This window comes from Candidatus Babeliales bacterium, from assembly GCA_041660205.1.
Taxonomy (GTDB): Bacteria; Babelota; Babeliae; order Babelales; family Chromulinivoraceae; genus JACPFN01.
The window spans coordinates 1-57671 of record JBAZWT010000001.1 but is presented as its reverse complement, the minus strand read 5'-3'; the positions used below and the strand labels follow the sequence as shown (position 1 = coordinate 57671).

Here is a 57671-nt window from a genome sequence, read left to right as displayed (position 1 = left end):
CTTTAAGACTGGATGAAGAAATAGTTGAAAAACTTTTAGGAGTCAAACTTGGTTTCAATCGTCTACGATGCGGTCTTTTATCAATTATGGCACTTCAAAAAGGTATCATTGAGTATAAAAAGTAAAGAAAAGTCCCTTCTGTGGGCTTAAAATTTGAATTTTCGGGTAAAACCTGATACCCTTAAAAAGTATAAAATATCTACTTTCATTAACATTTTGCAATTTTTAGGAAGATAAAAATTGTATCGAAACACGTATGTCAAAAGAACGAATAAAACCATTACAATTTGCTCGAGCTTGGATCCTTCCATCAAACGATGATATGAATCTTTCTGCTGAACAAAAGCAGTCTATGGAAGATCTATTCCAAAGCGAAGTAAGTAAATATAACTCTGGTCAATTGGTAACCGGAAAAATTATAGCAATTGATTCTAACGGTGTGCTTGTTGATATCAAGTACAAATCAAACGGAATTATCCCGCTATATGAATTCTCAGAACAAGAAATGCGCGATATTGCTGTCGGCAAAGATCTTGAAGTGATCATTGATGAACTAGAAAACATTAATGGTGATGTAGTTCTTTCTTATGAAAATGCGAAAATAGTTCGCTCATGGGATCGTATTACTAAGCTTTTTGAAGAAGGCAAACCTGTTGAAGGTGTGGTAACACACAAAGTCAAAGGTGGACTAAGTGTTGACGTTGGCGTTCCGGCATTCTTGCCTGGATCACAAGTTGACTTATATCGCGTTACAGATTTTGACAATTTTGTTGGAAAAACAGTTATTGCTGAAATCGTTAAGCTTAATAAAAAACGTGGCAACATTATTATCTCATGCAGAAAATATCTTTCTGAATGTCGTGATAAATCTCGTAAACAAATTCTTGATACTATCGAAGTTGATAAAGTTATCATGGGTACTGTTAAAAACATTACCAACTATGGTGTATTTATTGACGTTGGCGGAGTTGACGGATTGCTTCATATTACTGATATGACTTGGGGTAGAATCTCTCATCCAAGCGAATTAGTAAAAATTGGTGAAAACGTTACTGTTAAAGTTCTTTCTATTGATAAAGACAACAGTAAAATTTCACTTGGCATGAAACAACTTGGCGATAATCCATGGCAGGATATTGATAAAATAATTCAGGTTGGATCAATCATCAAAGGTCATGTTGCAAGTATTGCTGATTACGGTCTTTTCGTTGAAATTCGAAGAGGCGTTGAAGGCTTGGTACACATTTCAGAAATCTCATGGACTGATCGTATTTCAAACTTGAAAGATAGATTTAAAGTTGGTGAAGAAATTGAAGTGCTTGTAGCATCTTTAGATATTGAAAACCGTAGAATGTCTTTGAGCATTAAACAGTTATCAAAAGATCCTTGGACAACAATTAAAGAAAATTACAAAAAAGACGATCGCATTAAAGGTAAAATTACTAATATTGCTGATTTCGGTATTTTTGTTCAAATTATTCCAGGTGTTGACGGATTGGTTCACGTTTCAGACTTGTCATGGACTGAGCATATTGCTCACCCAAGCGATTTGTATAAATCAGGACAAGAGGTTGAAGCGGTTATCCTTTCAGTTGACGAAGATCACAAAAAAGTTGCTCTTGGTATCAAACAACTTTCACAAGATCCTTGGAAAACAATTGATAAAGAAATGCCAGTTGGGTCAAGAGTTATGGGCACAGTCACCAAAATTGGTAACTACGGCGCATTTGTAAAACTTTCAAATAAAGTTGAAGGTTTGATCTATAATTCTGATCTAGAACAAGGTAAAGAAAACCCTGTTGAAGTTGGCCAAACTCATGAACTTCGCGTTGTTAATATTAATGCTGGCGAACGCAAAATTGGTTTAAGCTTGAAGCTAGAGGCTACAGCGCAAGACCAACAAGCTCCAGTTGTAAAACAACAACAGCAACAACAGCCTAAGAAAAAAGCTCCAGTAAAAGTAGTAGAAGAAGATTACGTTGAAAAAGCTTCATCAGCTCCACGTATGAAATCATCACTACAAATTGAGCTTGAAAAACATGCGGCTCGTCAAAATGAAGAGTCACTTGAAGGCGCACAAGACAGCAAAAAGAAAAAAGCAAAAAAATAATCTGAAAGAATTTACACATGGAACAAACATTTGCGATTATTAAGCCTCGTGCTGTTGCTGACAAAGAAAGCGGTAAAATCATTGATATGATTGAAGCTGCTGGCTTTGAAATTGTAGCTATGGAAAAAATTACAATCTCTCCAGCGCAAGCGCAAGAGTTGTATGCTGAACACAAAGAACGTTCATTTTTTGGTGAAATGGTTCAATCTATGACATCATCTCCAGTTATCATTATGAAGCTTTCAAAAGATAACGCGGTACTAGCTTGGCGTGATTTGATGGGTGCAACAAATCCATCACAAGCATTGTCTGGTACAATCCGTGCGATCTTTGGAAAAAGCATTGGAGAAAATGCAACGCATGGTTCAGATTCTTTAGCAAGTGCTGCTCGAGAATTGAAAATATTTTTCGGCGGTTGCTGTAAATAATTTCTTTTAACTTGAACTAACAGAAAGGGTGCCCTTGTGGCACCCTTTCTTCGTATAAAATTGTTGCATATTGCGGAGCTTAGATTTGTTAGTGCATGTTGGACGAAAGTTAAGAATAATTTTTCAATTTATGCTCAGTAATTTTGTTTGCGCTTATACTGGCAAAATAGCTTTATTAAAAGCATTCCTTCTTGATGGGCTATAAACACCTCTATCAAATAATGTTCATAATGACTTTAGATTTTTTAATTGAGCGTTGTAGATAATCTACTATGGCTTTGAAAGTCTTGATTTAATCAAAGTTTGGCTCCAGAAACAGACCCCCCTTTTGACCAAAAAAACCTATTGTGATAAGCTTTTTATACTATCACATAAATCTGTTTGGGGGGAGCATATGAAAAAATCAATATTGTCAATTGTGCTTGTAACGTGTTTATCGACATCTTTTGCAAATGCCTTTTTTGTTGAATTTGGAGGATTCTTTCCATTTCAGCAGCCTAGGCTTAGGTATCAGCGAGCAGTCGTTGTAACGCATACTAGATGCGCCTATGGCAGACATATGTGCAAAAACTGTAGAATTGGCAGACCTCATCGTTGCTTCTACAGAGCTTCAGTCTGTAAGCCAGTTTATGAACCGGTTTATAATGCTCCAAGCTACGCACCATATGTTAGAGTTGCAGGATATTGGAATCTTTTTTAATAAAAACTTAATCTTTATATAAGGAAAATTAGATGAAAAAATTACTATAAACATTATTTCTTTTAGCTGGGATGACAATATCTGCTGAGCCAGATAACAATGGATTTTCAAAAAATACGTATGCTAAGTGTGGTTATCTTATAGGACTTCTTTCTGGCTTGGATGCAAATAATACGAGGCATGCTGTGGCAGACGCGCTTCGCCATGCAAATAAAGGTATGGTAGTTCGTTGTTTGGTTGTTCCGTTAATACAAGCAACTATTTTTGGTTATGTAGGATACAACCTTGGGTATGATGTAGGTTCTGTCGTAGAAAATGCAAAAAAACAGAATCAAAATAATTAAAATAAAAGACATACTTTCAAACATTTGATTATGTTAAACTCCTCAAGTTGTATAAACTTGAGGAGTTTTTTTTATGTATATTTCTCGACCTATTGCTTTCGTTACTCTGTTTTTTATAGTGACTTTGTTTTTACAGTTTACAATGTATACAAAGTCAGCTTGTATTATTATTCATGGCACTTGGGCTAAAGATGAATCGTGGTACCAACCTGAAGGTGATTTTTTTAAAGCGTTACAAAGTTCTGCGCTTGAGTTAAAAATTGTTGATGAAATTGTCCCTTTTCAATGGTCTGGAAAATTAGGGTACCAATCTCAACTACGCGCAGCCCAAAATTTGGAAAAAATAATTTCAATGTACGACGAGGTGATTTTAGTTGGCCATAGCCATGGAGTTACAGTTGGAATTCTTGCCTCAATGATTTTGTCGAAAAATGTTTCACATAAAAACAATTGTTTTAAAATCAACAAATTTTACGCTCTGGGCGTTCCTGTTGACTCAACTGGCACAATCTTTCCCGACATGTCAGTAATCGGTACATTTTACAATCTATTTTCATTTGGTGACTATGTGCAGCCGGTTAACTTGGCATTTCAGCGTTGCTTTAATTGCAGCGAGCGCATGGTAAATATTTCTGTGTTGCTGCGCAATGAGTATCCAACTCATGGTGATTTGCATCACCCTTGCATTGCACAACATCTTTTAAAAATAGAGGACTATTTTTCAGAAAAAAAATTAGGAAACTTTGAAAATTTTTCATGCAAGTTACCAGGAATTGTTTATTTTTATGAGTATGAATTGCCTCGGTATGAAATTGACCATGATCAAAAACGACTTATTGAGCTTGATAAAAAAGTTCATTGGTTGGTTACGATGGCATTTTTCAAAAATAAAAAAAACGATGATTAGGTCGTCTCGTTACGATGTATACAAAATCCACAAAGTACTCTCAATCATCAAGGTACTATCTGTAACCTTGATGTACTAAGAATTCAAAAAAATATAAAAAATATTGATTTACACAGGTGAGCGTGTTAGAAAAAATAATAATTATCATAATGATGAAAAACACCCGGCTTCGTTAAAAACTACGCCGAGGCGAAGAAGGAGAATTTGTGAAAATTATTGCAGTTTTAAATCAAAAAGGTGGAGTTGGAAAAACAACAACATCAGTCAATTTTGCAGCCGGACTTGCGCGTGCTGGAAAAAAAATAATGTTAATCGATGCAGATTTGCAAGGTAATGCAACAGTGGCCTTAGGTCTTACGTGCAGAGAGTCTGGCGACGTAACGTGTGACCTGCTTGCATTGCTGACTCGCCAATGCGCACTTGAGCAAACAATTATCCAACGCACGATCATAGAAAGCACAATAAAAAACAAAAATAAATCATTTGTTATGGATGTTATTCCGGCAACAGTTGCTCTTTCTGGTTTCGATCAAATTGTGCGCGCACTGCCCAATAAACAACTTTTATTGAAACAACTTCTTGGTGAGCTGACGCTTGCTTACGATTACGTTGTCATCGATTGTCCGCCAAGCTTAGGTTTGATGACGATCAATGCGCTCGTAGCGGCAGATGAACTTATTGTTCCTGTGCAACCAGAATTTTTTGCATTACAGGGCGTTGGTCAACTGTTGGATACGGTTGCTATGATTCAGAAAAATTTTAATCCACGACTCAAAATTGGCGGAGTACTCTGCACACGATTTAATCGTCGCAAAATTCACAACGAAGTGCTTTCTTGTTTGCAGGATCGATTTGGCAACGATATGTTTGCAACTAAAATTCATGAAAATATTGCGATTGCTGAAGCACCAAGCTTTGGACAAACTATTTTTGAATACAATCAAAACAGTTTGGGAAGTTATGATTATGATTTGCTTTGCAAAGAATTTCTTAATCGAGAAATTCGTCTTATGAATGCTCCGTTGAGTGTGCAAAAACAAGTTCAGCAATAAAATTTAAAGGATGAAGATGAAAAAAAGACTTGGTGCAATACCAAAAGGTTTAGAGTGGATTTCAGAGCGGGCAGACAAAGAAAATAAAACAATGCCACTGTTTAAAAATAGTATGGATTATCAAGTTCCAGCTGCAAAACGTGGGCTTCAAGATGATTTAATTCGTGCAACGTTTATACTCAAACAAGACTATCTTGAAAAAATTAAATCGTATGCGTACTGGGAACGGTTGCAAATTAAAGATGTGTTTGACGAAATGTGTCAGCAATTTTTTGCAAACAAAAAAGTAAGATCGGTTCCCGAAAAAAGAAAGCAAAAAACAGCATAAGTAATTTTTAGATTGTTTTAGTATAAAAAAATAAAAGGTATGAGTGAAGTACGCTCATACCTTTTATGTATAATTTGATAAGAATTAGAATTTTCAAGGAAATATATTTTTTTACTCTTGAGGCAATTCTGCTTCAGTTTCTTCTTTGCTTTTATGTTGTTTAGAAATTTTATCTAAAATTCCGTTTACAAATTTGTAAGCATCTTTTTCTGAGAAACATTTTGCAAGTTCAATTGCTTCATTCAAAATAATATTGTGCGATGTGTCAGTATACAACATTTCCCAAATAGCATAGCGAAGTACGAGCAGGGTGCATTTGCCAATGCGTTCAAATTTCCAATTTTCTAAAAACGGAATCAGGGTAGCATCAAGCTCTTGTTTGTGCAGCGCAACGCCCTCAACAATTTTTACAATATCTCCATCCAAGGCAATATCTGTTTCATATTCGCTGTTTAATTTTGCAGCAACTTCTCGAGCTGTTACTTCGTAATCAAGTGCATCGACAGCGTACAAAATATGAAAAACTAATGATCGAGTCTTTCTTCTTGACTGAATGACCTGATCAAGAGTTTCGCAAGCATTTTCTGGCTGTGGAATGACACCAGAAATTAAATGATTTTGGGCAGATTTGTCTAGGTCAGAATTATTATCGTTTTCCATTATTTATTGATCCGCTCAATGTATTCTTTGGTTCTTGTGTCTATTTTTAAAATGTCGCCTTCTTTGATAAACAAAGGAGCGAGTATAACTACGCCAGTTTCAAGGGTGATTGGTTTAGTTGCGCCACCTTGAGCAGTGTTTCCTTTAAGTCCAGGAGGTGCATCAGTTACGAGCAATTCCATAAACATTGGAGGGGTAACTGCAATTGGTTTATCTTGGAAATACATAATGTTGTATGAAGCTTGTTCTTTTAAGAAATCGATTGCTTCTTCAATTTGATCTTTGTTAAAAGAATATTGTTCGTATGAATCAAGATCCATGAAGTGATAGATGGTGTCTTCGTTGTAAAGATATTGCATATCTTTGTACTCTAGACCTGGATCTTCAAATTTTTCTCCAGAGCGGAAGGTTTCTTCCCGCATGAGTCCAGTGATCATATTTTTCATTTTTGTTTTGATATATGCTCCACCTTTTCCAGGTTTCACAGATATAAAGTCCATAACCATGTACGGTTCATTTTGAAAAAGGATTCTTTTTCCTCTTTTGAAATCTGTAGTTGAGATCACGTGGATTACTCCTTGCAAAAAGCGCTCTAATCATTTTTTAACTTCTTTAAGTATAGAAAAATCGATAAAGAAAGTAAACACGCTCATCATGGCAATTAATTGAAATTATGTAGAGCATTTGCCTTAAATCTTGTTTTTGGCTCTAAATATTAATTATATTGCTTGATAGGTAGAAATATTTAGTAAGTCGGGGGGCGGTATGAAAAAAACATTTAAAACACAGATTTTGTTAGCAATTTTAGTGGTAGGGAGCTTTGACCAGATACGTGCAGGAGCGGTATTTCGAAAGGCTCAAGAACATGTAGGCAGTGCTGAAAAAAATGCTGTTCGTGGTGCATCAGAAGAAATTTCAAGATTAGAAGCGAATCGTCTTATCTTTGCTTATGTTAATAGATTGATTTCTGAAGGTGGGAATTTGACTGACTTAGATGCACAGATTTTTGCATTGCCTGATCTTTGGTCTACCTATGTTCAAACAGGAATAAAAAATCAATTAAACAGTCGAATAGATACTCAAGGTTTTTTTGCAGCAACATCTCTCTTATCTCCATGGCTGCAAAGAGATTTTCAGCGTTATCGTATACCTTTGCAAATGCAAAATGATCAAAATAATTTAGGTCAAGGCTACCTGGCATCCAGACTAGGATATTTATATATCAAACCTAGGCAAACAGTCCAAAAAAAAGTTGTAGAGTATGTACTTGATCAAAAATTGCCTGCAGTATTTGTATCAGATCTTGAACGTGGAGTATATCCATGGTGGTTTAATATGTTAGTGCTATATGATTCTGCCAAAAATGCTATAAAAAATAATATAAAAAATTTGTTGCGAGAAAAAATCAAAAAATCTGGTGATGGCTGTCTTCGATTAAAAGTTGGTAGGTTGCCGGATTGGTTATCTGATTTTAAAAATTATACTGATATTGTCGTGAAAGACAGAATGCTTGCTGATTTTGTAGCGTCTACTTTCATACCAAGATCAGAGCAAAAATATTGGTACGTATATACTGACAGCAATTCTGCTGACAGCAGTGCTGCTATTGCAGGAGAATCTTTTGAAGCTGAAAGAGAGAAGATTGCTGAGATATTGCAAACATGTATCAAGATTGAAGAAATAGAAAATGAAGAAACAGAAAATAATGAGCAGCAGTTGCCGTCTAATATAGAATATGTATTAGTTGATATAAAAAACCTTTCTGAAAATACAGATAAAATACAAACGATATTTACAAATAATCCTAATCTGACGCTTGTCGTTTACAGCGAAGCTGCTGTCATACCAAATCAATTTAGGGTGCCTGTTTCCGTTACAAAATTATCCATAGTAGGCCGTAATATAACTCAGGTTGGTGATGATTTTCTTGATGATTATAGAAACATTGTAAACTTACAGTTACCATCAGGCTTGATCCGGGTTGGTAATGAATTTCTTGCTAGCTGTGATGCTCTTACAAGCTTACAATTGCCATCAGGCTTGACCCGGGTTGGTAATGAATTTCTTGCTGGGTGTGGCGCTCTTACAAGCTTACAATTGCCATCAGGCTTGACCCAGGTTGGCGATAGATTTCTTGCTGGGTGCAGAGGTCTTGCAAGCGTACAAGTGCCATCAGGCTTGACTCAGGTTGGTAATGACTTTCTTGTTGACTGCAGCAGCCTTACAAGTGTGCAGTTGCCATCAGGCTTGACTCAGGTCGGCAATGAATTTCTTGCTAGCTGTGATGCTCTTACAAGCTTACAATTGCCATCAGGCTTGACCCAGGTTGGTGATAGATTTCTTTTTGCTTGCAGAAGGCTAGTAAGTTTACAATTGCCATCAGGCTTGACTCGGGTTGGCGATGAATTTCTTTTTGATTGCAGCAGCCTTGTAAACTTGCAATTGCCATCAGACTTGACCGAGGTTGGCAATGATTTTCTTTTTGGTTGCAGTAGTCTTGTAACTCTACAGTTGCCATCAGGCTTGACTTGGGTTGATCATGGATTTCTTTTTGGTTGCAGTAGTCTTGTAAGTTTAGCATTGCCATCAGGCTTGACTGATGTTGGCAATGATTTTCTTTTTGATTGCAGCAGCCTTGTAAGCTTGCAATTACCATCAGGCTTGACTCGGGTTGGCGATCACTTTCTTACTGGTTGCAGCAGCCTTGTAAGTTTAAATGTGCCATCAGGCTTGACTCGGGTTGGCGATCACTTTCTTGCTGGTTGCAGCAGTCTTACTGCTATTGCGATAGGAAGAAATTTTCCGCAGCAGACTATTGATGAGTTAAAACAGCGCGTACCGAATATACAGATTACTTTAAAATTAGGTAGTTAAAAAAATTAGATAACGTTAAGATTTTTCATAAAAGTTGTTTTGCGATACAATGGTTGTTTTAGCCTTACTTTTTTAACTATAACGCAGCTGTTTTATTAGGAAATTACTTATGAAAAAAACATCTAAAATACAAAGCTTGTTAGCAATGTTATTGGTAGGGAGCTTTGACCAACTACACGCAGGAGAGGTGTTTCGAAAAGCTCAAGAACATATAGGTAGAGCTGAAAAAAATGCTCTTCTTGGGACATCAGAAGACATTTCAAGATTAGAAGCAAATCGTCTTTTATTTACCTACGTTAACAGAGCCATTGTTGAAGGTGGACATTTGACTGATTTAGACGAACAGCTTTTTGCATTGCCCGATTATTCGTCTACCTATGTTCAAACAGGGATAAAAAATCAGCTAAACAGTCGAATAGATACTCAAGGTTTTTTTGCAGCAACATCTCGTCTATCTTCATGGCTGCAAGAAGATTTTCAGCGTTATCGTATACCTATGCAAAATGATCAAAACGGTTTAGCGCAAGGATATCTAGCATCGAGAATGGGAGATTTATACACTAAGCCTGAGCAAATGGATTTTAAAAAAATTAAAGCGTATACATTTGATAAAAAGTTGCCTGCGGTATTTATAGCAGATCTTGAGCGTGGAGTATATCCATGGTGGTTTGATAAACTAGAGATATCTGATTCTGCCAAAAATATTATAGAAAATAATATAAAAAGTTTATTACGAGAAAAAATCAAAGAATCTGGTGATAGCTGTTTGCGATTAAAAGTTGGCAGGTTGCCGGATTGGTTATCTGATTTTAAAAATTATACTGATACTGTCGTGAAAGACCCAATGCTTGCTGATTTTGTAGCATCTGCTTTCATACCAAGATCAGAGCAAAGATATTGGTACGCTTACACTGACAGCAGTTCTGCTGACAGCAGTGCCGCTGTTGCAGAAGAGCCTTTTGATTCTGAAAGAGAGAAGATTGCTGAGATACTGCAAACGTGTATCAAGATTGAAGAAATAGAAAACGAAGAAATAGAAAATAATGAGCAGCAGTTGCCGTCTAATATAGAATATGTATTAGTTGATATAAAAAATCTTCCTGAAAATAGAGGTAAAATAAAAACGATATTTAGAAATAATCCAGATTTGACGCTTGTCATTTATAGTGCAGCTGCTGTCATACCAGTTCGGATTAATGTATCACTTTTCGTTAAAAAGCTATCTATAGTAGGCCGTAATGTAACTCAGGTTGACGATGGTTTTCTTTTTGGTAGCAGTATTGAAAGTTTACAATTGCCATCAGGATTGACTCGGGTTGGTGATAGCTTCCTTTCTGGTTGTCATAGTCTTGTAAATGTACAGTTGCCATCAGGCTTGACTGAGGTTGGAGTTAGTTTTCTTGCTAATTGCAGCAGGCTTGTAACTCTACAATTGCCATCAGGTTTGATTCGGGTTGGAAATGGATTTCTTGCTAATTGCCGCTGGCTTGTAACTCTACAATTGCCATCAGGTTTGATTCGGGTTGGAAATGGATTTCTTGCTAATTGCCGCTGGCTTGTAACTCTACAGTTGCCATCAGGCTTGACTCAGGTTGGTAATGATTTTCTTTTTGGTTGCAGCAGTCTTACTACTATTACGATAGGAAGAGATTTTCCGCAGCAGACAATTGATGATTTAAAACAGCGCTTACCGAACGCACAGGTTACTTTAAAGCTAGGCAGTTAAAAAAATTAGACAACGCCAAGATTTTTTATAAAAGTTATGTTGCAATATAATGATTGTTTTTTATTGCTACTTTTTTTAAGTAAAATGTAGCTGCTTTATTAGGAAACTACTTATGAAAAAAGATATTTTGTTTGATTTTTTAAGTAAAGAAGAAGGAAGACAACTTGAAGGTATTAATTTAATTGCATCAGAAAATTACGCTTCGGTTGATATACTTTCGATGGTTGGATCGGTGCTTACCAATAAATATGTTGAAGGAAATGTAGGCGCTAGGTACTACAGTGGTTGCGCATTTGTAGACCAGATTGAAGCAGAGACCATTGAACGTTTTAAAAAAATATTTAACGCAGAGCATGCAAATGTTCAGCCTCACTGTGGATCTTCAGCAAACTTTGCTGTCTATTTTGCCTTACTCAGTCCAGGGGACACTATTTTAAGTATGAAGCTTTCTGCTGGCGGACACTTAACTCATGGTCATAGCGTGAATTTATCTGGCAAACTGTATAACATTGTAACGTATGGCGTTGATGAAAAAACTGGGTTGATCGATTATAGTGCTGTTGAAAAATTGGCATTGCAACATAAACCAAAATTGATCATAGCTGGTGCTTCATCATACTCTCGCACTCTCGATTTTCAACGTTTTTCAAAGATCGCTAAAAAAGTTGAGGCATATTTTTTTGCAGATATTGCGCACATTGCGGGACTTGTGGCTGCTGGTTTGCATCCGTCTCCATTTCCATGGGCTGACTGTGTAACCATGACAACACACAAAACATATCGTGGCCCTCGCGGTGCCGTTATTTTATGTAAAAAAGAATTTGCGCAGATGATTGATCGTGCTGTTATGCCTGGAATTCAAGGTGGCGCTTTTATGAATGTGATTGCTGCAAAAGGTATTGCTTGCGCGCAAGCAAGCCTACCAGAATTTGCCTCTTATCAAAAACAAGTGATACAAAATGCGCAAAGCATGGCACATGTTTTTACGCAGCGTGGGTATACCATTGTTTCTGGTGGAACTGACACTCATTTATTTTTAATCGATGTTCGTCCTTTGGGCCTGACAGGAAAACAAGTAGAAGAAATTCTTGAAGCTGTTGGCATTTTTGTAAATCGTAATGCTATACCTTATGACAGCAACTCACCAATGGTTGCAGGTGGCATTCGAATCGGAACAGCAGCCATTACAACGCGTGGAGCAACGCAAACTGACTGCGAGCAGATCGCTCAGCTTGTGTGCGATATTATCTCTGAAGCTCAAGATAAACAAGATATCGGTGCATATGGTGAGCTGGTGAAAGAAATTACGAGTAGATGGTCATAAGAAAAGGATTGGTAGGAAGTTTTTTAAGAAAGTACTGTTTAGTTTTTGTATGCAACGTCTTTTGTGTTTTTGCCGCAACATGATACGATAGCTCATAATAAAACTGTGTAAAACATTGCTGTAAAAAAGGCTGTAGATCTATGAATGCGCAAGTATGTAAAATCTTTTATATTTCGTTATTGTTAAATTCACTCGTAGCCAAAGCGCCGTTGGTTTGTGTTGGTTTTTCTGGAAAACAATTGCTTGATGGCAGCGTACAGGGTAAAAAATGCAAAACTGAAATTTCAAAATTTGAAGATCAGGTCGTTGAAAAGGTTGAAGCGCTGCGAGTTGTGGTTGCAGTACAAGAACAAACAATGAAAAAATTGCGGCAAGAAGTTACAAAAAAAAGAGAGCTGTTTGAATTAAAGCATAAAGATCTCAAAAAAAATGATCCTATTTTTATCAAAGAAAAAGAAGAACTTTCCAAGCAAATCCATGATTTGAATAACAAAGAACGAGAGCTTGAAAAAGCTCAGCAATTATTTATGTCTGACGTGCAACAAGCATCAAATCTGATCAAGAAAAAATATGATACGATAACAAAATTATTCTACAAAGACGTAGCTACTCGGTACGGGCCAATGCGAGGGTGGGATATTGTTTTTGAAAAAAATAATAAAGATGTTGCGTCGTATATCTCGGGTCATAGCGATAAAACTGAGGAGCTTCTACAGTTGCTTAACAAACAAGTTTGCGCTCAAGGTAAAGTTTATCAAACTAAACCTGATGTTAAAAGATTGTTTGAAGATTTAGGTATCATTCATTTAGAAAATAACAAAATTGATTCGTCAATTTGTGGTGACCTTGATGCAAGAAAAACTGCTTATTATCGCAACAACAAAGCGCTACTGGATCAATACAAAATTAAATATGCATCATGTGTTGCGCAGCATTATCGAGCGCCATTTTATATAAAATGGATTTCTGAAAAAGTTGGCTTTGGGGTCTTTGCATCAGCAGACATTAAAGCTGGAGAATTGGTCCAAGAGTACACAGGTATCCTTCGAGTTCCATCGAAACATAAAGGTTTATTTGCAGATGATACAACGTATTCATGGAATTATCCTGCTGTAGGGAACTATGCAGCAGCATTGCACTTGGATTCCAAATTTGAAGGCAATGAAATGCGTTTTGTTAATCATGGCAATGATCCAAACGCTGTTCAAATTACTATAATCGGTGCAGATAATTTATTTCATGTTTGCTACATAGCAAGCCGAAATATCAAAACTGGAGAGCAAATTTTAGTAAGCTACGGAAAAGATTATTGGGCTTGTAGAAATTACTATGAAGATCTTTTTTAATGAGTGGTAATTTGATCTGCGTTGGAAGTGTTTTTATTGAAATTTTTACGCTTAGATAATTTTTTTTGTTGGACAAGAGCTTTTCTTTTTGCTGCGTGTCGACCTTTAATTCGATTAGGTGCAGAAGTAAATTCTTTAATAATTTTTGAAGAAATTTCTAAATGGCTTCCTGGCTGATCACTCCACACCGTAGGAACTTCTGCTATTTTTTTTCCTTCAAGCGCACACAAATATAAAAGCTCAAGGTCAAAAGCCCATCCTTGTTCTGTCATATCAGGTGTAACTTTTTTAATCGCGTCGTAAGTAAAAATTTTTGCGCCACATTGTGTATCTTTATAAGGAAGTCCAAACTGTTGACGGAGCATCCAGTTATAAATTTTTCCACCCACTTTTCTAAACCAATGACGTTCTGGTTCTATCACGGCGCCTGATGTGTACCGGCTTGCAATTGCTCCATCACAGTCTTTGCTTGCGACGATCAAATCATAAAAGTTTTGTGGCAGTGTTGCCATATCAGCATCTACAAATCCGATTAAGTCGAAATGTTCACTTTGCCTCGGCGTAGCCTTGTGCGAAGCCGGGTCTAGTGCCCACAAAAAACCCTGCTTGACGGCAAATCCTTTTCCGCCCGGTATAAGATTTATAAGCTCAATGTTTTTATGATGATTTTGTATTTCTTCGACGACTTCGACAGTTTTATCTTTGCAGTTATTTGCAACAACTAAAAATGTTGTTTTTTCTGGTTTTTCTGCAAAGTATGAAACGTATGTTTCAAGCATGTGGGCAATACGTTTTTCTTCATTGTATGCAGGAATTACGATGCAGACTTTGATGTTGGCATGCAATGCTTCAAGAGTCCACATGAAGCAAAAGATGAACAGTTTGAGAAAATGAAATATGTTTTTTTTCATAGGTTTTATTTTCGAAATTAAAAGTTGATAGTTGGTTGCAGAGCAGCTTATCAGATAGCTCTTGTTTTTCAAACAGGAACGTAGTCTTCTTAATTTAAACTATGAAAAAGAGGGCAAAGATTATAGAATGTAAAAAAGTTGTAGTAGTGTTTTTTAATAGTTGTTTCAGGTTGCAAAGGATAAAAATGGATAAATTGTATGCTCCATGGCGTGATCGGTATGTGCGCACGCAGATAAAAGGTGAGCAATCTGGAGCTTGCGTTTTCTGTGAAGTTTTTACAGATACGCAGTCTGATGAAAGTCGATTAGTGCTCTTTAGAAATCAAGACATTGCTGTTCTACTTAACCTTTATCCATACAATGGCGGACATCTTTTAGTGGTGCCAAAAAACCACGAATCAGAATTTTATGAATTGTCAGAGTCGATTTTACATCAGCTGATGAGTGCAACATCTAAAAGTATGCAAATCATAAAAAAAGAATTTAATTGCGATGGTATTAACTTTGGAGCCAACGTTGGCCGAGCTGCCGGAGCAGGAATTCCACAACATGTTCATATGCACATAGTTCCTCGCTTTGCTGGTGACACTGGTTTTTTTACAACCATTGGCGAGAGCAAACAAGTGTCTGTTGATTTAGAAAAAATATATAAAAATTTAAAACCTCATTTTGATAAAAATTTTATTGGATAAAAATATGAAATCCCTAGAGCTGCGTCGTAAGTTTTTTGATTACTTTGTAAAACATGGTCATGAAAAAGTTGCAAGTTCATCACTCATTCCCGCTGGAGACCCAACGCTTCTTTTTGCAAACGCGGGAATGAATCAATTTAAAGATGTTTTTCTAGGAAATGAAAAACGTAGTTATAAGCGTGCAGTTTCTATTCAAAAATGTGTGCGCGCTGGCGGAAAACATAACGATCTTGAAAATGTTGGGTTTACGCAACGTCATTTAACGTTTTTTGAAATGATGGGGAACTTTTCCTTTGGTGATTATTTTAAAAAAGAAGCAATTCAGTTTGCTTGGGACTTTTTAACCAAGGAAATTGGACTCGATAGCAGTGAACTGTACGTTACAGTGCATCACAGCGACCAGGAATCATATGACATTTGGCATGAGATCATGGGCATTCCAAAAAATAAAATTTTTAAATTAGGTGAAAGTAATTTTTGGCAGATGGGTGACGTTGGGCCTTGTGGTCCATGCACTGAAATTTTTGTAGATCGCGGAACAGAAGTTGGTTGCGGCAGTAAAGATTGTAGCCCTGATTGCGGATGTGACAGATTTTTAGAAGTTTGGAACAACGTGTTCATGCAGTTCAGTCGTCAAGCTGATGGTACCGATGTACCTCTGAAACAAACGGGCGTTGATACAGGCATGGGCCTTGAGCGACTTGCACTTGTTGTACAGAAAAAGCAGTCAGTTTTTGAAACCGATGCATTCCAAACAATATTTTCAAAAATTGAACAGTTAACTGGTCACTCATACGAAAATGGTAACGATGATATCCGCGCAGCATTTAACGTGCTTGGTGATCATGTCCGTTCTTCAACATTTCTTATCTCTGATGGTTGCGCTCCTTGCAACGAAGGACGTGGCTATGTTTTAAGAAAAATTATTCGTCGAGCAGCTTTGTTCGCACAAAAATTAACTGATAAAAATATTTTCCCTGAGTTAGCTTTAGCGTTAATTGCTGACATGAAATCAGTGTATCCTGAACTTGAGTCAAACAAGCAGCGTATCGCATCAGTTCTAACGCTAGAAATTGAACGTTTTTCAGACAATTTAATTCGCGGTAAAAGAATTTTACAAGATCATATGAATGCTCACGAGTCTACAAAATCAATCACGGGTGATTATGCTTTTATGCTGTATGATACCTATGGCTTTCCGCTTGAAGTTACTAAATTAATTGCACTAGAAAATGGTTTTGTTGTTGACGAAATAGGCTTTGAAAAAAGCATGGAAGCACAACGACAAAGATCTGGTAAAAAAATGAAAGACACATCTGGCAACGCCGCAGTACTTGATCAGTCGGTAAAAACAGAATTTACTGGTTATCAAAGTTTAAGTGAAACCTCAAAGGTTATAGCTCTTGTAGTCGATGACCTTTCTGTTGAGTCTGTTGCGCAAGGAGCTGAGTGTTGGGTTGCTGCAGAAAAATCACCATTCTATGTGGCTTGTGGTGGTCAAATAAATGACCAAGGTCTTGTGACTGTTGCAAGCAAACAGACGCCACTTCTTGATTTGAAAAAAATGGGCGAAGCAATTTTGGTAAAAATTATTGCACCTGAAAAAATCACCGTAGGCGACAGCGTCACGATGAGCGTGATTGAGCGAGTACGCTTGCATACCATGAAAAATCATACAGCAACACATTTACTGCAGGCTGCACTTCAAAATATTTTGGGCAATGGCGTTAAGCAAGCTGGTTCAATTGTAACTCCTGAGTATTTACGTTTCGATTACACCCATCATAAACCACTGACAGCTGAAGAGATTAAAGCTGTAGAAGATTTGGTGAATCAAAAAATTTGGGAAAATATTCCTGTGGTAGTTGAAAATACTACATACAAGCAAGCAACAGCTCGTGGCGTAACAGCGTTTTTTGGCGATAAATATAACCTTGATGACGTTCGTGCAATTAGCATTAGTGATTTTTCTGCTGAGCTATGCGGTGGAACGCACGTACGAGCAACGGGTGATATTGGTGTATTTAAAATCACTGAAGAAATAGCTCTTGCTGCAGGTCAACGTCGTATAGTAGCTGTTACGGGCTTTGGTGCTTTGCAGCAGTTTCAACAAGATTTTTTCTTGGTTAAAAAATTGTGCCAAGATCTTAAAACAAAACCGCAGCAGCTTTTTACAACAGTTGAAGAATTGAACAATAAAATAAAAGAACAACAAAAAGAAATTGCAGCTTTTAAATCTGCAGTAGTTAAAAATCAAATTCCAGCATGGTTACAACGTGTTAAAATGATTGGTGATCTTGCGTTTGCTGTAATTGACGCAAAAGGATATGGCATTGACGACATGCGTACGATTGCACAAGAACTACAAAAACAAAAACCAGGGCTATATGTTTTACTGAGCACGCAAGGTGGTAAAAGTTCATTTGTTGCAATGGTAGATAAAAAGTTTGCAGACCGTGTGGTGTTTGCAGATCTTAAACCATGGTTGCAAAAAGAATTTGGATTACAGGGCGGTGGTAACAATCTAGCACTTCAAGGTGGTGGACCAGTTGTTGATATCGCGCAAGTTGCGGAAAAATTAACTGGATGGTTAAAGTAAATAAATAGTTAGTAGATATAAAAATAGGCTGCGCGTATTGATTTGATTTGCGCAGCCTATTTTATTTTTTTTAATTTGAATTCAACTTTTACATTGAAGAATGTGAAGAGTCGTCAGAAAGAATTTCTTCAATCATATCGATAGATTTGTTGATGAGTCCATCAACTTGGTCTGGAGTTTGCGTAAATCGTGCAGTTACAAAATTTCCAACATCAGCAGGATCGTTTGGGCGACCAACTCCACAGCGCAACCGTAAAAAGTTTTCACCGCCATGAGCGATAAGTGATCGCAGTCCATTGTGTCCACGAGCACTACCACCATGCTTTACGGTAACTTTTTCGAATGGAAAATCGATTTCATCGTGGATGACAAAAATATGTTCTTGTTTGATGCCACGCTTTTGCAGATGCTTTAAAATTTCTCCAGAATTGTTCATGAATGTTTGCGGTTTGATCAGGAGGATTTCTTTATCGTTGATATCGACTGACGCAACGAGCATGTTATTTTTTTCTGACCATGTGCCGTTGTGCAGCTCGCAGAGTCGGTCAACGATTAAAAAACCGATATTGTGAGGGGTGTAAGCATACGTAGGCCCTGGATTTCCAAGACCTACGATAGCTTTGACACTTATTTTAATATCTGTGGCTTTAATATCTGCGAGTAAAGCATTTTGCTTTTTCATAGATTGTTTTATTTTTTTGCAGGAGTTGTTGCTGCTTTTTCAGCGGCTTCTTTTTTTGCTTTGTTTAAAGCTTTTACTTTTTTATCAAGCTCTGCAATAACAAGGTTAGTTTTTAATACGCTTGGATTTACAAACACAATGTTTTCTTCCATTAAAACAATGTCCCAGCCTTCGCGATGTGCAACTTCTTTGATTACTTCTCTTACAAGAGTATCAAAAATTCCCATTTCTTTTTGGTTGACTGCTTGTATTTTAGCTTCAACTTTTTGAACATCGCCTTAAATATTTAAATTTGGGTTTCCGTATAATTTTTGAGCCATGCGGTCTAATTCTCTTTTTCCATCTTCAAGCTTTTGTCCACGATCTTGAAGTGAATCAATTTTTGATTGGCGAGCTTGTTCTGAAAGCATTTTTGCATTTTTTTCGAATTCTGCAACTTCAGCTCCAAGAGCTTCTTTTTCAGCTTGTAGTTTTTGACCTTTTGCTTGTAGTTTTTTATCTTCTTCTTGCAAAGGCTTGGTTAATTTTTCTTGTTCTGATTGAACTTTTGCCCGTATAGCTTTTCCAGCTTCAGAATCATCCATGACTTTTCGTCCACTGATTACAACAATAGATGAGTTAGACTTAGCGTCCGCTGAAATATCGGTGAAAAAAAGAAGGGCAGCTAGAGAAAAAAATAGTGTTGTTTTTGAGTTGTTCATTTGAATCCTTTTTATGAATGTAAAAATATTTCTACGTTTTGATTTGGACGACAAAACTATATTCTTTTTATCAAAATCAGTCAATTTTTTTACGCTAGAAATCTCACCCAGTTTTTTATATCTGGGTTGGGTAATAGATGGTGAAAAATGTGTTTATTTATTTGTTTTAAAAATTGATAAGGAAACAGCGACAAGTTAATGTTTTGAATTGTATTTGATTTGGATTCCCCTAACCCTTCATCAAAGTCATGCTTACACTTTAAGTATTGATTGATTTCAAAATCAACAATTTTTTATTGTTTTTTTCAAAGTCATGATTGACTCATTGTTTAAGGTGTAAAACGTTTGAGTTTTTACCTTATTTCACACTGCTTTGGAGTTCGTTATGTAAGGCTTCGCAGAATGATAGGAAATTGGTTAGTGGAATTTTTGGAAAAGGAAGTTGAATTTTTTAAAAAGAAGCGTTTGCTTTGAAGTGTCGCTAAAGGACTTTTTATTTTTATTGCCCAGCCGTCGTATTTCGCTACCGCTCATTTACTATGGCGGGCAGCTTTCGCATTGTATTTAAATATTTATTTCTTCGATTATTGCTTTGGGCAATCAGTAATGGCCGTGCCAGCTGAAGCCTTGGCGAAAGCTGGTGGAGGCGATGGGAATCGAACCCATGTCCGTAGAAAGTCAAGCCAAAAGTACTACATGTTTATCTTCCAAGTATACGAACTTGCCGCCTTGAAAGCAGAGCATTACAAGTAAGTCTATTTCTTATACATCTGCACTACGAAACAGCGAAACATTATACAGATAGGACTAATGGTTTATAATACGAAAGACAATGAAGAATAGTCGTCTTCACGGCGTCTTAAGGAAACTGCCATACCTGCAACCATTGCGAACAATGCTACAAAGAATGAAGTTCCCACAGTTTTAAATTCTGCATTTATTTAGTTTTATTGTTTGATTAACGAGCACTCAATAAAAGCTCGACATGCACTCTCAACTATCATTAACACGTCGAAACCAGTACGCCCCCGGTTTATTTTCAAAGAATTTTAAACGTATAAATAGCATAACAGATTCTAAGCCCCAGTCAAAAGGTTAAGGGCCTATCTTGCCCTTTGGCTCCTAGTGGGCGCTTGGTTTAGGGCGATAAATTTGGACTTTGGACACGTTTGCCAAAAAGGGAGCAAAAATATGGGCTATTTTTCGAAAAAGATGAACAAATCAAGGATTTGACCCCTATAGCGGTTGACATTGTGGTGTAAGAGCGTATGATGTTATTGCGGGATGGAGCAGCCTGGTAGCTCGTTGGGCTCATAACCCAAAGGTCGTTGGTTCGAATCCAACTCCCGCAACCAAATTTAAGCACTCTTTTTTTAAAGGGTGCTTCTTTTTTTGTCAAAAATTTAGACTCAATTTTAAAAGAAATGGTTTGACAGCCTGGATCCTCGATTCCGCCTTCGTTAAAACTACGGAACGGACAGGCCGGTGTCGCCTGTCAGCCATAGCTCGGAGAGCGACGGCTGAAGGACGACGAGAAGAAAAAATAAAGTTATGCTCTGAAAGTGTCGCGTAACTTTGAAATCTCGTCGATCTAATCAAAGTAAGTTAATTTGATTCCAAAGCTTTTTCTCGTGATATACATCAAGCCTAAAAACAGAAGCGATAGTGGTCCCGTCCAGGCCCATGATCCGATCTGGTCTAAGAAAAATGTTTGATCTACGTAAATAAAATAGAGATTTAATGTAAAGCTCATGCGTTCGATTATGAAGTAAAGGCTTCGGTATGAAGTCCAAAAGATACTACAGCACAAAGTGAGCTGCGCTAGGCAGCGCATTAAAAACGTTAAGCTTTCTGATTTTGGCCATTGAAGCTTTAGATACACATGTAAAAAAAACATGAAAAATATTGTCTGCGCAATGGCTGCAACCGAAGATGAAAAGGCGATTCCTGCAGCTCCATAATGTTTCATTAAAAGTTGATTGAGTGCAATATTGATACTGATTGATATAAACGTTGAAATCACGGGAATGTGCGTAAGCTGCAAAGCATAAAAAATAGTTAAGAAAACTTTGTTGAGCGAGAAAAAGAGAAGACCAATAAGGTATGCGATAAAAATTGACTGAGCAATCAGAACTTTGCTCGTAGCGGCAGCGTCACCAATAAATAATGTTTGAAAAATTGTTTCTGAAAAAAAACCTAATAAAAAACAGATGGGCATAGTTGACCAGATAACGAATTTTATTGATTCGAAAAGCTGTGAAGCAAGCTGCGTTGGTTCCTCTAAGTGCAACTTTGAAAAATGAGGCAAAAGTACGGTGACCAGTGATGCAGTAATAATGCCGATCGGAATATTGACGAATTGATAAGCATATCGAAGCAGTGTAAGCGATCCGCCTGGAAGATACGAAGCAAACCCTGTGTTGATGAAATGATTAATTTCTAAAATTCCAACGCTAAAAAAGCATGGTAAAAATTGCACTAAAATTATTTTAAATTCATGCCATGTGCTGCGATGTGCTCTTTGGAAATAAAATCCTTCATACACATATGCAGCAATGTGTAATAAAAAAAATAGGAACGAAGATGCGATCATGCAATAACAAAATGCTGCGATTGAAAGTTTGAAGAACAAACAAATTACAAGAGCTGCGACGTACAACACGTTTGAAAGTGATGGGGCGATAGCCGGCATGAAAAACTTACGTTGTGATTGAAGAGCTGATGCAAAAATAGCCCCTGAAGACATACATAAAATAAATGAAATTAAAATTTTGAGCAGGCCAGAGCACTGTGCGATTTTTTCTTCAGTAAATCCAGGAGCGATACATTTAATAAACCATGACGAGTGAAAAAACACCACAAGACAGATGGCAAACATGATTGATTCGATGATGATAAAAGAAAGAGTTGTGAGTCTGTTAAGACTATCTTTGCCGCCTTTATGCTCTGAATTAATCATAGCTGGAACAAGGACCGAAGAAAGAGATCCTTCAGCAAAAATTTTACGCATGGTGTTTGGTATGCGAAAAGCTGTGTAGAAAATATCAGAGGAATCGCCAACGCTTAAAAAACGAATTAAAAGAATTTCACGTATGAAAGCTATGCATCGGCTGATGAGTGCAAAGAAGCCAATTTTAGAACTTTGTTTTAAAATAGAACGTGACATATTGCATTAACCCCTAAAATAAGTAAGTATGAATATTGAGTATAATTTGTTTTACTAAAAAGGCTATTCTCGATAGAATTATGTTTGTCTTAGCCATTTTTATTAATAATTTAAGGAAAAAGTTTATGCAAAAAAAACATTTTTTATTAATTGCTTTTGTTATGGGATTTATGCATGACATCCGGGCTGTTAATTTTGGCTATGGCACTGACTTCAATGCTGGCGGAGTTCAATTCAGTATTTTTAGAAATGATCAAATCAAGGGCGAAGTGATTGCTGCAGTTGTGGGATTGATTTTAGCTACTAAAGTAGCATACGATGTAAGCTGGCATAATGTCTATGACGCACAGGTCTGCGAGTACTATCAAGGCTTAAAAAAGCATACTAGTGATGATTTTATAAACGATGTTACTGATGAAAAACTTTTAAACTTTTCAACTGAAGCTACCAGAGAAGATGTTTTATCTTTAGAAGAATCAATTTCAAATTCTTATAATTCGTGGTTATGTCCTTGGAATTGGACGGCTTCTCAAAAAATTGCTTACCAGCACATTCAAATAGTTTCAATTTTTACTTTATACGCAGAGTTATTGAGAGCTGGCAACAAACTAAGTGATCAGGATATTTTACAACATTGCAGAAATACGTTTGTGTTTACAACAATGTACCCATATGTTGCATGTCACAGTAAAATACAAAAACATTTAAATTTTATTAAGTCTTTTGCTGACAATGAAGAAAGTGCAGTGATTTGTTCAATGTTACGAGATATGGCTATACATTTAGAGAAATTTAAGCGTATGTTACAAAGTCAAAAAGAATATGTTGACGAGCTACAAATTATGAGAACTCATGCATTGCAACAAGAAAGCATCAATGCGCAAAGGCGTCGACGCTACTAAGTAAATAAGATTAGGGTTTAATATTTTAGGGATTTATTGAAAGGGACCAGGTGAAGAGAATATTTTTAGGCGTGATGTTGTTTATGATGAGCGACATAGTTAAGCCTTCGCAAACACCTAGCGATACGATGGCTAAAGGGCTTAATGCATATGCCAAAAAGGATATAGAAAAATTAGGTACACGTGTATGTTGCAGGAAGGAGCTTCCTGATGGACGTATTTTATTTTATTGTACAAGTGGACTTTGCATATTTCAGATGCGTAGCGGTGGATTTGTTACCAATCCAATAATTTCGGAAGAGATACTTTCTGACAATCGTGTTGTGACTACATATGAAGATGGATCAAGCATGATTATGTCTCCTCGTGGCACAACAGCTACTGTTTACTCGGGGCAATTTAATTAATTTTTTTCCATGTAGTAATGAAGGGTTAAGGATGAAAAAATGTATGTTTTTTTTAATATTATTCGCTGTAGGCTTTGTGGCTCAGCCTTGCTTAGCGTCTGATAAGCCTAAAAACTTAGTGTCTGATAAGTCTGAAAGTTTAGTGCCTGGTAAGCCTAAAAAATTTATTGATCCTGTTGCTTTAGATCGTAAAGAAGTGATCAGTACGCGGACTCTTAACGGTGGACTTATTTTGACTCTGTATTCAGATGGGTCATCTCAAACTAAATATCCCAATGGTAAGTGTGTTGATCATCCTCCAATGTTAAAATAGTTATTTTTTAAGAAAAGGTCGTGTAATGAAAAGAATATATGTAGGATTTGCGTTACTTATGATGAGTGATGTCCTTAATAGTTCTCAAGCATCAGATAAAAATTCTAGTGTTGTAAGTCAGGCAGATAAAAAGTTGACAGAGGAAGCTCCGCGAAAAACGACTCTTTCTAATGGAGATATCAGACTAGAATTTTCTGACGGAACATATTGCACGGTGTTTGCTCACATAAAGAAGGTCGATAGTAAAAAATAAACATATGATGAAGAGATCAAGGTCAAAATAGTTTTTGATGCTCTATTTTTAAAATAACATCACATCGTTGTGCAATTTTTATGTCATGGGTACTAATGATTAGGCCCATGGCATATTTTTTTTTATAGTGCAGTAGCAGGTTGATGATACGGTCTCCTGATGCTTCGTCTAAATTTCCCGTAGGTTCATCAGCCAGTAAAAATTGTGGCACGTGGAAAATAGCTCGCAAAATTGCCACTCGTTGTTGTTGCCCGCCAGACAGTGTGCTTGGAAGGCAGTTAGCTTTACCTTCAAGTCCGATTTCTGTTAAAAGCTGCAGTGCTCGATCTTTGCTTTCTGACGTGACGCCGCTTGAAATGATTTCTTTGAGCATCACATTCTCTAAAACGGTCAGCTCACTTATCAAGTATGGCTGCTGGAGGACGATGCTTACTGATTTTTGTAAAAATTCTATTTTTTGGTGGAATGATAGAGAAGAAATAGTAAGGTCGCCTAGGGCAATAGTTCCATGGGATGGGTGGTCTATGCCTGCCATCATGTGTAAAAGCGTCGATTTTCCAGTTCCCGAACAGCCCATGAGCGCATATGATAGGTTCGGGTCAAAGTTGTAAGAAATATCGTCAAAGATTTGGACGGGTATGCTTGCCTGAATGAAGGTTTTGGAAAGATTTTGAATTGAAAAAATTTGAGCTTTTATGACGAAAACCCTCTGTGAGTGCTGTTGTAATGTTTACTATTTTGAAATTTAAGCATAAGTGTTGGGTAAGTTTTTTTCAAGAAAAAAAAGACTGACATTCTCTTTTGGGTGTAAAAATAGGAAGGCTCTTGTTTTGATCTTTGTTCTTTGCTTAGACTGCAAGGAAATAAATTGGGAGGAAGAGCCAAAACCTTGAAGGGGGAAAGTTATGGAAATCAATCTCGCACAAGATCATTCTTTAGAAGCTGTTCCAAAAATTATTCCGGTAGTGCCAACAATTAACGTCACTGTTTTTCCAAATATGATTATGCCACTTTTAGTTTTAGATGACAGAATTATGAATGGTATTAAGCAAGCGGTTGAAACAGAAAAGTACGTTCTTTTACTGTCTGCTCGGCAGTCCGGAGAAGAGGGACAAGAAATTGACACTGATAATTTATACTCGATTGGAACTGTTGCAACAATCATGCGGGTCATTAATGTACCCAACGATGGCATTAAAGTGCTCGTCCAAGGTATTCAACGGGTAATGGTTAAAGACCTAACTATTCGAGATGACATGTTACTTGCAGAAATTGAAGAGTTGCCATTTAACAATGAAGTGACTGAATCAACCCGTGCGCTTATTAAAAACATCAAAGACATTTCTGAACAGCTTTCAATCACGAGCAATACAATAACTCCTGATTTTTATGCAATCTTGTCAAAAATGCATGATCCAGAAAAAATAGCTGAATTTGTTCTGTCTCATATTGAGGTAAAAAGTCATGAATCGCAGCTACTGCTTGAATGCACAAGCATTGATGATTTACTCCAAGGCGTGTATGCAGAGCTTTCAAAAGAAATTTCAATTGTTGAGGTACAAGAGCGTATCAGAACTCATACGCGTGATTCAATAAATAAAAATCAGCATGAGTATTATCTTCGTGAGCAACTCAAAGCGATTAAAAAAGAGTTAGGCGAAGATATAGTTGATGAGATGGAAGAGATGAAAGCCGCATTAAACGCTAAAAACATCCCAGACGCTATGAAAAAAGAAATCGAAAAGCACATTGATAAATTAGAACGTGTTTCTCCTGAATCAATGGAAGCAACTATAACGCGCAATCATATCGAGCTTTTATTATCCATGCCTTGGGGCGTGCACACTAAAGATAATTTAAACATTCAAAATGCAAAAAGTGTTTTAGACGAAGATCATTATGGACTTGAAGACGTTAAAGATCGCATCTTAGATTTTATTGCAGTTAGGAATTTAAAATCTGATGGAGCAAGCCCAATTATTTGTTTTGCTGGTCCTCCAGGAGCTGGAAAAACTTCTTTAGGTAAATCGATAGCAAAAACTATGGGTAGAAATTTTCAAAGGATTTCACTCGGTGGCGTTAAAGACGAATCTGAAATTCGTGGCCACAGAAGAACTTATGTAGGAGCTATGCCGGGAAGAATTATTCAGGCTTTAAAAAAAGCAGGCTCTATGAACCCTGTGATTTTAATTGATGAAATCGATAAAATCGGCGCTGACTTCAAAGGAGATCCATCAGCAGCTCTTCTTGAGGTGTTAGATCCAAATCAAAACAAAGAGTTTTATGACAACTATGTAGGGATTCCGTTCGATCTTTCTAATGTGATGTTTATTTTAACGTGCAATGACCCGAATGCGATATCTGGACCGCTTATGGATCGTATGGAATTAATTCAGCTTTCTGGATATACCATTGAAGAAAAACAGCAAATCGCTAAAAAATATTTGATTAAACAGGCTATGCAGGAAACTGGACTGAAAGAGAATTCTTTACAGATTGGTAGATCGGTGCTTGATACCGTGATTTATGAGTACACCAGAGAAGCTGGCGTTCGACATCTTGCTCAGATCATTAAAAAATTGTGCGCAAAAGCAGCACGTGCCTTTGTAGAAAAAGAAGAAGTCATTACGATTACTAAGAAAAACTTAGAAAAATTCTTGGGCCCGAAAAAGTATCCAGCAGATAAAATTGATAGTAAAACTCATATGGTTGGAATGACTAACGGTCTGGCATGGACATCATTTGGTGGTGATGTGTTAAAAATCGAATCAGTTCTTATGCCAGGAACAGGAAAATTAATCCTGACTGGTCATTTGGGCGAAGTGATGAAAGAGTCAGCGCAAGCAGCCTTAAGCTATGCTCGAGTACATGCTGCGCAGTTTAACATTGATCAAGCAAAATTCACAACGTATGATTTGCATATCCACGTACCAGCTGGAGCTGTGCCAAAAGATGGTCCTTCTGCGGGTATTACACTTCTTTCATCAATGCTTTCGACCTTTACGGGCCGTGCAGTCAATGCTTCTTTTGCAATGACTGGTGAGCTGAATTTACGTGGTGAAGTGATGCCAATTGGTGGCGTGAAAGAAAAAGTACTTGCTGCAAAACGAAATAACTTAAGAACGGTTATTTTGCCAGAAGATAATAAAAATGATTGGAATAGCATCAAAGATATTATCGAAGACATGAACATTATTTGGGTACGTCATGCCGATGAAGTGCTTGAGCATGTGTTAATGCCACTGGTTAAGTAAACTGTAGATTGTATTTTTAGAGAGTTAAAAAGCCCCGAAAATCTCGGGGCTTTTTGTTGTATTAAAGCCAAAAACTCTTGATTTGATCTACCCTAGTCTGTCAAAATGAATGCAAATGGTCCAGCCGTCGCCTATGGCTATGGCGGATTCGTCAAAATGACGAAGGGGTAAGAAAATGGAAATTCTAAAAAAAATAGCTTTGAGTGCAATTATTGGTCTTTGTGCGGCCAGTTTTATACAGCCATCAGAGCAGATCTATAATTTTCGATGGTATTTGATGAACGTGCTAGAACAACATTGCCAGCATTTGAGCGGATCATCTAAAAAGATAGGGGCAAAAAATCCTTGCTTGATATCGCTTGATCCGTTGATACAAACTTCTTTGCTCGGCAACATTTTAGTTGGGGATGATTTGGTGAAAAAGAAACAGTTTGTGCGCAGTTGTCAAAAGCATATGACCACGCAACAGGGTAAATCAAAACTTTCAGAGTATGATGTGCGCCATTATTGTAAGCAATCTTATACACATTTTAAACAAGCGCATGATAAGTATGAGCGTGGTCCAAAGTTGGGATATGTAATAAAATAAAACTTCGAATTCGAAGTTGAAAAATATCAATTAATACATCCATTATTTAATGAAAAAAATTTTGATAATCTTGCTTAGAGCAAGCTCCGGGAATTATATTTTTAGAAAAGGGTTCTTCTTGATACTCCCCTTTTTCAAAAATAATTTTATATCCAACTTTTTCCAAATCTTGAGCAATAGCATGACAATGAATTATGCCTAGATATAAAGTAATATTTTTGTGTGAATTGTGTGCAACAAATCGCAAATAACCTAAATTCGCAAAAGCATATATAAAAAAATTTTCTAACTCTAAAGGATTATTTATTTTTTTTAACAATAAATTTCCTTTAGTTATAATAAAATCATTAAAAATTTGATCATACTTATTTGCTGGATCAACAAAAAGCATTAAATCTTTTTTTAAAAAACTTTGATATTTTACCAAATTTTCACAAAAAACATCATGTTCTTGTTGATTAAAATAAAAACTCATTTTGCTCAATTCCTGATATTTGCTTCGAACGTCATAAGGAATAATTTCTATTTTAGGAGATAACGTACATTTATTAATACAAGCAATTCTTGCCTTAATGAGACAATCTATTTGTTGATGTGCTAAAACATTCAATCTTGTTATCAAGGGAACAGCAACCATTCCACATTGCGTTAATAAATTTGGAAAAAAATCTGCAACTTGCAACAGATCAAAGACAATTTTTTCTACTACAAAACATTCATTTTTGTAAGATTCTTTATTCAAAAAAACACTTAATGGCTCTTCTATGTTCATCAAAAACATTAATTCTTGCTCTGTGGCTTGCCTAAAATTTTTATGTTGAGCAAATGCTTCTAAGTGTACATCTCCAGCCAAACGAACAATGTGACCATTAGAATGTTGCATAACTTTTAATGTTGCCATCCATCCATATAGAACAGATGAACATGAAAGAATTAATATCACACTTAAATTTATATGTCGTATCAATGATTTCATAAAATCATTTCTTTGATTCCATGGAGCGAGGCGTGATATAAGAATATTCAATAAAAACAAGCATGGAGAAAGCGCACACTATAAGTATCAAACCCAACAAAGGTAAAAAACCATTTATCGATGGGTAGAAAAAAAGTAACTGAAAGCACTTAAAAATTAAAGTGTTTTCATAAGAGTTTAAGTGATATGTAAGAATATATTTAACTATTTGCGACAAAGCACAAACAAAAATTATAAGAAGCAAAGCAGGTGATCTTTTAAGCCATAAATGGAAAAAGCTTACATTTTTCATTTATACCCTTTGAATTAAGGAAGACCAGGAATAAATGATGCTATTGTGCCAAGGGCAAGAGAACCAGTTTCAACCGCCGCTGATGCAGGTCCAACCATGGTTAATGCAGCAAGATATGCAGCGCCTCCGCCAGCAGGGCCACCTGTAACGGTCCCCCCAACAATCATTGCTCCAGCAGATACCCATACACCAACATGACCAACAACTCGAGAAGTTTGATATACAATAACTCCTGTTAATAAAAACGCTCCACGCTTTCTAGCTTCAATTTCTGAAATAGTTAAAGATTCTTGTTCGTCTGATAAAAATAAACTCATCATGCAAGATAATTGTTCTTTTTGCTCTTGATTCAATAATGCTTGTTTTTCATTGTCAAAAGTTTCAGATGAAACAAAAGTTACACTATCCTTTACATTTTTTAACTCTTCAGCAAAAGCTACAAAAGAAAAGACAGTTAATAATGTAAAAATTTTAAATTTCATATTTTGCCTATTTTGTTAAGTTTTTTATAAAAATAAATACAATTGTCTTTGTTGAAAACTTTCTGATTGTATCATGAGAACGATCTTTGGCAATAGAAAAGCTTGAAATGTTTTTATAAAATCATTTTCTGTTTATGAATCTTTTTTAAAATAAAATTGATCAAATCCATTTTAAAAAACTGGATTCTCTAGCTTCAAGCTTCGCACAAGGCTTCGCTGGACGCGGCAAGCCAGCCATGCCCGCTATAGCCAAAGGCGACGGCTGGGAGGAAAACGAGGGGTGGATGCTTATTGGTTTAAATGAGATTGAAATACTATACAATAAGCGCATTGATGGATGTTTTTTAATATCGAATTCGGGTAAAAATAAATTGGTAAAAATAAATAATAGAGACGATCTTTTTAAAATCGTCTCTATTTAAAATCGTCTCTATAAATCGTCTTTATGGTAATTCAAAAATATGTTTAGGAAAATTTACTGACAGTCATCATCATCATCGTCATTAGCATTGTTATTTTTTGTAGCTTCGGACGGTTGATGTTCATCTAATGAATGGATAATATTTTCTAGGCGTTTAACGTACTGATCATGAGCTTCTTGTTTAGTTTTTCCACAAAGTCCTAGATATTCTAAGACCATACCGCGAGTTGCTCCTGTTAGGGCTGATGACGGTTTAATTTCAGGGATGAGAATATTTTTTAATTCCTCTTCTTGGTCATCATCTATAGCTTGGCGTGCTGCTTCGTTAACCCAAGTATCACCTTCTCCATTTTTGTAATGGTTTAGTCGGCTAATAAATGTTACAAGTGAACCGCTTTTAGCTTTATTAGAAAGGATTTTATATGTTTGGACTGCTGCTACTTCGCGAAGTAAGCGTTCGATGCGATAGTTGTCGGCCACATATTTTCTCCAAGCGGATTCAGGTATTTTTGCAAGAATTTCTGACCAACTTTTATTTTCAGTTGGTTCTTCTTCCTCAGCTATATCCCATTCAGTTTGTAGATTTTTTAAATCATCACGAGCTTGTATCTCTAATATAGTAAGCGGTGGAGTTCCTGCTACATCTTTCAAGGATGCAAACTTCGCAGAAGATTTATAAGCGTCTAAAGGCAATGCTGTAACTTCTTGCAATGCATCATTTTGTGATGCAACATCTTCAAGAGAATCCATAGGAATTGGCTCTTGCTGCTCTTCTGGTTGTTCCTGAATTACAAGACTTGTAGAACCTTGCCTTGTTAAAGTATTTTCTGGCAATTCTAAAGCAGCTGAAACAGGTGTACATACTTCATTTTTCATATAGAGAGCTGACGCTCCAGAAACTATTGCACGATTACCCTTAAATTTTTTTGGGGGAGCTTGAATTTCAATTTGAAGACCAATCAAGCTGATAAAAATATAGACTGTTTTTATTTTCATAGGTTTATTGTTTCATAAGTTTATTTTTATAAAAATATTATTTTTTAGTTTTTACTTCTGCTGCTGGTCGCGGGCTGAGTGAATCAATGGTTTTTGGAGCTGGATGTGAGCTATGTAGTAATTCTCGCAATTCACGAATTTTAACGATTTGAGCTAGATATTCATCTTCTTGCTGTTGCGACAGGCTCGTAAGCGTTTCTGTTAATTGCTGAAGTAATGTTTTAGCTGTGCTTTGTTGTAATTTTAAAGCTTCTTCTTTTTGTCGCTGTACTGCTTGTAATTTAGCAAGTTCTTCTCGTATGCAGACATCGCTCAGGCTTCCTTTTGCATCAGGCATAGAGAGAACAATTTGCAAAACGGTATCAACGCTTGATGTTGCTTTGTGTGACGCTGCTCTTTGTCGAGCTAAGAAAGTAGTCGTAGCGGCTTTTTTGGTATTGAAGAATGTCGTTGCAGCTGCAGCTTGTTGAGCTGAAAAGTTTTTTAATTCTATAGATTGCGCAGTAGCAATTTTTGTTAAATCGTCATCTGCGTCTATGATTCCTTCGTTAAATCTTTCACGAGTTTTTTGTTGTTTTCGAATTGGCTCAGTGAGCGCTTCTGTGAGTTGTCCATCTCTTGCTAATCGTAATACATAATCCAGGGATGTTTCTCTGATACCTTTGTGATTTCCGTCTATAGCAGTTTTTCCAACTTTAAAAGATTTGTTTTGAGTTGTAGGATCTATTGTTACTGTTGGATAAGGTTGGCCAATAATTGTTGCAGAGTCTGATGGTATGATATTATATTCTGAATCAGAATTCGGTGATTCATGCGAGCTAGTGCTTGACGCAATTGCTTTAGGTGCCGTCGCTGTGGTTGACGCAATTGCTTGAGGTGCAGTCGCTGCGACTATGCTTTTTGAATTGCGTTCTATGGTAATGCCAGTGGTATTTTTTGGAGCTGAACTTGGAACTGAACATTGCATAAATGATGTAGGTGTTACAAGAAGTAGACTTAAAGAAATGAATTTTTTTGTTACCATGACTTTTCCTTTTTATTGATCAAATCGATACAAAATTACCAAGTTTTATGTCAAAGTTTTTAAGATGCGAGTAAAGTTAGATTATTTTTTTTCAAAAAGCAATAGATTTAGCAAACGTTTGATAGATGGCATTGATTTTTTGTGCTTATCAATTAACATGAAAATTATTATTTTTGTAGAAAGGGAAAATATGAAACGTATGAATTACATGGCTGTAATTTGTTTTACTGTGATGAGCGCAGTGTCTCTTGTGTCGTCAGAAAATGTACCATTTGAGAAGCAGGTGGTTGCTTGCAATATGTTTCGTAGAAAAGTAGAAAAGTTATTTAGATCAAGCCCAAGCGGGTTGGATGAGTTATTGCAATCAAAGTATTCTAAAGATGTTGTTGAAGAGGCAAAAAAACGGGAAAAGGCTTATTTGCGATCGTGTTCAAAGTCTTATAAAGCATGACGTTCCTTTTGTAGATGAAACGCATTTTATGGAAAAAGAATCAGCGTAAAAACGAATCAAAAAAGTTATTAGGTTGATAAAACTTTACAAAAAGCTGCTTTCATTTTACCTTTATTTAAAGGATTATTTGCCTCGACCAAAAAACCAAGGGAATTACGATGTTACATCAGGCATCAGATAAAAAATATATTGCAGAGTCTGCGGGAAAAATTGTAAAAATTACAGGAACTGTAATCGATGTGCAATTTCCTCAGGGAAAAACTCCAAAAATTAATTCAGAACTTTATATCGATATTCCTGCTCAGTCAGGAAAAAAAGAGCATCGAGCTCGACTAGAAGTTTCGTTGCAGCTTGGTGATGACATCGTTCGTTGTATCGCGATTGAAAATATTCAAGGTATCAGCAGAAGTCTTGCAGTGCATGACACAAAGTCGCCAATAACTGTTCCAGTTGGAATGGAAGTGCTTGGTAGAATGTTTAATGTGCTTGGTGATACTATTGATGGCTTAGAAGCTGTGAAAAGTTCAGAGCGTTGGTCAATTCACCGCGAAGCGCCTGCATTCATTCAGCAAAAAATTGAAAATGAAATTCAAGAAACCGGCATTAAAGTAATTGACTTGATGTGTCCATATGTCAAAGGTTCCAAAATTGGACTCTTTGGTGGTGCTGGTGTTGGAAAAACTGTTTTAGTAACAGAATTGATTCGAAATATAGCAAAAGAACATCATGGAGTTTCTGTTTTTACAGGAATTGGAGAACGGAGCCGTGAAGGTAATGAACTCTGGATTGAGATGCAAAAATCAGGAGTTTTAGATAAAACAGCTCTTGTGTTTGCTCAGATGGGAGAATTGCCTGGTGCCAGGTTGCGCGTGGGCATGACTGGACTTACCATGGCAGAATATTTTAGAGACGTTGAAAAAAAAGACGTACTTTTATTTATTGATAATATTTTTAGATTTGTACAAGCGGGTGCTGAAATTTCATCACTTCTTGAGCGAATTCCATCTGCGGTTGGTTATCAACCAACGCTTGCTTCTGAGATGGGTGTTTTTCAAGAACGTATTGCTAACACGATAAATGGATCTATCACTTCAGTGCAAGCAGTGTACGTGCCAGCTGATGATATTACCGATCCTGCTCCTGCTACAACTTTTATGCACCTTGATTCAAATACTGTTTTGTCGCGTAAGCTTGTAGAACTTGGTCTGTATCCAGCAGTTGATCCACTTGCGTCAACATCAAAAGGTTTATCACCACATGTGGTCGGTGAAAAACATTACATGATCGCTCGCCAAGTAGAATCGATTTTACAAAGGTATAAAGAATTGCAAGATATCATTGCCGTTCTTGGTTTAGATGAACTTTCAGACAAAGATAAAGTAATTGTTCGCCGTGCAAAACGCATTCAAAAATTCTTAACGCAACCGATGTTTACAGCAGAATTTACAACAGGTATGCCGGGAAAATATGTACCACTTGCTCAAACCATTCAAGATTTTGAAAAAATACTGAGCGGTGAGTGTGATGCTATTCCAGAGCAAGCGTTTTATATGGTCGGTACTCTTGAAGAAGTGTACGCTAAGGCAAAAAGTTTATAAGTATGAAGTTACAAATAATTACCACGCAAAAAACAACTGAGTATGATATTGACTGGATAGAGTTAAATACTCCCGCTGGCAACATGGTGGTGCAAGAAGGCCACAGCCCTATGCTTGTCGAGCTTTCCAGTGGTTATGAACTTTTGTATCAAACAAAAAGTGGTGCTTCAATGTCACTTATGATTGTGCAAGGCGTTGCGCATGTTTCTCGAACTGACGTCAAAATTTTACTGCCAATGGATTTATGAAAACATCTTTAAGCAAGCAACCTATGGGTTACATCATCGAAGGATCGCTGACTGATGGATTTGTCATGCGCGTTGCGCGTGAGGCAAATATTGAAGAAGTTAAGGCGGGAAAATTTGTTGCCATTGCTGGTAATCAGTACACATTCTTTTCCATGATCACTAACCTCACGTTGCAAGTTACTCATCCTGATATTTTGCTCTATCCGCCAAGTGATGGAGAACATTTTTTAAAAGAGTTTCTTAAAAAAAATAGTATTTATGCAACGGCTCAAGTTAAACCTATGATTGTTTTAAACAAAGAAGGGCGAGCGCTGCCTGTTAAAACGGTTCCGCAACATTTTGCAACAGTGTACGAAGCAACAGAGCGAGATGTAGCTGCAATTTTTGGCTGCGAGTCTGATCGGGTTAAAAAATATTTTAATATGGGAACACCTCTTGATATGACCACTCCGGTGTGTATCGATCTTGCAAAATTAGCAGAGCGAAGCAGTGGAGTTTTTGGAAAAAGCGGAACAGGTAAAACTTTTTTAACACGTTTGCTCCTTGCTGGACTGATTAAAAGACAAGCTGCAACGACCTTGATTTTTGATATGCATAATGAATATGGGCTCCAGGCTCGTCAAGAATCGAATGCAAAATTTGTAAAAGGTTTAAAATCTTTATTTCCATCTAAGGTCGCTATTTTTTCTCTAGACCCTGCGGCAACCATGCGTCGTGGCGCTAGTCCGGACGTTGTCATTCAGCTTTCATATGAAGATGTCTGTGTTAATGATATTTTATCACTTCAGTCTGAGCTAAATTTGCACAGTACGGCATTTGAAGCTGCGCATTTGATTCATAATAAATACAAAGGTCAGTGGTTGGCTGCACTTTTAGAACAAGGTCATGACGCAAAAGTATTTGCAGAGCAAATTGGTGCGCATCCAGAATCCATTGCCGCATTGTACAGAAAATTAAAGCGCATTGAGCAACTGCCATTCTTTGTAAAAAAATTACCACATCGCGAGTCGGTTATTGATCGACTTCTTGAATACCTTCAAAAAGGAATTCATGTGGTTATTGAATTTGGTAACTTCACTTCAACATTTTGTTATTTATTGTTGGCAAATATTATTACGCGTAGAATTCACAGCGAATATGTTCTCAAAACAGAAAAATATTTAGGAACGCAAAAATCTGAAGATGAGCCTGAGCAGCTTATGATTGTTATCGAAGAAGCTCATAAGTTTTTAAATCCAATTGCTGCAAGCCAAACTATTTTTGGCACCATTGCTCGCGAGATGCGAAAATATTACGTTACGCTTCTCGTTATCGACCAACGACCTTCTGGCATTGACGCAGAGGTGTTATCTCAAATTGGAACTAAAATTGTTGCACAGCTCAGCGATGAAAAAGATGTGCAGGCAGTTTTAATGGGTGCGCCAAATGCCCTTACGTTGCGAGCAATTTTAGGTTCACTCGATACAAAAAAACAAGCACTGCTTATCGGGCATGCAATTACGATGCCTATGGTTATTGAAACCAGAACGTATGATGAAATATTTTACGAAGCGATGCAAGATCCTTTGATGGCTCGTCCTGTGCAGCAAGTGATCGACGAAATATTTTAAATTTATTTATTTAATAGACTTCTTCTGAAACTAAAATTTTCCAACACTTCTACCGAAGGGCTGGTTTGCTTACGTAATTTAAATTCGCTTTCACGCCTACCATTACGTGATTTATTCACGTAATCCATGCCTTCTTCTTTGTGGATACCGCGAATTAATCGCGGTATGGTAGAGAGCGGGAGAGGGTTTCAGAAGAGGTCTAATGAAATAAATAAATAAGAGTTGCTATAGCTCCTGCCAAAGCTCCAGTTAAAAAATCTCTCTGACTTGTAGCGACATCGAATTGTGCACGCGTTGGAGAAGCTTGTTCTGAGCGATGATGTACTTCTTGTACAAACGCTTCTTTAACAGTTGTTTTATATTCATTAAATCGTTTGTTTGCCGCGTCTGTTCCTTCTTTGATTTCGTAGTTATCAAAAAGAAGTGTGAGAATCTCTCCTTTGCAATCACCTTGACGGCGACACTGCTCAAAAAATGTTGCGATATTTTGATTTGCTGAGCAAGGAGTTTTTTTGTTGATTGCTGTTTGTACAAAGATAGTTCGATAACGAGGATCTTCTTTTCGATAAGATGCGTTTATAAATAATGATGAACAAAATAAAGATACTGCAATGAATAGATGAAATAATTTCATAAAGACCTTAAAGTTTTATAAAAATAAAAAATTTATTTAAGAATAAGCATTAAAAATTTAGTAGTCTCCATACCAGATAAACATTGCTAGAGCCCTAGAGAAACTGTTTGTTATAGAATCAAATTCTGCGTGCGCGCGTGTTGGAGAAGTTTGATCTGAGCGATGGTGCGATTCTTGTACGAATGCCTCTTTAACATTTGTTTTATATTCATTAAATCTTTTATTTGCAGCTTCTGTTCCTTCTTTGATTTCGTAGTTATCAAAAACAAGCGTGAGCTGCTCGCCTTTGCAATCGCCTTGATGGCGACATTGCTCAAAAAAGTATTTGATATTTTGATCGGCGCTGCAAGGGATTTTTTTATTGTTTGCTGTTTGTACAAATATGGTTCGATAGTGCGCTTGCCCTTGTGGTGTTCTAGACGAGCATATTTCAAAAATAAAATTTGATGCGTGTACGAGCAGCGATGAACACAATAAAGAAGAAACAACGAGTAGACGAAATAATTTCATAAAGACCTCAAAGTTTCATAAAAGTAAAAAATTTATTTAAGAATAAGCCTTTTCATTTTTGAAAACAAATATTTTTCAAAAATAATATTGCTGCTAGAATCAATTTTATGAAGATATCAAAAATTATTATAATACTTTTTTCTTTCGTGGCCGTTTTTTACACTATAAAATTTGTAAATCGGTCATTTTCAAAAACAAAAGACGATTCAGTCTTGGTTGTTGGAACGTCATATGACTATGATCCCTACACATTTATGCAAGCTGGCACAAACAACATTGTTGGATTCGATATCGATTTAATTCAAGAGGTTGCAGCGCGCATGGGTAAAACAGTTAACATAGTTGGCATGCCGTTTAGCTCACTTGTTTTTAGCCTTTTTTCAGGGGATCTTGATGTGATTGCATCTGCAATGAGTCCAACTGATCGTCGAAAAAAAACGGTTTTATTTTCAAAAAATTATTTGTCTGGCGATCCATTGGTCATTGTTAGCAAAGCGTCATGCGGTTTGTTTAACAGCGTACAAGATTTAAAAGATAAACAGGTAGTTGTAAATACTGGATTTGTTGCAGATACCTATATGTCAAAACAAGAAGGCATGAGTTCAAAAAACTTAGTTCGACTTGCAACACCAGCAGCAGCATTGATGGCTTTAAGAAGTGGAAGCGTTGATGTTTGGGTGACTGCGCAAAGCTCTGCACAAGCATTTTTGCAAAAAGTAACTGACGCACATCAATACAGATTAACACCACTGGTTGGTACGGGTGATGACTACGGCTTTGTAGTTGCAAAACACAATGAAAAACTTGCTGATCGTATTAATCAAGCACTCGATAGCATTCGTGATGATGGAACATTGGACAGCTTAAAAGAAAAATGGAAACTTTCATGATTGATATAGAATTTATAAAAGAATATGGACATTTATTTGTCTCAGGCGTGCAGCTTACGTTGTTGATAGCTTTTTTGAGCTGTTTGATCGGAACATTTTTGGGTGGCGTTGCAGGAATTATTTTGGCAGGAAAATCTCGCATCCTTCGTTTCTTGGTCATGACCTACGTGACAATCATTCGCGGCACACCAATGTTGATTCAAATCACTGCTACATATTTTTTATTAAAGTATGCAGGATTTCCTATCTCTGCATTTTATTCTGCAATTCTTTCAATTGGACTCAACAGTGGAGCATACGTAAGTCAAATTGTTTTATCAGGAATTAAATCGGTGAGTAAAGGACAAATCGAGGCTGCAAAAGTGCTTGGTTTTACACGCAGACAGACAGTTTTTCTCATTGTCTTACCACAAGCACTGCGCAACGTTCTTCCTGCGCTTGGCAACGAATTTGTCACGCTGGTGAAAGATTCTAGTTTAGCTTCAACCATCGGTGTGTATGAATTGACACAGCAAGGCAACATGATCATCAGTCAGACATTTGATGCGCCAACAGTGTACGTTACGATTGGTTTAATTTATTTAGTTCTTACCTCAGTAGTTAGTTTATTAGTTTCATCACTTGATAAAAAGTTGAACAAATATGCTCATCGTTAAAAATATTGTAAAAAAATTTCACGGTAAAAAAATTTTAGATGACGTTTCGTTTTCCGCAGCGCCAGGAGAGATAGTTGTTTTATTGGGACAATCAGGAGTTGGCAAATCAACAATACTGCGCGTGCTCAGCAATTTAGAAACTATTGATTCAGGTTCTATCGAGCTTGACAGTTCGCCCATTGATTTTAAAAAAGTTGGTATGGTGTTTCAAGATTTTAATCTGTTTGCTCACATGACAGTTTTGCAAAATTTAACGGTACCTCTGACAAAAGTTGCGCTAAAAACAGAGCAAGAAGCACAAACTATTGCGCGTCTTCTGTTAAGCAGGTTTGATGTTTTATCAAAAGCTGAGAGCTATCCTGTTGCGCTCTCGGGTGGTCAAAAGCAACGTGTTGCGCTCGCGCGTGCACTGTGTCTAAATCCAGAAGTTTTATGCTTGGATGAGCCGACTTCGGCACTTGATCCTCAGCTCACCAGTGACGTTGCAAAAATTATTACAGAGCTTGCAGCGCAACAAATGGCGATTATTATTGCAACGCATGATATTGGACTTCTTGAAGCTCTTTCTTGCACGATTTATTTGATGCGTGATGGAAAAATTGTTGAATCTGCAACAAGCAAAACGTTGCAAGAAGATTCTGAATCTTTTATAAATATAAAAAACTTTGTACAGGGAAAATAGCAGCGCGTAGCGATTTTCATGCGATCGAAAGATCTGTAGCGAATTATTGCTTGACTTCGCTGTGGCAGCTTGTTAATCTCTTGACATGAAAAACGTCCCTAATCGAATGATACTTTAAGTATCATTCACCCCCTAACCCTTCAGCTTTTCTAAGTTGAAGGGTTTTTCTTTTGCTTAGGAGTTTTTATGCTTTTTATCTTATGCTCCCATTAATTTCGCATATGAAATTAGGAATTGATCTAAGGCTTCTGCGTTAGCAGGTTCAAGAGCATCAATAACTTTTTTAGCGTAAATATTAGCAGCTTTTTCATCTCGAGCGCCAGATTTAGGGTTAAGTATTTTTTTGAAATTATTGATCAGAGGTTCTGCAAGATCGATAGGTTTGATATTATTTTTATCTGCTACTTCAAAAATCTTTTTTGCCATTTCGGGGCTATCTTCTCGAATTGCTGTTTCAAGAGGAGTTTCATGGTTGCGTGCATCTGGAATGGTTAGATGTCTAGGGTTTTTCTCAACCCAGTCAAAATAATCTTTGTCGGTGCGAGCTTGCGGTTTGGCCGCATATTTGTTTTCCATAGTAAAAGAATCTCGAAATACCTTGTAGAGATGAGGACTAATTTTTTCTAAGTCACTTTCAAAAGCTTTACGAGCTTGTTCATCACTTAATTTTCTTTTAGGATATAAGTCAACTACAGCTTTTGTATTATTATAAGTTTCTTTTAGATGCGCAACAAACTCTTCAGTCGTTACATTTGATTTTTTTGACTGCTCCCATAGCTCTTTTGCTTTTTCTATTTCGCCATTTCTTATTTCATTCTCAAAAGGGCTTCTAGTTCCACCGAGTTTTCTATCAGGTAGATGTGGAGCTTGAACAAAATCACTTACTGAAACACTATTAGGTTCTGCGTTAACTGTTTTCTTTGATTTTTCTTCTTTGCTACTTCGTTCTGGGGAAGCAAGATCAAGATGGATACCTTCTGATTGTGTCATCGAGGGTTTTGCGGTAGCTGTTGTAGTTTTTTTTGCACTAGATTTTTCTCCTGAACGCGCAGTAGGTTGTTGTTTTGTAGATCGTTCTACTGCTGCCGTACGTTTAAGCAAATCTTCTGCATCTAAAGCTTTTTGTCTGTTTTGTGCAGCTTTTTCTCGAGCCTCTCTGTTTTCTCTTTGAAGTGGAGTTTCTTTCTTAACTTTTATAGGCTCTACGTATCCGTCTCCTTCAGGTATTGTCATCATGACCTGACCAGTTAAGCAAAGACAGATGAATATACTTTTTTTCACTTTATATCCTTTTTTGAGTGGTTAAAATATTTAAAATATCTTGCATGAACAGTAACAAAGATTATTTTGACGGGTCAAGAGTTTGGTAGTTTTGGTGCGTGCCGATATCTTAAGTGCGGCGGGGGCAGTTTTTTTTATGATGTAATGCTGTATAGTGATATGTGGAAGTGGTAAAGATTGCGTTAGGGGTATGTGTGATTTTACATTGGGGTTTTATAAACATGAAAAAATATTTTGTATTTTTATTTGCTTGTTCACAGTTTGCATACGGAAATTTTCAAGAAGAGTTACAGTCTGTGCAAAATGTTGCAACAGAAGATCTTGCCTGTGTGTATACCAAAATTTTTCAAAGTACAGTGCAAAGATCAGAGTCGTTTTTGGAAGTTGTCGTGCAAGCTAAAGAGTACTGGCAACAAGAGCTATTTCAGCAGTCGCTTCCATGGACTAGAAAAATTCCGACGTACTGGCTCTATAAAAATTCGTATGTAAAATTACTTCGCAAACGCATTGCGCTGTTGACCGATGTAGAAAATCAGGTTGCTATACTGCTTGGCATTGCGCTGCATGGTCAGCATGAACTTTCCAAAATTGATGGAACTTCTCAACAAGAGTTTCTCGAAAAAAGTACTGCACCTTTGTATGAATATTTTCATGTTACATGCGGTGGTTTTAATACCGTTGCCCAGCAACAGTTAATTCAAGACTCGCAGTATTTTACAGGTAGCATGAATAATGAAATGGAAAAATTTGAAAAAATTATAAAGCCTCACCAAAAGCCGCATCATTTTGTGCAGCATCAGGTTACTTATGCATGCGTCGCAACTGCTGCTGTAGCAGCATTGATAATTTATCAGTCCTATAAAGATCAGATTCCTGGATGGACAGCAAAGGGTCAAGAGGCTGTTGATAATTTTTCTCAAACCTGTTTAACGGGTCCGATTAAAGGATTAAAAGAAATTTTAGTCGATAATAAAAATACAAAAATTGAAGAACTTGGATCAATTCTTGAATTTAAAAAATGTGAGAATGACATTACTCACAATAGATTTTCACAATGGTTAGGTATAGCCAAGGATGTGGATACTGTTCCTGAGACGTTCAATAAAGGCGGAGAAAACATACGAACTTTTATTAATCAATTTGTTCCAGTTGCAGAATCGATACTGAGAAGTCAGCAAATTAACTTTTATTTAGCAGCGATAGCTCCTGCGTTTATGTTAACGTATGGTGGTTATCGTGGCGGCGATGCCATTTACGATCGTTTCGTTCGACATCATTCTCGCTACAAGCCTATGAAAAACATGGTTCGATCTATCGATAGACTTTTAAATAACATTGCTCCTGGTCAGCAAAAATCATTTTGCGATGATGGTAAGCTGCATGTTTTAATTTTGAAATTAAAATCGTACATGTATTGCTTGTGCAGCCAGGAATTGGTTTTGTTTCAAGAAGATATTGCCGCGCTACTTTCATTTGATTTAACATACGCTCAAAAGCATGGCGTGGTCAGTAGCATGTATAAAACATATGAATTTTTGAAGTAAGCTTACGCGATAACTTTTAAAAGTTTGTTTTCGAGTGTTATCATTTTTTTAAAGTCAGCATCTTCAATATGATCATGCCCGAGTAAATGACAAATGGCATGAACGAGCATGCGATCCATGCGGGAATTAAAGTCACCTTCAAGGTTCTTTTCATTTTCAAAAACATAGGAAACTGAAATAATAATGTCTCCCAAATTTTTATCTTCGTCACAGGTAACTTTTATTTTTTTACCCGCTTTTAAAGTATCGTGGTAAGGAAATGACAGTACATCAGTTGGTTTATCTTTACTTCGATACTCGCGATTATATTTTTGAATCGTTTTATCGGTCGTAAGTAAAATTCCTAAATCAAAATCATCGTATCCAAGGTAGTTCAAAATTTTTTGAGCTTTTTCATGGTACGTTTTTACAGGAAATTCGATTTTTCTTTGGGTGTTTTTTATGGTTATCATACAGTCTATAAGCTGTCGGGTTGTTCATTTTTACTACACAGAGCAATGAGTAACTCTTGTGAGTAAGGCAGAACAAGCTTTGTGTCTTGAGAGAAAAAGACTTCGATTTGTTTGCTGTAATCGTCATTATCGCTGAGGTATAAAAACATAAGCGCATGCATAGCAGTTACCATTTCTTCAAGTGTTAATTTTCTTTGTTTTTGAATTGATGCGAAATCGTTTAATATTTCAAAGCAGCGTTCAAAGTTTTTTTGAGAAACAAAGTCTTGCGACATTCTTTTTTGCTGCGAAACAAAAGTGAGTTGAATTTTTTGGCGAGCCGTATCTTTTTTAGGAAGCACTACGGACGCGCACGTTAGAACTAAGGCAAAAATAAATTTTTTATTCATGAAATACATACTTTTTTTAGGGGTAAAAACAGATACGTTCAATTTTAAATGGTTCTGGGGTTCTGTCAAATTCGCACAACAAAAAACCGCCCAATTTTTACATCGAGCGGTTAAAAACGTCTTTAATTTTTTAAGGCAGTTAATTACGCTGGTTTTGAAGAAATTTGTAGTGAACCACGTATTGGTGATTGGTCTATGAATTCAAATATTGCAGTTAATTTTCCTACAAAATCTTCGGGGCTCAAATCACCAGCTGTTGCTTGCTGAGAAAAAGCTTCTAACATTTCTTTTGCGGCTGTCCATGTTGCTTGCTCAGACTCGTCAGTTGCTAAAAGTGAAAGTGAAACAGTGATTGAAGGAATAGCTTGCACTTCTTCAACAAGAATTTCTTCAACTAGAACTTCTTCAACTACAACTTCAGTTGCTACAGCATCAGTTGTTACAACGTCTGCGCTTACAGTTTCTTCTGTCGTTACAGCTTCTTCGTCGGTAGATTTAGTGTTGCCTAGATCTGTTATAGCAGAATCTTTAACATTGTCTTCGATTGCTGCTTGCGTAATATCTTGAATGATTTCAGAAAAGCTTTCTTGGCTTGTTGATATTGAGCCAAACAAGTTAAGCCCAGCTGCAATCGCCTCTTGCATTTCTTTGATAAAAATAAGAACGCTTTGATAAAAAGTAGTGCCAGTGCTTTTAGTTTGCACTCTATTTGCTAGCTCAATAAGTGAAGCGTTTGCATTGTTCCAGTCGGTAAAGTCATTATTTTTTGGTTGCACGGAATACTGGAAAGTGAATATTTTTGCAGATTGTGCAACTTGTAAGTCGTTAGCGTTCACAATAGATGAGAAAGCAAAAAGAGCAGTAAGAAATAGTGTGTTTTTTGTCATTATAATCCTTTTTTTTCAAACCTCGGCATAGCTGACAAAGCCTGACGTAGCTAAAAGCGAAGACAGGAAGCGAAGCCGGGTCCTTTTTAATGGTATTTATTTTTTTGATAGTGTGCGTTGGTTAGAAAAGTTTTTCTGCTTGTTGAGGTTCCTTTCGGCTGTGACGAATTAAGTAAAAAGTTTTCATTAAAATCATTTTATTTCAATACGCAAAGAATATGCCAAAGCACTGAGTTAGTCAATGCTTCGGCATATAAAATATCTTTGAGAAATAATTATCCCTCGATACAAAATTGCTTTGCAATTTCACTCGGGACGAACGACTGGGGGAGGAGTTATATTTGTTGGCAATGCATAGTCAGAACTAACTTCAAATCAAGTCTACGCATGCTTTCTCCTACCCGTCGTTCGTCCCGAGTGTTCTGTGTTAGCAGAATGTATCGAGGGATATAAAAAATTTTGAACCTTACTCTTCAGTTGTCACACTTGCTCTCCAGTTATCGCCTTCTTGCATCAATCCTGGTTCGTGTTGTTGCGCTGAAAAAACTATTTTCGTTGCTTTGCAAACACCTTTCAAGGTGTTTTCTTGTTGTTTTAGCACAGTGATTTGTGCCTGTGTCGCACTGCTGATGATTAAAGACGTCAGCTCTGTTTTGAGTGATAATTGCTCAGACGTTTTTAATTTTCTTACCTGCGCAATTATATGCAAAATCAACTGCATGTGCTTTTGATTTTCTGCATGAATGCCCACAGCCTGTGGCAATTGTGTCAAATGAATAGACGTTGCACCATGCGTTTTTAAGAAAATATGCTGATACAAATATTCTGTGATGTGCGGAAGGTATGGAGCGTACAGTTGCAATAAAGTAAATCCAGTTTGCTGCAATGTCCATCGGGTTGCTTGTATTTCCTCTTGGGAGTAGTTTGCTGAATTAAAGAATTGATCTTTAATGATTTCAATGTAGTTATCACAAAAATCATTCCAAAAAACTTTTTCTACAGACTGAAGCGCTAAGCTAAATTCATGCTTTTCAAAGTATGCATGGTATGCAGTCAGGCTCAGTTGCATTTGATCGATCATCCATTGATTGATGATGCCAAGATTTTGTGGTTTTTCCGTTGGAATTTCTTGACCTTCCAAATTCATGTGCACAAATTTTAAAGCATTCCAAAGTTTTGTTAAAAGCTTTTGCCCGATCATAATTTGCTCAGGAGAAAAAGCGATATCTTGTCCCAGTGTTCCTGAAGCAGTCCAAAAACGAACAGCATCCGGAGCGTATTGTACAAGCAATTTTTCTGGATCGATTGGTGCATTATCTTTTGATTTTGATATTTTTTCTTTATTTTCGCTGAGCACGTATCCAGAAATAACGATGTCATTCCATGGAATTTCTTTTTGATGCATCCATGATTTTACGATGGTGTAAAAAGCCCATGTGCGAATGATATCGTGAGCTTGTGGTCGCATGCTCATTGGAATGAAATCAGTGTCTTTAAATGGAGATGTTTCTCCGCTTCCATACAATTGTTTGCAGATGTACGGAGTCAGCGATGAAGTATTCCACGTGTCCATCACATCTTTTTCTGCTCTGATGTTTGTACCACTGCATTTTGTACAAGGACGGTCGTAAGGCGTTTGCTGTGGATCGATAGGTAAATCTTTTATGTCAGCGAGTAAAATTTCATTACAATCGTTGCAGTACCATACCGGAAAAGGAATTCCATACACGCGTTGACGAGAAATACACCAATCCCATGACAAATTTTTTACCCAGTCAACAAATCGAGACTTCATATGTTTTGGATACCAGTTGATCGAGTCTGCTGCTTTTAAAAACTCTGGAGCATTTTCAACCACTTTCATAAACCATTGCGGTAAAATTGCATATTCAATGATGTGCTTGCATCGTTCATGAACGTTTACAGAGTTTTGAATTTGTTTTTGACTCAGTAAAAGATTTTTTTCTTTAAGCAGTTCAATAATTTTTTTGCGAGCGTCTTGAACGGTTAGTCCTGCAAGCTCGGTAATAGTTTGTACAAATTTTCCGTTCAGGTCTATTGATGGAAGGTACGGTAGTTTGTGCTTTTTGTACCATTCGATGTCAGTTTTATCACCAAAGGTGCAGACCATGACGAGGCCAGTTCCTTTTTCTGGTAGCACTGTTTCATCAGCTAAAATAGGCACTTCTTGTCCAAAAATTGGAACAATGGCTTTTGTGCCAGCTAATTTTTTATAGCGGTCATCTTGCGGATGGTAAAGAATTGCAACGCAAGAAGGCAAAAGTTCAGGACGTGTTGTCGCAATGATGAGCGGTTGGCCGTCTGCTGATTGAAATTGAATATCATTAAACGTGGTTGTTTGCTCAAGATCATCAAGTTCTGCTTGCGCAACGGTTGTGCGACATTGTGTGCAGTACAGAGCGGGTTCATTTTTAATGTATGCGTAATCTTTTTTAACCAGCTCAATGAAAGACTCTTGAGCAATTTTTTGTACGTCTTTTGAAATTGTTGAGTAGGTGTGCTCAAGTTCTGCTGAAAGCCCCATGGTACGCCATAAAGCAACAAACTTTACTTTCATTTCTTCAGTTGTTAAAAGACACAGATCGATAAACTTTTCTCGACCGATTTTTGAAGCATTCGTGTTATGTTTTTTTTCTACAAAACGTTCTGTTGCGAGTCCGTTACAATCGAACCCGAATGGATAAAAAACATTGTGCCCAGTCATGCGTTTGTAGCGAGCAATGATGTCAGTTTGGGTGTAAGAAAAAATATGACCAATATGTAAAGATCCTGACACTGTTGGGGGTGGAGTATCGATGGTGAAAGCTTTAAAAGCAGGATTTTGTTGTCGATAGGTTTGGTTTGATTGCCAAAGCTGTCTGATTTGGTCGTCGCATTGTTGATGATTGTAACGATTTTCCATGTGTTTTTCTTTTGGATTTTTAGTTTTTAAAGATCTATTTATATTATTTTAAAGGTACTTTAAATTGCATGAGCAGTCAAAAATAGATAACCTTATTTTAAAGAAAAAGATTTATTTTAAATAAAGGATGTTTAACGTGAGACTGGAATTAATTCAAGGTATACAAATTATCATCATTGCCCTTTTATCCTACATTCCAACAGTGACACTAACTGGTTGGTTTGAAGCTTGGGCTGCTAAAAAATGTGGTGATGATGTTCCAGAGCAGTTTGGTTTTTTAACATTAGATCCGATGGCACACTTTAACGTGGTGGGTTTCGGATTTTTACTTGTTGGTAAATTATTTGGTGATTATCTTCCATTCTTTAAAGATATTCCAGGCTGGGGTCGTTACATGCCTCTCAATCCATCAGAAGGCGGAGGCTGGAAAGTAGTTTTTCAGTTTACAGCTCGAGCAATTGCTCATTTTGTTTTACTTCTGACCGCATTTTTTACATTTGTTCTTTTATCTAAAGGTTCTAACTTTGCAGCATTTGGATACGCTTTGCAACCAGGATCGTCGCTTCTTGATTCGCTTTTAGTAGTGTTGATATTTTTTTATGAACAAAACAAAATTTTCTGCATTATTTATTTTGTCATTGGTATTTTTCGATCAATACTCTTTTTTTACTTTCCAAATTTTCATCTTTTTTCTACTGAAAATATGCTGTGGGTTATTTTTATTTTAGTAGCTTCAGTCATACTAGGATCATACATAGTAGGATTTATACTTGACAGCATCATGGCACTTTTGTCATATATTTTTATTGCACAGTAAGGGTTTGATATGAAACAGAACGTAGAACATGCTTTAAGCATTCTAACATCAGGCATTGCGCAGTGTATTCCACAAGCAGAGCTGGTTAAAAAAATAGAGTCAGGCAAAAAATTACAAATTAAATTAGGCATGGATCCAACAGCGCCAGATTTACATCTTGGTCATGCTGTTGTTTTAAAAAAATTAAGACAATTTCAAGATTTAGGTCACGATGTTATTTTCTTAATCGGTGATTATACCGCACGCATCGGTGATCCAACGGGAAAATCAAAAACTCGTCCACCTTTGACTGAAGAGCAAATCAAAAATAATGCAAAAACATATTTTGCACAGGTTGGTAAAATTCTTGATCTCGATAAATTAACGATTCGTTATAACTCTGAATGGTTGAGCAAGCTTACGTTTGCCGATGTCATATCGCTGTGTAGCAAAGTGACCGTTGCACGACTCATTGAACGAGAAGATTTCGCAAACCGTTTGCAGCAACATATTCCTATTTCAATGCATGAGCTTTTATATCCGATCATGCAAGCGTACGATTCTGTTGCTTTAAAAGCAGACGTTGAGCTTGGCGGAACTGATCAAACTTTTAATTTGCTATGTGGTAGATTTTTACAAGAGCAGATGAACCAGGCTCCGCAAGTTGTCATCACCGTACCGCTTCTTGAAGGTTTGGATGGCGTTGACAAAATGTCTAAGTCGTTGGGTAATGCCATTGGGCTCTTTGACCAACCGTCTGACGCGTACGGCAAACTTATGTCAGTTTCTGACGCATTAGTATTCCGGTATTTTTCATTGCTTCTGAGTCGAACTGACGAGCAAATTGCAAAACTTAAATCTGACGTTGCTTCAAATGTCATCCATCCTATGGATTTAAAAAAACAGATGGCACGTGAATTAATTGCAACATTCTGGTCAGAGTCGGAAGCTGACGAGGCTCAAAAACAATTTGAGTCACTTTTCCAGCAAAGAGATTTTTCTAAAGCAACCGAAGTTACACTTTCTGCGCAGACTATGTCTGCACCTGTGTGGATTGTCAAAGTGCTGCAAGAGCTTGGTGCTTTGCAAAGTTCATCTGAAGGCAAACGTTTGATTGAGTCTGGAGCAGTTTTAGTTGACGATGTAGTGATCAAAGACTTTAAAGCTGAAATCCAAGTGGTGCCTGGCATGACTTTAAAGGTTGGCAAGCATAAAATTTATAAAATTGCTTAAAAGCATAGTTTTTTAGCGCATGAAATCAGTAAGGTTCTTGTCATGGTCTCTAAATGAGATTTGAAGGTAAGATTTTCCAGGATGGAACAATAATGAAAAAAAACATTTCTTCTTTAGAGTTGAAAAAAATGTGTGAAATCACCCCTGAGAAGGTTGATATTATCACGCAACGTTTAGCGCACGCCTACGACCCTCTATTTATTTATGCTTTTGGTTCTTATGCTCGTGGAACTTACGATGAAGAAAGTGACCTTGATCTGATGGTTGTTGTCCAAGAATATGACGACAAACCATGGAAAATGATTTCAAGGGGATACGCAAGCTTTCGTGATGTTATGATGCCAGTGGATTTGTTGGTGTATAACAATCAAAAATTTAATGAATGTAAAAATGATTCTATGAGCTTTTGCTATAAAATTATAAATTCAGGAAAAATTCTTTATGAAAAAAAAGAGTCTTGAGTGGTTGCATTTTGCTAAAATTGATTATGAAGCAGCCAAAAATCTTTTAAATTCAGATCTGCTGTTTGTAGGAGTTGCTGCTTATCATTCTCAACAATCAGCAGAAAAATCGTTAAAAGCGTTTCTTATTTTTTCTGGACATGGCGTAACTAAAACGCATGATTTAGAAATTCTTTTAAAACAATGCATGGCTTTTGATTATGAATTTAAGTGTCTGGAAAAAAACGCGGATAGCTTAAATCCATTTTCAGTTCAAACCAGATATCCAGATGATGTTGGATTTATGCTTTCGCCAGAAGAAGCCGCTCAATTAATTGAATATGCCGAAAACATTCTTCTTTTTGTTCGTACAAAGATCGGTTAAAAGGTAATCTACGCCTTAAGTCGAAATTTTTACATACCTCAAAACATCGATCTGATCTGATAATTCATAGCCTCGGTGTGAAATGTGGAATGCGACTTGTATTTTTTACACTGAGGCTTTATTTTTGGCGCACTGTTCAAGGACAAGAAATCGATTGTGTTGTTGAAAAATCATATGCTGTGCAAATTCCTATCGAAATAAAAGCAAGTGTAACTATGCGAGCAGATTTTGCTGCAAGCCTAGAGCAGTGGGCAACAATTACTGGTAAGCCTATTGAGAATTCATATGTGGTGTATGCCGGCAACCAATGTTTTGGTGGCAAGGGCGCACATTTTATTGCGTGGAATGCTCTTGAAAAAATGGAACTGTTTTAACGACCGTGTCCGGCGTAGCTGACAAAGCCTGACGTAGCTGAAAGCGAAGACAGGAAGCAGAGCCTGGAAGCGTAGTATAATTCTTTAGGCCGAGTCCACAAATCTAACGCGTGGACTTTCCGGCAAACCAAACAAATTTAAAAAAGACAAAAAGAGAGAGGAAGATTTTACCTTCCTCTCTCTTGTAAGCATTAAAGCTTGTAAGCCTTTTTACTTATTCAAATTCCAAACGATTTAAGACAACACACTGATTGTGTCTGTGTACGCTTGTGAGCTTGAGTCGCCGTTTGCTGAAAGGCCACTTGCTACATGTTCAGCAGCTAGTGCTATTGAAGCAAGATCACCAGCGTCAGCGTTAGCATATTTTGCTTTCAACTGAGCAACTGAGCTAACTTGACCAGCAGCAGGAGCTACAGGAGCAACTCCAGATTTAGGAGCTACATACGGAACACTGCCACCACGCTTCATTGGCGCATATAAGTCAGCAGCAGCGACTGTTAAAATCGCTAAGCTGAAAAATAATTGTTTTTTCATATAAATTCCTTTTAGTTTAAAACGTTTTATTTAATTAAAACGCTATTTCATATTTACCCCAGACCAACCATTGATTCAATGCGCTGTTGCCTGAGCTGAATTCATATGATCCACCAATTGAGAATTCTGATGTCATGCAACCACAATTAAATAGGTAGCCCAATGATGCATAAGGAGTTTGAGTTAATACTGCTGATGAAGAAGCAGAATCAAAATTGATTTGCGCTGCAGTGATTGCAAAATCATCATAGTTAGTATCAGCAAGGTTGTTGAAACCAATTGTTACTAAGCTACCAGGAGTTGCTGTGTAACCAATTCTGCCTAAGTTGTCTACTACATTGTATGACATTGTTTGATAATCATTGTAGATAGTTCTTGCATTGTTTAGTCCAACGCCACCGATGTAGCTTGGTTCAGCAAAAGCAGGAGCATCAGCCCATTCATCACATGCAAGTGAAACACATTCTTTATGTTTTGCAAAAGTGTTCCAACCAAGTTCAGCTCTGAAGTTTTCGCCACGGAGGTAAAGAGCTTGGTTTACACGACCTTGAAGTCTTGGTTTTACATACATATCTGTTGTAAATACGTTGATACCAGGAGTGTAACCTCTTTGTGCTATGCCAGAAGCAGTAGCAGAAGTGATTGTTGCTTGTGCAGCTACTAGAGCAGCTGTGTAAGCAGCTTTATTTTCCCAAACCATCATGTAACGTGACCATTCATTGCCTAAAAGGTCAAATGAACGTTTTTGTGTGTTTCTGAACAGGTAACGAGCGTTCATATCAAGACGATATGATGCTTGGTAGCATTCTTCATCAGCAAGTAAAACTTCTGTTGTAGAACCAGTCATGATTCCAACGTGGAAGCCGTTACCAACAACAGCAGGAGCTACAAATTCAGCACATACTTTGTTACCAGTAGGGATTACAAGACCAACATACCAGTTAGTTGAAGCACAATCACCACACCACCATTGATATCCAAGAGCAAGCTCGATATCAGCTAAGCGAGTGATTTTTTGTGGGCAACCAATTTTACCATATAACCAAGCATCTTGAGCAAAAGCTTCAGTTACGTTAGCAGGAGCAACTAAATCGCCTGTTCCAGGGAATAGTGAAGTTGCAGCATAAGCATCTGAAACTGAACCAGCAGGTGCAACAGTTGCTACAGCGTTTGGATTATATACAAAATTGTTAGATGATATATTTACAGGTGCTTGTTGAGCATGTAATGGAACTGCTATTGCAGCTACATCAAGAGTACCAAAAGGATTAGCAGCATCATAATCAGCAATTGCGGTTTTTGCAGTTTCTACAACTTCATTCAAGTTGATTACTGAAGTAACGTGTTGCACAGCTGTTGTTAAAGTACCGAAGAATCCTTTTTTATCATCTGAAAAATGATAACGAAGTCCAAAACCAGCACCAACGTGTGAGTATGATTGGCATGGGTTAATTGTGCTTTTGAAAGTTGGGTTTGTGATCAAACCTGAGCCAACAGTCTCACCAATTGCAGATGTTGCTCTTGGTTCAAATAAAGCTGCAATGTCGATACCAAAGTTCCAAGGACGAACAATGCTTGTATTTTCATTTGAATCAAATTGATAGGATACTGGATCGATGAACATGAATGGAGTTGTATCAGCTGTACCAGCTGCAATTGCAGCACCACCGTTGAATGATACGTCACCAGGAACTGGAGTTGTACCAGCTTGAACGATAGATTCAGCAGCGTTAAATGCAAATGTGTGTGGTTTTGCAATCGCACCATCGAAAGTCAATTCGTTATGGCCGTATGGCAAGTAGTAAGCAGCTGCATCTGAACGGTTAGTGTTTTTACCACCGAATACAGCAACTTGGAAAGCGCCATGTTTATCTTCGTGGTTCAAGTCGTATAAAGTGTTTGAGCTGTACATTGAAACCATTTCTGGTGTCGCAGCTTGCCAGTGAGGAATTATATCTCTGTATGTTTTACCATGGTCGTCTGTGCATGAAGTACTGCATGATGTGTTGCAATCTGTGCTGCAAGCAGTAGCGCACACAGGAGCACAACAATCACTTGAAACAGGAAGGACATTTGAGCCAGCTAAAAGCACGGCTATTAGGGTAAGCAAGAAAACTTGTTTTTTCATAGTCTCCCAATCATTTTTTAATTTTAGGATACATTACGATACTATCTTTTTTCGGCCGAGTTTTTTTGCACTCCTCCTTTCATGGTTTGTTCAAGAATTTTTATAATCATTATATAATTCTTTTTTTTTATAAATTTTTTCCTTTATTTGAGTTCATCAGAAGTTCTAACAATTTTTTTTAGGGTAAGTCAACTTTTTCATGCATAATTTCTTTCAAGGAGTTTTTCGGGTATACTGGATTGATCAAAGTTTTGTTTTTGTAAAAGGAAAAATGATGTTTTTAAAAGTTAAGGGAGTTTCGGATAATTTTTTTGAAATGACCTATTGGTCAGGTGTCAGAAAAAAGATCGAAGCACATTTGAAGCGTTATAATTTTTGCGAGATCGACATTCCCATCTTGGAGCACGTATCATTATTTCAACGTGGTCTTGGATATGAAACCGATGTGGTCAGTAAGCAAATGTTTATTATGGAGTCTAAAGGCACTGGCCGCGATGACGAGCCGATATGTTTACGCCCTGAGGGTACCGCTGGTACCATGCGAGCATTTTTAGACGAGCAGTCACAAGTCACTACTCCGTGTAAAGTTTTTTCATACGGACCGATGTTTCGATATGAACGTCCTCAAAAGGGAAGACTTCGTGAGTTTCATCAAATGAATCTTGAGATGATCGGTGGCGCTTCTATTTTATATGACGCACACCTTATTAAGATGCTTCAAACTCTTTTTGCTGAAGAGCTTCACGTTCAGTCTTTTATTTTAAAGCTTAATTTCTTGGGTCAGTCGGAAGATCGTAAAGAATTTAGTAAAGCCTTGGTTGCTTTCTTAGCGCCACAGGTTGCGTCCTTATGCCCGGACTGCCAGACCAGACTTCAAGCCAATCCACTACGAGTGCTTGATTGCAAATCTGAACATTGCCAAAAATTATTTACAAATGCTCCTAAGCTTTCTGACTTCTTTTCTCAAGAGACTCAAGTTCAGTGGCAGCTGCTGCAAGATACGTTGCACGAACTTTCTGTTACCTATGTGATCGATCTGTACTTGGTGCGCGGTCTAGACTATTATAATAAGACTGTCTTTGAATTCGTCTCGGTCAACCTAGGTGCGCAGAGTGCATTTTGCGCTGGTGGTCGTTACGATGGGCTAGCTCAGCAGCTTGGAAGCAAAGTTGAAGTTCCTGCGTTTGGATGTGCTATGGGCATGGAACGGCTACTTATGATTTTAGAGTCGGAAAAAGATCGTCTTTCAGAAAAGTCACAACCTTTGACCTGCATCATTCCTTTAACAGAGGCTCAAAATAAATTGGCTTTGCATCTAGCAGATTTTTTACAGGCACATGGAAAAGCGGTCGATTTACTACTTGATGATCAAAAAACTCAAAGTAAAATGAAAAAAGCTAACCAGCTAAAAGCTCAGTTTGTACTCATTTTGGGTGAGGATGAGCAAAAAAATAATACCGTGACTGTAAAAAATATGATTACTGGTACGCAAGAAGTTGTTTTGCAGAGTTTGGTGCATACTAAATTATAGTGTTTTTATGTTGATGTGGTGATTTGGGATTAGAAATTAGTCGGCCGTGCCCGGCATAGCCTTGGCGACGCCTGGGTCACCACATATAATCTTTATTTTTCAAACTATTCAACTCTGTCCCTGCGCGGGACAGCGCCAAAGCATGATTTCGCACATGCTTTGGAATCATACGACCCAAAGAGGTTTCTTTGGGTAATCTCGACGGAATTAATACTCGTATTTGCCCTTGGCTCATACGAGCTAATTCCTGGGTATGCCATAATAACTTTGAGTTTGAGTCGGAGTTAATACTCGTATTTGCCTTTGGCGCATACGAGCTAACTCCTGAGTATGACTTGAAAACAGATTTAATTATTGTTTTCATTTTGTCCGTAGAAGATCATACTTCTTTAGCTATGAAACATATTCCTACACTCCTTCGTCCTCGTGCTCGACACGTGGATATATGTGCTGAAAATTTATAAAATTTATTCATACCCAGGAGTTAGGGAGTGTGAGCCGCTCATTTTTATGAACCCTGTGAAATAAAAAAGAGAAGAGGCAAACACGAGTATTAACTCCGACTCAAGCTCAAGAAAAAATAATATAAAGAATCAAGCTTCCCAATCAGGAAATACTTTGCAATGGAGCCCTGCGTAGTGTTAACGAAGCAGAACAGGCGAATGCATTTTTATTTCCGTGGGGGTTTTCCAAGGGGTTTCCCATTGGATGCCTGTTCCCCAAGTGTTGGCAAGAACATTTGGGAGCCTATTCCGGCTTGAGGAATAGAAAAGAATTCTTAAAAATTGATGACTGTTTGTGGTGATCGACTGCTTTTAAAATAAAAAAACAATTTGCAAATCTTAAATGCAGAGTACATTTGCCAGTTCTTGTCTGAAGAAAAAGAAGAAAAATGTGACCATGATCACCGCATCGAATCGATCGAGAAATCCACCATGGCCAGGCAGAATGTGACCAGAATCTTTAATGCCAGCTTGGCGTTTTAAAAATGATTCAAAAATATCACCAACGAAGGCCAAAAGGCAAGCAATGAAAACTAACAGCAGGGCAAATATTTTTGGGACGGCGACGTCAGCACTCAGTGTTGCTATATAAAATGTAATCAGTGCTGCTACAAATCCTCCGATACATCCTTCAACAGTTTTTCCCGGACTGATGTGAGGAACTATTTTATGAGCGCCGAGCAGTGTGCCGGTAAAGTATGCAGCTCCATCAAACGCAAAAACAATAACAAAAATATAATAGACCAGATTTCGATAGCATGGATCACCGTTCATGTATACCAGTAAAGCAAACGGTAAAATGGGGTACCAAGGCATGATGATCCAAAACCAAAAACTATCTAAGTTGAAAAAGTTTTTCCACTCGAGAACTAAAATGATGCTTAAGATTCCCAGGAGCATGGCAGAAAAAGCGATTGGTGGAAGATAGAAAAAAACAGCCCAAAAAACTGTTCCGATGATACTTGCTGTTATAAATCGTTTGGTGGCTTCATTAAGTTTGATCATATAAATTCCTCTGTGCCTCGGCGAAGCTAAAAGCGAAGCCGGGTATTTTATTTATTTTATTTAGTATCCGCCCTGGCAAAACGCATTTGGAATGTAGGTGAGTTCGGGCTGCTTATCATTAACAATGTGTAGCAGCGCAACATCAAAGCGGCAAATTTTTTGATAAATATTATGTCGACCCATGTACGACTGCGCAACTAAGATGATTTTACGTTGCTTGGATGGTCGGACCAATTCATGCATAGAAATTTGTGAGTTTTTTCGAGCTTTAACCTCTACAAAAACTATCAAATCTTTTTTTTGGGCAATGATGTCAATTTCGCCAAAAAACTTTTTATAATTTCGCTCTAAAATCTTAAATCCTTGATCTTGCAAATGATCTGCAACTAAGATTTCGCTTTGTTGACCAAATAAATTGACTGCCATTACGCTAAGAAAAATGAGCTGATTTTACGTAGAGCTGATTTTTTTTCTGTAACTTCTTTTTTATCAGAAGCTTTTTTTGACAAAGCGTTTTTTAAATCAAATCTAACCAAGAATGGACGCGTGTCTGGATTTTTAGTGAGTTCTAGCATTTCTTTAAGATAGATCTCATATTCTTTGATATTTTTGATATCTTGGAAATTTTTTTCAATGTATTCTAAACGTTTTTCTGCGCTTAGAAATTTTTGTTGTTTGATATAATTTTCAAAGACATGAGCTTCATGCTTGAAAAGTCTTTCTCGGCAGGTTGTATAAATAGTTTTTACTTCATCAATAAATTTTTGGTCTGTTTCTTTCATGAGAAAAAAATTAATGAGTGAGATAGTTTTGTGAGTTGCTGTTTGATCTCGATCAGCTGAAAGGCTTAAGTAAAATGAGCATAAAATGGATTTGTATTGAGAGTATGCAGCTTCCTTGCTACCAGGGTATAACATGAAAAAATCTTCGTAACATCCGGAAGCTTTTTCATAATCTTCCTGCAGGAAGCAATAGTCAGCAAGTCCAAGTTTGTATTCTTTAATTGCGCTTTGTTCTGTTGATATTTTAAATAAATAGAAATAAGTTTTGTGTACTAATTCGCCGTCTTTCACGATTTTGCCGTACTCAAGAACTTGTCTAAGTTCTTGCTCGTCCATGTTTTTAACAAGTTTTCCTGGGCAAGGGTATGGCGGCTTGGTCGATACAAGCATTGATCCAAATAATGGATTATATTTTGCCTGATTTAACAGCGGTGTTATCGAAAAGAGTAAGCAGGGAAGTAAAAGACGAATAAGCATAACTAAAATTCCTTTTTGCAAAACAATGGAACAGCAAAAATGTATAAATTGAATCATAAGACTTAGAACCTTTAATCTATCAGATGTACCATTCCTTTTCAAGCAATGGGGTTAGGGTCACAAAATCTTACGCAGTGCCTTTTAAAAATAGCATCTTTATAAAAAGTTATGTTATATGATAAGGTACATGAGATAATGCGCCATTAAAGGCAATTCTTGAACGGTTGATGATAAAGATGAGGTAATGTTATGGGTCAAGGTTTCTTGCA

The 57671-nt window shown here is 37.1% G+C and carries 59 protein-coding genes, 1 tRNA gene and 1 other RNA gene (1 of these 61 running past the window's edge); 36 read left to right on the top strand and 25 right to left on the bottom strand.

The window, feature by feature from the left end; translation table 11 throughout:
* The 8 genes from WC747_00305 to WC747_00270 form a co-directional block, all read left to right on the top strand.
* Positions 1–125 carry the end of an iron-sulfur cluster assembly scaffold protein gene (locus tag WC747_00305; protein MFA5998448.1) on the top strand. 259 nt of this gene lie to the left of the window's left edge, so the window shows 125 of its 384 coding nt (coding positions 260–384); the start codon falls outside the window, past its left edge; the stop codon is at positions 123–125.
* Between the two features lie 131 nt (positions 126–256).
* Complete coding sequence (locus tag WC747_00300; GenBank protein ID MFA5998447.1) at positions 257–2110, top strand: 30S ribosomal protein S1; 1854 nt, start codon at positions 257–259, stop codon at positions 2108–2110.
* A gap of 17 nt (positions 2111–2127) precedes the next feature.
* A complete protein-coding gene (ndk, locus tag WC747_00295; GenBank protein MFA5998446.1) occupies positions 2128–2538 on the top strand; it encodes a nucleoside-diphosphate kinase in 411 nt (136 codons plus the stop codon).
* 394 nt (positions 2539–2932) lie between these two features.
* Positions 2933–3238: a hypothetical protein gene (locus WC747_00290; protein ID MFA5998445.1), complete on the top strand. Its 306-nt coding sequence runs from the start codon at positions 2933–2935 to the stop codon at positions 3236–3238.
* 71 nt (positions 3239–3309) lie between these two features.
* Complete coding sequence (locus tag WC747_00285) at positions 3310–3582, top strand: hypothetical protein (protein ID MFA5998444.1); 273 nt, start codon at positions 3310–3312, stop codon at positions 3580–3582.
* 73 nt (positions 3583–3655) lie between these two features.
* Positions 3656–4489 (top strand): hypothetical protein, encoded by an 834-nt coding sequence (locus WC747_00280; protein MFA5998443.1) that lies wholly within the window; start codon positions 3656–3658, stop codon positions 4487–4489.
* Positions 4490–4695: 206 nt separating this feature from the next.
* Positions 4696–5541, top strand: a complete 846-nt coding sequence (locus tag WC747_00275; protein ID MFA5998442.1) for a ParA family protein — start codon at positions 4696–4698, stop codon at positions 5539–5541.
* Positions 5542–5557: 16 nt separating this feature from the next.
* The gene (locus tag WC747_00270; protein MFA5998441.1) at positions 5558–5869 is read left to right on the top strand and encodes a hypothetical protein; all 312 of its coding nucleotides are present in this window, start codon (positions 5558–5560) and stop codon (positions 5867–5869) included.
* Between the two features lie 111 nt (positions 5870–5980).
* On the opposite strand, the gene nusB is transcribed toward WC747_00270, so the two are convergent.
* Positions 5981–6529 (bottom strand): transcription antitermination factor NusB, encoded by a 549-nt coding sequence (gene nusB / locus WC747_00265; GenBank protein MFA5998440.1) that lies wholly within the window; start codon positions 6527–6529, stop codon positions 5981–5983.
* Positions 6529–7095, bottom strand: a complete 567-nt coding sequence (gene efp / locus WC747_00260) for an elongation factor P (GenBank protein MFA5998439.1) — start codon at positions 7093–7095, stop codon at positions 6529–6531. Before efp ends, nusB begins: the two co-directional genes overlap by 1 nt.
* A 199-nt stretch (positions 7096–7294) precedes the next feature.
* On the opposite strand from efp, the gene WC747_00255 reads away from it, so the two are divergent.
* The 4 genes from WC747_00255 (at position 7295) to WC747_00240 (ending at position 13799) form a co-directional block, all read left to right on the top strand.
* Positions 7295–9403: a leucine-rich repeat domain-containing protein gene (locus WC747_00255; GenBank protein MFA5998438.1), complete on the top strand. Its 2109-nt coding sequence runs from the start codon at positions 7295–7297 to the stop codon at positions 9401–9403.
* A 109-nt stretch (positions 9404–9512) separates the two neighbouring features.
* Positions 9513–11129 carry a leucine-rich repeat domain-containing protein gene (locus tag WC747_00250; protein ID MFA5998437.1) on the top strand — a complete coding sequence of 539 codons (1617 nt, stop codon included), beginning with the start codon at positions 9513–9515 and terminating at the stop codon, positions 11127–11129.
* A 112-nt stretch (positions 11130–11241) separates the two neighbouring features.
* Entirely contained in the window at positions 11242–12453 is a 1212-nt protein-coding gene (gene glyA, locus WC747_00245; protein ID MFA5998436.1) for a serine hydroxymethyltransferase, read from the top strand.
* A gap of 140 nt (positions 12454–12593) precedes the next feature.
* Entirely contained in the window at positions 12594–13799 is a 1206-nt protein-coding gene (locus WC747_00240) for an SET domain-containing protein-lysine N-methyltransferase (protein MFA5998435.1), read from the top strand.
* Here the strand turns inward: WC747_00240 and WC747_00235 are convergent.
* The gene (locus WC747_00235) at positions 13796–14710 is read right to left on the bottom strand and encodes a glycosyltransferase (GenBank protein MFA5998434.1); all 915 of its coding nucleotides are present in this window, start codon (positions 14708–14710) and stop codon (positions 13796–13798) included. The two genes, WC747_00240 and WC747_00235, sit on opposite strands and share 4 nt — an antisense overlap.
* Positions 14711–14895: 185 nt before the next feature.
* On the opposite strand from WC747_00235, the gene WC747_00230 reads away from it, so the two are divergent.
* Together WC747_00230 and alaS are read left to right on the top strand one after the other, a co-directional pair.
* The gene (locus WC747_00230) at positions 14896–15402 is read left to right on the top strand and encodes an HIT domain-containing protein (protein ID MFA5998433.1); all 507 of its coding nucleotides are present in this window, start codon (positions 14896–14898) and stop codon (positions 15400–15402) included.
* Positions 15403–15406: 4 nt separating this feature from the next.
* Positions 15407–18001: an alanine--tRNA ligase gene (gene alaS / locus WC747_00225; GenBank protein ID MFA5998432.1), complete on the top strand. Its 2595-nt coding sequence runs from the start codon at positions 15407–15409 to the stop codon at positions 17999–18001.
* 88 nt (positions 18002–18089) lie between these two features.
* Here the strand turns inward: alaS and pth are convergent, their stop codons facing one another.
* The 4 genes from pth to ssrA form a co-directional block, all read right to left on the bottom strand.
* Positions 18090–18683, bottom strand: coding sequence for an aminoacyl-tRNA hydrolase (gene pth, locus WC747_00220; GenBank protein ID MFA5998431.1), 594 nt, complete (start codon positions 18681–18683; stop codon positions 18090–18092).
* 8 nt (positions 18684–18691) lie between these two features.
* The gene (locus WC747_00215) at positions 18692–18910 is read right to left on the bottom strand and encodes a hypothetical protein (protein MFA5998430.1); all 219 of its coding nucleotides are present in this window, start codon (positions 18908–18910) and stop codon (positions 18692–18694) included.
* Positions 18911–18961: 51 nt separating this feature from the next.
* Positions 18962–19384 (bottom strand): hypothetical protein, encoded by a 423-nt coding sequence (locus WC747_00210; protein ID MFA5998429.1) that lies wholly within the window; start codon positions 19382–19384, stop codon positions 18962–18964.
* Positions 19385–20022: 638 nt separating this feature from the next.
* Positions 20023–20414, bottom strand: a transfer-messenger RNA (tmRNA) gene (gene ssrA / locus WC747_00205).
* 248 nt (positions 20415–20662) lie between these two features.
* Here ssrA and WC747_00200 point away from each other — a divergent pair.
* Positions 20663–20739 (top strand) — tRNA-Met (locus tag WC747_00200).
* Between the two features lie 236 nt (positions 20740–20975).
* Here the strand turns inward: WC747_00200 and murJ are convergent.
* Positions 20976–22550, bottom strand: a complete 1575-nt coding sequence (gene murJ / locus WC747_00195) for a murein biosynthesis integral membrane protein MurJ (GenBank protein MFA5998428.1) — start codon at positions 22548–22550, stop codon at positions 20976–20978.
* Between the two features lie 125 nt (positions 22551–22675).
* Between murJ and WC747_00190 the strand changes: the two genes are divergently transcribed.
* Genes WC747_00190 through WC747_00175 form a run of 4 tightly spaced genes read left to right on the top strand, consistent with a single transcriptional unit; the run spans position 22676 to position 24425 of the window.
* Positions 22676–23452, top strand: coding sequence for a hypothetical protein (locus tag WC747_00190; protein MFA5998427.1), 777 nt, complete (start codon positions 22676–22678; stop codon positions 23450–23452).
* A gap of 50 nt (positions 23453–23502) precedes the next feature.
* The gene (locus WC747_00185) at positions 23503–23859 is read left to right on the top strand and encodes a hypothetical protein (GenBank protein MFA5998426.1); all 357 of its coding nucleotides are present in this window, start codon (positions 23503–23505) and stop codon (positions 23857–23859) included.
* 31 nt (positions 23860–23890) lie between these two features.
* On the top strand, positions 23891–24172 hold the full coding sequence (locus WC747_00180) for a hypothetical protein (GenBank protein ID MFA5998425.1): 282 nt from the start codon (positions 23891–23893) through the stop codon (positions 24170–24172).
* 25 nt (positions 24173–24197) lie between these two features.
* Positions 24198–24425: a hypothetical protein gene (locus tag WC747_00175; GenBank protein MFA5998424.1), complete on the top strand. Its 228-nt coding sequence runs from the start codon at positions 24198–24200 to the stop codon at positions 24423–24425.
* Between the two features lie 22 nt (positions 24426–24447).
* Here the strand turns inward: WC747_00175 and WC747_00170 are convergent, their stop codons facing one another.
* Entirely contained in the window at positions 24448–25041 is a 594-nt protein-coding gene (locus WC747_00170; protein MFA5998423.1) for an ATP-binding cassette domain-containing protein, read from the bottom strand.
* Between the two features lie 289 nt (positions 25042–25330).
* Here WC747_00170 and lon point away from each other — a divergent pair, with 289 nt between their 5' ends.
* Both lon and WC747_00160 read left to right on the top strand, forming a co-directional pair.
* Positions 25331–27679 carry an endopeptidase La gene (lon, locus tag WC747_00165; GenBank protein ID MFA5998422.1) on the top strand — a complete coding sequence of 783 codons (2349 nt, stop codon included), beginning with the start codon at positions 25331–25333 and terminating at the stop codon, positions 27677–27679.
* A 175-nt stretch (positions 27680–27854) separates the two neighbouring features.
* Positions 27855–28268: a hypothetical protein gene (locus WC747_00160; GenBank protein ID MFA5998421.1), complete on the top strand. Its 414-nt coding sequence runs from the start codon at positions 27855–27857 to the stop codon at positions 28266–28268.
* A 46-nt stretch (positions 28269–28314) separates the two neighbouring features.
* Here the strand turns inward: WC747_00160 and WC747_00155 are convergent, their stop codons facing one another.
* From WC747_00155 to WC747_00140, 4 genes are all read right to left on the bottom strand, one after another.
* Positions 28315–29244, bottom strand: coding sequence for a hypothetical protein (locus WC747_00155; protein ID MFA5998420.1), 930 nt, complete (start codon positions 29242–29244; stop codon positions 28315–28317).
* Positions 29245–29550: 306 nt separating this feature from the next.
* Positions 29551–30018 (bottom strand): hypothetical protein, encoded by a 468-nt coding sequence (locus tag WC747_00150; GenBank protein MFA5998419.1) that lies wholly within the window; start codon positions 30016–30018, stop codon positions 29551–29553.
* A gap of 475 nt (positions 30019–30493) precedes the next feature.
* On the bottom strand, positions 30494–31435 hold the full coding sequence (locus tag WC747_00145; protein ID MFA5998418.1) for a hypothetical protein: 942 nt from the start codon (positions 31433–31435) through the stop codon (positions 30494–30496).
* A gap of 37 nt (positions 31436–31472) precedes the next feature.
* Positions 31473–32459, bottom strand: coding sequence for a hypothetical protein (locus tag WC747_00140; protein ID MFA5998417.1), 987 nt, complete (start codon positions 32457–32459; stop codon positions 31473–31475).
* Between the two features lie 190 nt (positions 32460–32649).
* Between WC747_00140 and WC747_00135 the strand changes: the two genes are divergently transcribed.
* The 4 genes from WC747_00135 to WC747_00120 all read left to right on the top strand — a co-directional run bounded on the left by WC747_00135 (position 32650) and on the right by WC747_00120 (position 36366).
* On the top strand, positions 32650–32910 hold the full coding sequence (locus WC747_00135) for a hypothetical protein (protein ID MFA5998416.1): 261 nt from the start codon (positions 32650–32652) through the stop codon (positions 32908–32910).
* A gap of 158 nt (positions 32911–33068) precedes the next feature.
* Entirely contained in the window at positions 33069–34508 is a 1440-nt protein-coding gene (atpD, locus tag WC747_00130) for a F0F1 ATP synthase subunit beta (GenBank protein MFA5998415.1), read from the top strand.
* 2 nt (positions 34509–34510) lie between these two features.
* Positions 34511–34756 (top strand): hypothetical protein, encoded by a 246-nt coding sequence (locus WC747_00125; protein ID MFA5998414.1) that lies wholly within the window; start codon positions 34511–34513, stop codon positions 34754–34756.
* A complete protein-coding gene (locus WC747_00120; protein ID MFA5998413.1) occupies positions 34753–36366 on the top strand; it encodes a DUF87 domain-containing protein in 1614 nt (537 codons plus the stop codon). Before WC747_00125 ends, WC747_00120 begins: the two co-directional genes overlap by 4 nt.
* 199 nt (positions 36367–36565) lie before the next feature.
* Here the strand turns inward: WC747_00120 and WC747_00115 are convergent, their stop codons facing one another.
* Positions 36566–37000, bottom strand: a complete 435-nt coding sequence (locus WC747_00115; protein ID MFA5998412.1) for a hypothetical protein — start codon at positions 36998–37000, stop codon at positions 36566–36568.
* A 57-nt stretch (positions 37001–37057) separates the two neighbouring features.
* Entirely contained in the window at positions 37058–37510 is a 453-nt protein-coding gene (locus tag WC747_00110; GenBank protein ID MFA5998411.1) for a hypothetical protein, read from the bottom strand.
* Positions 37511–37617: 107 nt separating this feature from the next.
* Between WC747_00110 and WC747_00105 the strand changes: the two genes are divergently transcribed.
* Genes WC747_00105 through WC747_00095 form a run of 3 tightly spaced genes read left to right on the top strand, consistent with a single transcriptional unit; the run spans position 37618 to position 39738 of the window.
* On the top strand, positions 37618–38400 hold the full coding sequence (locus WC747_00105) for an ABC transporter substrate-binding protein (protein ID MFA5998410.1): 783 nt from the start codon (positions 37618–37620) through the stop codon (positions 38398–38400).
* Positions 38397–39056: an amino acid ABC transporter permease gene (locus WC747_00100; GenBank protein ID MFA5998409.1), complete on the top strand. Its 660-nt coding sequence runs from the start codon at positions 38397–38399 to the stop codon at positions 39054–39056. The genes WC747_00105 and WC747_00100 overlap by 4 nt, the downstream gene beginning before the upstream one ends.
* Positions 39043–39738: an ATP-binding cassette domain-containing protein gene (locus tag WC747_00095; protein ID MFA5998408.1), complete on the top strand. Its 696-nt coding sequence runs from the start codon at positions 39043–39045 to the stop codon at positions 39736–39738. Before WC747_00100 ends, WC747_00095 begins: the two co-directional genes overlap by 14 nt.
* 198 nt (positions 39739–39936) lie before the next feature.
* Here WC747_00095 and WC747_00090 read toward each other — a convergent pair whose 3' ends face one another.
* The gene (locus WC747_00090) at positions 39937–41019 is read right to left on the bottom strand and encodes a hypothetical protein (protein MFA5998407.1); all 1083 of its coding nucleotides are present in this window, start codon (positions 41017–41019) and stop codon (positions 39937–39939) included.
* A 194-nt stretch (positions 41020–41213) separates the two neighbouring features.
* Here WC747_00090 and WC747_00085 point away from each other — a divergent pair, with 194 nt between their 5' ends.
* A complete protein-coding gene (locus tag WC747_00085) occupies positions 41214–42563 on the top strand; it encodes a hypothetical protein (protein MFA5998406.1) in 1350 nt (449 codons plus the stop codon).
* Between the two features lie 2 nt (positions 42564–42565).
* Here WC747_00085 and ybeY read toward each other — a convergent pair whose 3' ends face one another.
* The 4 genes from ybeY to WC747_00065 all read right to left on the bottom strand — a co-directional run bounded on the left by ybeY (position 42566) and on the right by WC747_00065 (position 47214).
* Positions 42566–43015: an rRNA maturation RNase YbeY gene (gene ybeY, locus WC747_00080; GenBank protein ID MFA5998405.1), complete on the bottom strand. Its 450-nt coding sequence runs from the start codon at positions 43013–43015 to the stop codon at positions 42566–42568.
* 5 nt (positions 43016–43020) lie between these two features.
* Positions 43021–43404, bottom strand: a complete 384-nt coding sequence (locus tag WC747_00075; protein MFA5998404.1) for a hypothetical protein — start codon at positions 43402–43404, stop codon at positions 43021–43023.
* 143 nt (positions 43405–43547) lie between these two features.
* A complete protein-coding gene (locus WC747_00070) occupies positions 43548–44291 on the bottom strand; it encodes a hypothetical protein (GenBank protein ID MFA5998403.1) in 744 nt (247 codons plus the stop codon).
* A 466-nt stretch (positions 44292–44757) separates the two neighbouring features.
* Positions 44758–47214: a valine--tRNA ligase gene (locus tag WC747_00065; protein MFA5998402.1), complete on the bottom strand. Its 2457-nt coding sequence runs from the start codon at positions 47212–47214 to the stop codon at positions 44758–44760.
* A gap of 136 nt (positions 47215–47350) precedes the next feature.
* Between WC747_00065 and WC747_00060 the strand changes: the two genes are divergently transcribed.
* The 5 genes from WC747_00060 to WC747_00040 all read left to right on the top strand — a co-directional run bounded on the left by WC747_00060 (position 47351) and on the right by WC747_00040 (position 50442).
* Positions 47351–48031, top strand: coding sequence for a hypothetical protein (locus tag WC747_00060; GenBank protein ID MFA5998401.1), 681 nt, complete (start codon positions 47351–47353; stop codon positions 48029–48031).
* A 9-nt stretch (positions 48032–48040) separates the two neighbouring features.
* Positions 48041–49243 carry a tyrosine--tRNA ligase gene (gene tyrS / locus WC747_00055; GenBank protein ID MFA5998400.1) on the top strand — a complete coding sequence of 401 codons (1203 nt, stop codon included), beginning with the start codon at positions 48041–48043 and terminating at the stop codon, positions 49241–49243.
* Between the two features lie 92 nt (positions 49244–49335).
* On the top strand, positions 49336–49704 hold the full coding sequence (locus WC747_00050; GenBank protein MFA5998399.1) for a nucleotidyltransferase domain-containing protein: 369 nt from the start codon (positions 49336–49338) through the stop codon (positions 49702–49704).
* Positions 49685–50068 carry a HEPN domain-containing protein gene (locus WC747_00045; GenBank protein MFA5998398.1) on the top strand — a complete coding sequence of 128 codons (384 nt, stop codon included), beginning with the start codon at positions 49685–49687 and terminating at the stop codon, positions 50066–50068. The genes WC747_00050 and WC747_00045 overlap by 20 nt, the downstream gene beginning before the upstream one ends.
* Positions 50069–50157: 89 nt before the next feature.
* Positions 50158–50442, top strand: a complete 285-nt coding sequence (locus tag WC747_00040; GenBank protein ID MFA5998397.1) for a DUF4143 domain-containing protein — start codon at positions 50158–50160, stop codon at positions 50440–50442.
* Positions 50443–50676: 234 nt separating this feature from the next.
* Here the strand turns inward: WC747_00040 and WC747_00035 are convergent, their stop codons facing one another.
* Both WC747_00035 and WC747_00030 read right to left on the bottom strand, forming a co-directional pair.
* Complete coding sequence (locus WC747_00035) at positions 50677–50976, bottom strand: hypothetical protein (GenBank protein MFA5998396.1); 300 nt, start codon at positions 50974–50976, stop codon at positions 50677–50679.
* Between the two features lie 34 nt (positions 50977–51010).
* The gene (locus WC747_00030) at positions 51011–53104 is read right to left on the bottom strand and encodes a hypothetical protein (GenBank protein MFA5998395.1); all 2094 of its coding nucleotides are present in this window, start codon (positions 53102–53104) and stop codon (positions 51011–51013) included.
* Between the two features lie 199 nt (positions 53105–53303).
* Between WC747_00030 and hisS the strand changes: the two genes are divergently transcribed.
* Both hisS and WC747_00020 read left to right on the top strand, forming a co-directional pair.
* Positions 53304–54635 (top strand): histidine--tRNA ligase, encoded by a 1332-nt coding sequence (gene hisS, locus WC747_00025; GenBank protein ID MFA5998394.1) that lies wholly within the window; start codon positions 53304–53306, stop codon positions 54633–54635.
* 188 nt (positions 54636–54823) lie between these two features.
* On the top strand, positions 54824–55099 hold the full coding sequence (locus tag WC747_00020) for a hypothetical protein (protein MFA5998393.1): 276 nt from the start codon (positions 54824–54826) through the stop codon (positions 55097–55099).
* A gap of 378 nt (positions 55100–55477) precedes the next feature.
* Here WC747_00020 and WC747_00015 read toward each other — a convergent pair whose 3' ends face one another.
* The 3 genes from WC747_00015 to bamD are packed head-to-tail and all read right to left on the bottom strand — an operon-like array spanning position 55478 to position 57459.
* Positions 55478–56143, bottom strand: a complete 666-nt coding sequence (locus tag WC747_00015) for a phosphatidate cytidylyltransferase (protein MFA5998392.1) — start codon at positions 56141–56143, stop codon at positions 55478–55480.
* A 60-nt stretch (positions 56144–56203) separates the two neighbouring features.
* Positions 56204–56569, bottom strand: a complete 366-nt coding sequence (locus WC747_00010; GenBank protein MFA5998391.1) for a YraN family protein — start codon at positions 56567–56569, stop codon at positions 56204–56206.
* Positions 56569–57459, bottom strand: a complete 891-nt coding sequence (gene bamD, locus WC747_00005) for an outer membrane protein assembly factor BamD (GenBank protein MFA5998390.1) — start codon at positions 57457–57459, stop codon at positions 56569–56571. The genes WC747_00010 and bamD overlap by 1 nt, the downstream gene beginning before the upstream one ends.
* Between the last annotated feature and the right edge of the window lie 212 nt (positions 57460–57671).

Excerpts from the sequence above, each read along its gene's own strand:
- WC747_00215 (MFA5998430.1), bottom strand. The coding sequence starts at position 18,910 with ATGGGAATTTTTGATACTCTTGTAAGAGAAGTAATCAAAGAAGTTGCA.
- WC747_00070 (MFA5998403.1), bottom strand. The coding sequence starts at position 44,291 with ATGACAAAAAACACACTATTTCTTACTGCTCTTTTTGCTTTCTCATCT.
- WC747_00280 (MFA5998443.1), top strand. The coding sequence starts at position 3,656 with ATGTATATTTCTCGACCTATTGCTTTCGTTACTCTGTTTTTTATAGTG.
- alaS (MFA5998432.1), top strand. The coding sequence starts at position 15,407 with ATGAAATCCCTAGAGCTGCGTCGTAAGTTTTTTGATTACTTTGTAAAA.
- WC747_00145 (MFA5998418.1), bottom strand. The coding sequence starts at position 31,435 with ATGAAAATAAAAACAGTCTATATTTTTATCAGCTTGATTGGTCTTCAA.
- WC747_00300 (MFA5998447.1), top strand. The coding sequence starts at position 257 with ATGTCAAAAGAACGAATAAAACCATTACAATTTGCTCGAGCTTGGATC.
- murJ (MFA5998428.1), bottom strand. The coding sequence starts at position 22,550 with ATGTCACGTTCTATTTTAAAACAAAGTTCTAAAATTGGCTTCTTTGCA.
- WC747_00270 (MFA5998441.1), top strand. The coding sequence starts at position 5,558 with ATGAAAAAAAGACTTGGTGCAATACCAAAAGGTTTAGAGTGGATTTCA.
- WC747_00040 (MFA5998397.1), top strand. The coding sequence starts at position 50,158 with ATGCGACTTGTATTTTTTACACTGAGGCTTTATTTTTGGCGCACTGTT.
- atpD (MFA5998415.1), top strand. The coding sequence starts at position 33,069 with ATGTTACATCAGGCATCAGATAAAAAATATATTGCAGAGTCTGCGGGA.
- pth (MFA5998431.1), bottom strand. The coding sequence starts at position 18,683 with ATGAAAAAGCAAAATGCTTTACTCGCAGATATTAAAGCCACAGATATT.
- WC747_00155 (MFA5998420.1), bottom strand. The coding sequence starts at position 29,244 with ATGAAATCATTGATACGACATATAAATTTAAGTGTGATATTAATTCTT.
- WC747_00095 (MFA5998408.1), top strand. The coding sequence starts at position 39,043 with ATGCTCATCGTTAAAAATATTGTAAAAAAATTTCACGGTAAAAAAATT.
- WC747_00115 (MFA5998412.1), bottom strand. The coding sequence starts at position 37,000 with ATGAAATTATTTCATCTATTCATTGCAGTATCTTTATTTTGTTCATCA.
- WC747_00135 (MFA5998416.1), top strand. The coding sequence starts at position 32,650 with ATGAAACGTATGAATTACATGGCTGTAATTTGTTTTACTGTGATGAGC.
- WC747_00105 (MFA5998410.1), top strand. The coding sequence starts at position 37,618 with ATGAAGATATCAAAAATTATTATAATACTTTTTTCTTTCGTGGCCGTT.
- glyA (MFA5998436.1), top strand. The coding sequence starts at position 11,242 with ATGAAAAAAGATATTTTGTTTGATTTTTTAAGTAAAGAAGAAGGAAGA.
- WC747_00290 (MFA5998445.1), top strand. The coding sequence starts at position 2,933 with ATGAAAAAATCAATATTGTCAATTGTGCTTGTAACGTGTTTATCGACA.
- WC747_00285 (MFA5998444.1), top strand. The coding sequence starts at position 3,310 with ATGACAATATCTGCTGAGCCAGATAACAATGGATTTTCAAAAAATACG.
- WC747_00230 (MFA5998433.1), top strand. The coding sequence starts at position 14,896 with ATGGATAAATTGTATGCTCCATGGCGTGATCGGTATGTGCGCACGCAG.
- WC747_00210 (MFA5998429.1), bottom strand. The coding sequence starts at position 19,384 with ATGAACAACTCAAAAACAACACTATTTTTTTCTCTAGCTGCCCTTCTT.
- WC747_00120 (MFA5998413.1), top strand. The coding sequence starts at position 34,753 with ATGAAAACATCTTTAAGCAAGCAACCTATGGGTTACATCATCGAAGGA.
- WC747_00030 (MFA5998395.1), bottom strand. The coding sequence starts at position 53,104 with ATGAAAAAACAAGTTTTCTTGCTTACCCTAATAGCCGTGCTTTTAGCT.
- WC747_00010 (MFA5998391.1), bottom strand. The coding sequence starts at position 56,569 with ATGGCAGTCAATTTATTTGGTCAACAAAGCGAAATCTTAGTTGCAGAT.
- WC747_00235 (MFA5998434.1), bottom strand. The coding sequence starts at position 14,710 with ATGAAAAAAAACATATTTCATTTTCTCAAACTGTTCATCTTTTGCTTC.
- hisS (MFA5998394.1), top strand. The coding sequence starts at position 53,304 with ATGCATAATTTCTTTCAAGGAGTTTTTCGGGTATACTGGATTGATCAA.
- WC747_00110 (MFA5998411.1), bottom strand. The coding sequence starts at position 37,510 with ATGAAATTATTTCGTCTACTCGTTGTTTCTTCTTTATTGTGTTCATCG.
- WC747_00075 (MFA5998404.1), bottom strand. The coding sequence starts at position 43,404 with ATGAATAAAAAATTTATTTTTGCCTTAGTTCTAACGTGCGCGTCCGTA.
- WC747_00065 (MFA5998402.1), bottom strand. The coding sequence starts at position 47,214 with ATGGAAAATCGTTACAATCATCAACAATGCGACGACCAAATCAGACAG.
- WC747_00150 (MFA5998419.1), bottom strand. The coding sequence starts at position 30,018 with ATGAAATTTAAAATTTTTACATTATTAACTGTCTTTTCTTTTGTAGCT.
- WC747_00015 (MFA5998392.1), bottom strand. The coding sequence starts at position 56,143 with ATGATCAAACTTAATGAAGCCACCAAACGATTTATAACAGCAAGTATC.
- WC747_00180 (MFA5998425.1), top strand. The coding sequence starts at position 23,891 with ATGAAAAAATGTATGTTTTTTTTAATATTATTCGCTGTAGGCTTTGTG.
- ndk (MFA5998446.1), top strand. The coding sequence starts at position 2,128 with ATGGAACAAACATTTGCGATTATTAAGCCTCGTGCTGTTGCTGACAAA.
- WC747_00100 (MFA5998409.1), top strand. The coding sequence starts at position 38,397 with ATGATTGATATAGAATTTATAAAAGAATATGGACATTTATTTGTCTCA.
- WC747_00140 (MFA5998417.1), bottom strand. The coding sequence starts at position 32,459 with ATGGTAACAAAAAAATTCATTTCTTTAAGTCTACTTCTTGTAACACCT.
- WC747_00175 (MFA5998424.1), top strand. The coding sequence starts at position 24,198 with ATGAAAAGAATATATGTAGGATTTGCGTTACTTATGATGAGTGATGTC.
- ybeY (MFA5998405.1), bottom strand. The coding sequence starts at position 43,015 with ATGATAACCATAAAAAACACCCAAAGAAAAATCGAATTTCCTGTAAAA.
- WC747_00240 (MFA5998435.1), top strand. The coding sequence starts at position 12,594 with ATGAATGCGCAAGTATGTAAAATCTTTTATATTTCGTTATTGTTAAAT.
- WC747_00160 (MFA5998421.1), top strand. The coding sequence starts at position 27,855 with ATGGAAATTCTAAAAAAAATAGCTTTGAGTGCAATTATTGGTCTTTGT.
- WC747_00190 (MFA5998427.1), top strand. The coding sequence starts at position 22,676 with ATGCAAAAAAAACATTTTTTATTAATTGCTTTTGTTATGGGATTTATG.
- bamD (MFA5998390.1), bottom strand. The coding sequence starts at position 57,459 with ATGATTCAATTTATACATTTTTGCTGTTCCATTGTTTTGCAAAAAGGA.
- WC747_00050 (MFA5998399.1), top strand. The coding sequence starts at position 49,336 with ATGAAAAAAAACATTTCTTCTTTAGAGTTGAAAAAAATGTGTGAAATC.
- WC747_00255 (MFA5998438.1), top strand. The coding sequence starts at position 7,295 with ATGAAAAAAACATTTAAAACACAGATTTTGTTAGCAATTTTAGTGGTA.
- nusB (MFA5998440.1), bottom strand. The coding sequence starts at position 6,529 with ATGGAAAACGATAATAATTCTGACCTAGACAAATCTGCCCAAAATCAT.
- tyrS (MFA5998400.1), top strand. The coding sequence starts at position 48,041 with ATGAAACAGAACGTAGAACATGCTTTAAGCATTCTAACATCAGGCATT.
- WC747_00045 (MFA5998398.1), top strand. The coding sequence starts at position 49,685 with ATGAAAAAAAAGAGTCTTGAGTGGTTGCATTTTGCTAAAATTGATTAT.
- WC747_00250 (MFA5998437.1), top strand. The coding sequence starts at position 9,513 with ATGAAAAAAACATCTAAAATACAAAGCTTGTTAGCAATGTTATTGGTA.
- lon (MFA5998422.1), top strand. The coding sequence starts at position 25,331 with ATGGAAATCAATCTCGCACAAGATCATTCTTTAGAAGCTGTTCCAAAA.
- WC747_00125 (MFA5998414.1), top strand. The coding sequence starts at position 34,511 with ATGAAGTTACAAATAATTACCACGCAAAAAACAACTGAGTATGATATT.
- WC747_00035 (MFA5998396.1), bottom strand. The coding sequence starts at position 50,976 with ATGAAAAAACAATTATTTTTCAGCTTAGCGATTTTAACAGTCGCTGCT.